50 protein-coding genes (1 of these 50 running past the window's edge) are annotated in these 57,671 nt (G+C 40.1%); 17 read left to right on the top strand and 33 right to left on the bottom strand.

The window, feature by feature from the left end; all coding sequences use genetic code 11:
* On the top strand, positions 1-258 hold the final stretch of the coding sequence (locus tag ACRD69_RS20295; RefSeq protein ID WP_430816971.1) for an aspartate:alanine exchanger family transporter. Its footprint begins 1,329 nt before the window's first position; 258 of the gene's 1,587 nt are visible here — the last part of the coding sequence; the start codon falls outside the window, past its left edge; it ends in the stop codon at positions 256-258.
* 73 nt (positions 259-331) lie between these two features.
* Positions 332-1,039 (top strand): hypothetical protein, encoded by a 708-nt coding sequence (locus ACRD69_RS20290; RefSeq protein WP_430816970.1) that lies wholly within the window; start codon positions 332-334, stop codon positions 1,037-1,039.
* Positions 1,040-1,234: 195 nt separating this feature from the next.
* On the opposite strand, the gene ACRD69_RS20285 is transcribed toward ACRD69_RS20290, so the two are convergent.
* From ACRD69_RS20285 to ACRD69_RS20250, 8 genes are all read right to left on the bottom strand, one after another.
* Positions 1,235-1,939 (bottom strand): phosphoadenylyl-sulfate reductase, encoded by a 705-nt coding sequence (locus tag ACRD69_RS20285; RefSeq protein ID WP_430816969.1) that lies wholly within the window; start codon positions 1,937-1,939, stop codon positions 1,235-1,237.
* Between the two features lie 158 nt (positions 1,940-2,097).
* Positions 2,098-3,120, bottom strand: coding sequence for a 6-phosphofructokinase (locus tag ACRD69_RS20280; RefSeq protein WP_430816968.1), 1,023 nt, complete (start codon positions 3,118-3,120; stop codon positions 2,098-2,100).
* A 128-nt stretch (positions 3,121-3,248) separates the two neighbouring features.
* Complete coding sequence (locus ACRD69_RS20275; protein WP_430816967.1) at positions 3,249-4,061, bottom strand: universal stress protein; 813 nt, start codon at positions 4,059-4,061, stop codon at positions 3,249-3,251.
* 200 nt (positions 4,062-4,261) lie between these two features.
* Positions 4,262-5,311 (bottom strand): tRNA preQ1(34) S-adenosylmethionine ribosyltransferase-isomerase QueA, encoded by a 1,050-nt coding sequence (gene queA, locus ACRD69_RS20270; protein ID WP_430816966.1) that lies wholly within the window; start codon positions 5,309-5,311, stop codon positions 4,262-4,264.
* 155 nt (positions 5,312-5,466) lie between these two features.
* Positions 5,467-6,186, bottom strand: a complete 720-nt coding sequence (gene truB / locus ACRD69_RS20265) for a tRNA pseudouridine(55) synthase TruB (RefSeq protein ID WP_430816965.1) — start codon at positions 6,184-6,186, stop codon at positions 5,467-5,469.
* A gap of 9 nt (positions 6,187-6,195) precedes the next feature.
* On the bottom strand, positions 6,196-6,990 hold the full coding sequence (locus tag ACRD69_RS20260) for an undecaprenyl-diphosphate phosphatase (RefSeq protein WP_430816964.1): 795 nt from the start codon (positions 6,988-6,990) through the stop codon (positions 6,196-6,198).
* Positions 6,991-7,072: 82 nt separating this feature from the next.
* On the bottom strand, positions 7,073-7,324 hold the full coding sequence (locus ACRD69_RS20255; RefSeq protein WP_430816963.1) for a DUF3098 domain-containing protein: 252 nt from the start codon (positions 7,322-7,324) through the stop codon (positions 7,073-7,075).
* Positions 7,325-7,363: 39 nt separating this feature from the next.
* The gene (locus ACRD69_RS20250) at positions 7,364-8,242 is read right to left on the bottom strand and encodes a cell division protein FtsX (protein WP_430816962.1); all 879 of its coding nucleotides are present in this window, start codon (positions 8,240-8,242) and stop codon (positions 7,364-7,366) included.
* Positions 8,243-8,412: 170 nt separating this feature from the next.
* On the opposite strand from ACRD69_RS20250, the gene ACRD69_RS20245 reads away from it, so the two are divergent.
* On the top strand, positions 8,413-9,633 hold the full coding sequence (locus ACRD69_RS20245) for a glycosyltransferase family protein (protein WP_430816961.1): 1,221 nt from the start codon (positions 8,413-8,415) through the stop codon (positions 9,631-9,633).
* A 2-nt stretch (positions 9,634-9,635) separates the two neighbouring features.
* Here ACRD69_RS20245 and ACRD69_RS20240 read toward each other — a convergent pair whose 3' ends face one another.
* The 9 genes from ACRD69_RS20240 to ACRD69_RS20200 form a co-directional block, all read right to left on the bottom strand.
* Positions 9,636-11,003: a polysaccharide deacetylase family protein gene (locus tag ACRD69_RS20240; RefSeq protein ID WP_430816960.1), complete on the bottom strand. Its 1,368-nt coding sequence runs from the start codon at positions 11,001-11,003 to the stop codon at positions 9,636-9,638.
* Positions 11,004-11,702 carry an FkbM family methyltransferase gene (locus ACRD69_RS20235; RefSeq protein WP_430816959.1) on the bottom strand — a complete coding sequence of 233 codons (699 nt, stop codon included), beginning with the start codon at positions 11,700-11,702 and terminating at the stop codon, positions 11,004-11,006. It lies immediately after the preceding gene.
* Entirely contained in the window at positions 11,702-13,198 is a 1,497-nt protein-coding gene (locus ACRD69_RS20230; RefSeq protein ID WP_430816958.1) for a lipopolysaccharide biosynthesis protein, read from the bottom strand. Before ACRD69_RS20230 ends, ACRD69_RS20235 begins: the two co-directional genes overlap by 1 nt.
* Complete coding sequence (locus tag ACRD69_RS20225; RefSeq protein ID WP_430816957.1) at positions 13,188-14,201, bottom strand: GNAT family N-acetyltransferase; 1,014 nt, start codon at positions 14,199-14,201, stop codon at positions 13,188-13,190. The genes ACRD69_RS20230 and ACRD69_RS20225 overlap by 11 nt, the downstream gene beginning before the upstream one ends.
* The gene (locus tag ACRD69_RS20220; RefSeq protein WP_430816956.1) at positions 14,194-15,114 is read right to left on the bottom strand and encodes a methionyl-tRNA formyltransferase; all 921 of its coding nucleotides are present in this window, start codon (positions 15,112-15,114) and stop codon (positions 14,194-14,196) included. The genes ACRD69_RS20225 and ACRD69_RS20220 overlap by 8 nt, the downstream gene beginning before the upstream one ends.
* Positions 15,111-16,409, bottom strand: coding sequence for a polysaccharide pyruvyl transferase family protein (locus tag ACRD69_RS20215; protein ID WP_430816955.1), 1,299 nt, complete (start codon positions 16,407-16,409; stop codon positions 15,111-15,113). Before ACRD69_RS20215 ends, ACRD69_RS20220 begins: the two co-directional genes overlap by 4 nt.
* Positions 16,410-16,511: 102 nt before the next feature.
* Positions 16,512-18,110 (bottom strand): Kelch repeat-containing protein, encoded by a 1,599-nt coding sequence (locus tag ACRD69_RS20210; RefSeq protein WP_430816954.1) that lies wholly within the window; start codon positions 18,108-18,110, stop codon positions 16,512-16,514.
* A 21-nt stretch (positions 18,111-18,131) separates the two neighbouring features.
* On the bottom strand, positions 18,132-18,587 hold the full coding sequence (locus tag ACRD69_RS20205) for a T9SS type A sorting domain-containing protein (RefSeq protein ID WP_430816953.1): 456 nt from the start codon (positions 18,585-18,587) through the stop codon (positions 18,132-18,134).
* Between the two features lie 339 nt (positions 18,588-18,926).
* On the bottom strand, positions 18,927-21,164 hold the full coding sequence (locus tag ACRD69_RS20200; protein WP_430816952.1) for a helix-turn-helix domain-containing protein: 2,238 nt from the start codon (positions 21,162-21,164) through the stop codon (positions 18,927-18,929).
* A 227-nt stretch (positions 21,165-21,391) separates the two neighbouring features.
* On the opposite strand from ACRD69_RS20200, the gene ACRD69_RS20195 reads away from it, so the two are divergent.
* On the top strand, positions 21,392-21,907 hold the full coding sequence (locus ACRD69_RS20195; RefSeq protein ID WP_430816951.1) for a YkgJ family cysteine cluster protein: 516 nt from the start codon (positions 21,392-21,394) through the stop codon (positions 21,905-21,907).
* A 95-nt stretch (positions 21,908-22,002) separates the two neighbouring features.
* Here the strand turns inward: ACRD69_RS20195 and ACRD69_RS20190 are convergent, their stop codons facing one another.
* The 4 genes from ACRD69_RS20190 to ACRD69_RS20175 all read right to left on the bottom strand — a co-directional run bounded on the left by ACRD69_RS20190 (position 22,003) and on the right by ACRD69_RS20175 (position 27,001).
* The gene (locus tag ACRD69_RS20190; protein WP_430816950.1) at positions 22,003-23,919 is read right to left on the bottom strand and encodes a solute symporter family protein; all 1,917 of its coding nucleotides are present in this window, start codon (positions 23,917-23,919) and stop codon (positions 22,003-22,005) included.
* Positions 23,916-24,197: a DUF485 domain-containing protein gene (locus ACRD69_RS20185; protein WP_430816949.1), complete on the bottom strand. Its 282-nt coding sequence runs from the start codon at positions 24,195-24,197 to the stop codon at positions 23,916-23,918. The genes ACRD69_RS20190 and ACRD69_RS20185 overlap by 4 nt, the downstream gene beginning before the upstream one ends.
* 284 nt (positions 24,198-24,481) lie before the next feature.
* On the bottom strand, positions 24,482-24,805 hold the full coding sequence (locus ACRD69_RS20180; protein WP_430816948.1) for a YkgJ family cysteine cluster protein: 324 nt from the start codon (positions 24,803-24,805) through the stop codon (positions 24,482-24,484).
* Between the two features lie 105 nt (positions 24,806-24,910).
* Positions 24,911-27,001, bottom strand: coding sequence for an ATP-binding protein (locus ACRD69_RS20175; RefSeq protein ID WP_430816947.1), 2,091 nt, complete (start codon positions 26,999-27,001; stop codon positions 24,911-24,913).
* A gap of 210 nt (positions 27,002-27,211) precedes the next feature.
* Between ACRD69_RS20175 and ACRD69_RS20170 the strand changes: the two genes are divergently transcribed.
* The 5 genes from ACRD69_RS20170 to ACRD69_RS20150 all read left to right on the top strand — a co-directional run bounded on the left by ACRD69_RS20170 (position 27,212) and on the right by ACRD69_RS20150 (position 35,931).
* Positions 27,212-32,746, top strand: coding sequence for an alpha-2-macroglobulin family protein (locus ACRD69_RS20170; RefSeq protein ID WP_430816946.1), 5,535 nt, complete (start codon positions 27,212-27,214; stop codon positions 32,744-32,746).
* Positions 32,747-33,334: 588 nt separating this feature from the next.
* On the top strand, positions 33,335-33,712 hold the full coding sequence (locus ACRD69_RS20165) for a PH domain-containing protein (RefSeq protein WP_430816945.1): 378 nt from the start codon (positions 33,335-33,337) through the stop codon (positions 33,710-33,712).
* A 26-nt stretch (positions 33,713-33,738) separates the two neighbouring features.
* A complete protein-coding gene (locus tag ACRD69_RS20160) occupies positions 33,739-33,891 on the top strand; it encodes a hypothetical protein (protein WP_430816944.1) in 153 nt (50 codons plus the stop codon).
* 142 nt (positions 33,892-34,033) lie between these two features.
* Positions 34,034-34,510: a GtrA family protein gene (locus ACRD69_RS20155; protein WP_430816943.1), complete on the top strand. Its 477-nt coding sequence runs from the start codon at positions 34,034-34,036 to the stop codon at positions 34,508-34,510.
* A 143-nt stretch (positions 34,511-34,653) separates the two neighbouring features.
* On the top strand, positions 34,654-35,931 hold the full coding sequence (locus ACRD69_RS20150; protein ID WP_430816942.1) for an NAD(P)/FAD-dependent oxidoreductase: 1,278 nt from the start codon (positions 34,654-34,656) through the stop codon (positions 35,929-35,931).
* Between the two features lie 239 nt (positions 35,932-36,170).
* On the opposite strand, the gene ACRD69_RS20145 is transcribed toward ACRD69_RS20150, so the two are convergent.
* The 12 genes from ACRD69_RS20145 to purH form a co-directional block, all read right to left on the bottom strand.
* Positions 36,171-36,656, bottom strand: a complete 486-nt coding sequence (locus ACRD69_RS20145; protein WP_430816941.1) for a hypothetical protein — start codon at positions 36,654-36,656, stop codon at positions 36,171-36,173.
* 99 nt (positions 36,657-36,755) lie between these two features.
* Complete coding sequence (porQ, locus tag ACRD69_RS20140) at positions 36,756-37,787, bottom strand: type IX secretion system protein PorQ (protein ID WP_430816940.1); 1,032 nt, start codon at positions 37,785-37,787, stop codon at positions 36,756-36,758.
* A 45-nt stretch (positions 37,788-37,832) separates the two neighbouring features.
* A complete protein-coding gene (locus tag ACRD69_RS20135; RefSeq protein WP_430816939.1) occupies positions 37,833-38,327 on the bottom strand; it encodes a YkgJ family cysteine cluster protein in 495 nt (164 codons plus the stop codon).
* Positions 38,317-39,207, bottom strand: a complete 891-nt coding sequence (locus ACRD69_RS20130) for a DMT family transporter (protein WP_430816938.1) — start codon at positions 39,205-39,207, stop codon at positions 38,317-38,319. Before ACRD69_RS20130 ends, ACRD69_RS20135 begins: the two co-directional genes overlap by 11 nt.
* A gap of 67 nt (positions 39,208-39,274) precedes the next feature.
* The gene (locus ACRD69_RS20125; RefSeq protein WP_430816937.1) at positions 39,275-39,850 is read right to left on the bottom strand and encodes a pentapeptide repeat-containing protein; all 576 of its coding nucleotides are present in this window, start codon (positions 39,848-39,850) and stop codon (positions 39,275-39,277) included.
* A 202-nt stretch (positions 39,851-40,052) separates the two neighbouring features.
* Positions 40,053-41,357, bottom strand: a complete 1,305-nt coding sequence (locus tag ACRD69_RS20120; protein WP_430816936.1) for a KamA family radical SAM protein — start codon at positions 41,355-41,357, stop codon at positions 40,053-40,055.
* A gap of 289 nt (positions 41,358-41,646) precedes the next feature.
* Positions 41,647-43,068, bottom strand: a complete 1,422-nt coding sequence (gene rodA / locus ACRD69_RS20115) for a rod shape-determining protein RodA (protein WP_430816935.1) — start codon at positions 43,066-43,068, stop codon at positions 41,647-41,649.
* Positions 43,046-44,902, bottom strand: a complete 1,857-nt coding sequence (mrdA, locus tag ACRD69_RS20110; protein ID WP_430816934.1) for a penicillin-binding protein 2 — start codon at positions 44,900-44,902, stop codon at positions 43,046-43,048. The genes rodA and mrdA overlap by 23 nt, the downstream gene beginning before the upstream one ends.
* Before the next feature lie 3 nt (positions 44,903-44,905).
* On the bottom strand, positions 44,906-45,424 hold the full coding sequence (mreD, locus tag ACRD69_RS20105) for a rod shape-determining protein MreD (protein ID WP_430816933.1): 519 nt from the start codon (positions 45,422-45,424) through the stop codon (positions 44,906-44,908).
* Entirely contained in the window at positions 45,417-46,247 is an 831-nt protein-coding gene (mreC, locus tag ACRD69_RS20100) for a rod shape-determining protein MreC (RefSeq protein WP_430816932.1), read from the bottom strand. Before mreC ends, mreD begins: the two co-directional genes overlap by 8 nt.
* Positions 46,248-46,395: 148 nt before the next feature.
* On the bottom strand, positions 46,396-47,421 hold the full coding sequence (locus tag ACRD69_RS20095; protein WP_430816931.1) for a rod shape-determining protein: 1,026 nt from the start codon (positions 47,419-47,421) through the stop codon (positions 46,396-46,398).
* A gap of 13 nt (positions 47,422-47,434) precedes the next feature.
* Positions 47,435-49,024: a bifunctional phosphoribosylaminoimidazolecarboxamide formyltransferase/IMP cyclohydrolase gene (purH, locus tag ACRD69_RS20090; RefSeq protein WP_430816930.1), complete on the bottom strand. Its 1,590-nt coding sequence runs from the start codon at positions 49,022-49,024 to the stop codon at positions 47,435-47,437.
* Positions 49,025-49,326: 302 nt separating this feature from the next.
* Between purH and ACRD69_RS20085 the strand changes: the two genes are divergently transcribed.
* The 8 genes from ACRD69_RS20085 to ACRD69_RS20050 all read left to right on the top strand — a co-directional run bounded on the left by ACRD69_RS20085 (position 49,327) and on the right by ACRD69_RS20050 (position 56,804).
* A complete protein-coding gene (locus ACRD69_RS20085) occupies positions 49,327-49,941 on the top strand; it encodes an SRPBCC family protein (protein WP_430816929.1) in 615 nt (204 codons plus the stop codon).
* A 272-nt stretch (positions 49,942-50,213) separates the two neighbouring features.
* Entirely contained in the window at positions 50,214-50,864 is a 651-nt protein-coding gene (locus ACRD69_RS20080) for a hypothetical protein (RefSeq protein ID WP_430816928.1), read from the top strand.
* 243 nt (positions 50,865-51,107) lie between these two features.
* Positions 51,108-52,364 carry an ABC transporter permease gene (locus tag ACRD69_RS20075; RefSeq protein WP_430816927.1) on the top strand — a complete coding sequence of 419 codons (1,257 nt, stop codon included), beginning with the start codon at positions 51,108-51,110 and terminating at the stop codon, positions 52,362-52,364.
* Between the two features lie 111 nt (positions 52,365-52,475).
* Positions 52,476-53,183, top strand: coding sequence for a dipeptidase PepE (pepE, locus tag ACRD69_RS20070; protein ID WP_430816926.1), 708 nt, complete (start codon positions 52,476-52,478; stop codon positions 53,181-53,183).
* A 110-nt stretch (positions 53,184-53,293) separates the two neighbouring features.
* The gene (locus ACRD69_RS20065) at positions 53,294-54,850 is read left to right on the top strand and encodes a SulP family inorganic anion transporter (protein ID WP_430816925.1); all 1,557 of its coding nucleotides are present in this window, start codon (positions 53,294-53,296) and stop codon (positions 54,848-54,850) included.
* A 27-nt stretch (positions 54,851-54,877) separates the two neighbouring features.
* Entirely contained in the window at positions 54,878-55,486 is a 609-nt protein-coding gene (locus ACRD69_RS20060) for a carbonic anhydrase (protein WP_430816924.1), read from the top strand.
* A gap of 231 nt (positions 55,487-55,717) precedes the next feature.
* Positions 55,718-56,143: a DUF1801 domain-containing protein gene (locus tag ACRD69_RS20055; protein WP_430816923.1), complete on the top strand. Its 426-nt coding sequence runs from the start codon at positions 55,718-55,720 to the stop codon at positions 56,141-56,143.
* Positions 56,144-56,255: 112 nt separating this feature from the next.
* Entirely contained in the window at positions 56,256-56,804 is a 549-nt protein-coding gene (locus ACRD69_RS20050; protein ID WP_430816922.1) for a GNAT family N-acetyltransferase, read from the top strand.
* The last annotated feature ends 867 nt before the right edge of the window (positions 56,805-57,671 follow it).

Genomic DNA, 57,671 nt, shown 5'->3' with positions numbered 1-57,671 from the left:
GGTTCTCAGTTATTTGTTGTCGGAGCTATACTTACCTTGTTTCCGATGTTAATGGCAGTTGTAGCCGCTTACTTCATGAAGTCACTGAATATTTTAACCCTTCTGGGTACCATTACCGGTTCCATGACAAGTACGCCTGGTTTGGCCGCTGTTGACAGCATGACCGACAGTAATGCCGCTGCAATAGCATATGCAACCGTTTATCCGGTGGCAATGGTTTTGTTGGTCATTTGCGTTCAGATACTTGGCATCATTTAATCAGGCTGTTCTGATCAAAAGCTGCTTTTAAATGTTATATCTTTATAGAAGTTGAAAATTATAACCTATAACTATGAGAATAACCAGATTAAGAGCAGCTGCTGCATTAGCGGCTTTGTTTCTTGCATTCAATCTTATTGCACAAAACCCTACCAGTTCAAAGGGAACCGTTCAGCAAACCTATAAGTGGCAGGAACCGGAAAAGAAACCGGCCCCGACGAGGCCCAGAATAGAGTTAACGCCAATTTACGGCTATTCACTTAACGGACATATCAATTTGTACCGGGCCAAATTCACAATGGATAATTCAGACCTGTTTGGAGGCATGTTATCGGTGGAGGTGGCACCCCAGTCACTGGTTGAATTTTCATATACACGTTCCAAAACAACTGCACGTTATGAAGATTTTGCCACCGGAACGAAAGATAATTATGATATGGCAATCGATTATTTCCAGTTAGGTACGGTAAAAGAAATTAAAGACGGACCATTGGTTCCGTTTGGAATGATCTCAGTAGGTGCAACGTGGTTTAATATGACAACACATGGTGTATCAGATCATGTTTCTTTCTCGGCCGCCCTGGGAGGTGGAGTTAAATACTTCTTTAGTGACAGGGTTGGTATCCGCTTGCAGGGGCGATTATTGTTACCCATGTATTTTTCAGGTGGAGGATTATTTGTTGGTATCGGATCAGGCGGAACAAGTTCAGGTGTGAGCGTAAGCACCGGTGTATTAACAGTGCAGGGGGATTTTTCGGGAGGATTGATATTCAGATTTTAGAAATAGCGGGACAAAAAAATAAAGGGCCGTCCTTGAATAAAAAGGTTTCTCGCGAAGAACGCAAAAATAAAGTGCGTAAAGTTCGCAAAGAATTGATTGAAAAAGCAATATACTTTGCGGTCTTTGCGCGTTTCTTAGCGACCTTTGCGTGAAATTTTAATTTTGGACAGCCCGTTGTATATCATTAAAACACACTTATCTTTTGTGTAAACCACACTCTTTAGTGTCTGGGTTTTCCCACCACCAGCGGCCGGCTCTTACGTCTTCACCTTCCATAATGGCACGCGTACATGGCTGACATCCGATACTTGGAAAATCTTTATCATGCAATGTGTTGTAAGGAATTCCTTTTTCATTGATATATGCCCATACTTTCTCCTCGCTCCAGTCGGCTAATGGATTAATTTTTACCATGTTATTGTTGGCATCCCATTCAACTTTCTGAATATCGGTTCTTGTAACTGATTGTTCGGCTCTTAACCCGCAAATCCATACATCCAAACCTTTAAAGGCCCGCTGAAGAGGCTCGATTTTACGGTTGAAACAGCATTCTTTACGGTTTTCAACACTTTCGAAAAACAGGTTGATACCTTTGGCATTAACCATCTTCTCGACTTTTTTCTTCTTTGGAAAGTATACCTTCAGGTTTTTCTTGTATTTGCGTGAGGTACGATCAATCAGATCATAGGTCTCGGGAAATAACCGACCTGTATCCAATGTAAAAATTGTTGTATCAGGATTTATGTTGATCACCATCTCGGTTAAAACCTGATCTTCGGCTCCCAGGCTTGATGCCAGACCAATTTTATCACCAAATCGTTCGATAAAATAAGTTAGTATTTCCTGGGGTGTTGAGTTTGCAAACTGCTCATTCAACTGCTTGATTTCTTCTGCTTGCATAATCCAATGTTTTGCGCAAATATAGATATTTTACAGCGAACTCTGCCCAATGAATTGTAGGAGAGGGAAACTATTAAAATGTAATTTTTATGTCCATAAAAAACGGCTGGTATTGAAAGAAACAACACCAGCCGATAAAATATGTTTAAACCGATAGGCTAACCAAAGCACACACCCATGCTTCGACCTTGCTCTATCAGGTAATGATCAGGATTGACCAGTCTTAACTTACCGCCAACTTCGCTTAATGGAACCGAAGTAATAACATCTTTATTCAATGATACCATTGTGCCATATTCGCCGCGATGGATTAATTCTGCCGCATAAGCTCCGTAGCGAGTCGCCAGTATGCGGTCCTGCGGACTTGGGCTGCCGCCTCTCTGGATATATCCCAGTATGGTTTCCCGGGTCTCCATACCTGTCATTTTCTGAATTTTCTTTCCAATATAGCTGGCTGCCGATTTCTTTTTAGGTTTTTCAATACCTTCAGCAACCACTACAATTGAGTATGGTTTGCCAACTTTATTCCGTTCCATCAGGCAATTACAAACATTGTCAAGGTCGAAATCCAGTTCAGGCAATAGAATAACGTCACCACCACCAGCAATTCCAGAGTGGAGTGTGATCCAGCCGGCATTATGCCCCATTAACTCAATCACCATAACACGTTTGTGGGAGTTTGCCGTTGTGTGAAGGCGGTCTATCGCTTCTGTTGCTATGTCAACGGCAGAGTCGAAACCAAAGGTTACATCCGTGCCGTATACATCGTTATCAATTGTTTTGGGAATACCTATCACATTCAGGCCTTCCTGAGACAGTAAATTAGCTGTTTTCTGGGTGCCATTACCGCCAATGCAAACAAGGGCATCCAAACCCAGCTTATCGTAGTTTTCTTTGATTATTTTAGGCTTATTTTCAGTTTCGCCTTCTTCCACCTTAAAAGGCTTAAAGCGAGATGTTCCTAATATGGTTCCTCCAACAGTGATAATTCCAGACAGGTCTTTCTCTTCCATATGGGTGGCTTCCATATTCATGAGTCCGCTAAAACCATTGGCAATACCAATTACTTCCATGCCATATTTAACAATGGCTGTTTTTCCAACACCTCTTATGGCGGCATTGATTCCGGGGCAATCACCTCCGGCCGATAAAATCCCTATTCTTTTTTTACCTGTTCCCATAGTTTACTTATTTATTAACTCTGTCCTCATTACTGAACAAGGCAAGTCCGATTCGTTATATGATTTAAGTGAGTTCGTAAATTACTCTTTTTCTCAATAATAACCACCTGCAAAGCAACATTGTTTCATTATTCGTGAAATACCAACAAAGGAATGTCGGTATGAAACAGCATCTTACGAGTGATGCTGGGGTGAAGCAATTTCGAGATCATATTGCGCTTATGTCTTGTCATTGCTATTAAATCTATTTTGCTGGATTCGATAAATGCATCCAGGTCACTGATAAAATCTTCCCCCGTAATGAAATCAAAGCAAATATTATAGTTCCTGTAGGTTTGTTTGCAGTATAGTCGCATTTCCTCGAGTCGTTTCTTATCCCATTTATCGGGCTGAGAAGCTTTAAAATGTGTGGCAAAGATCTGGGTCTGAAAAGGTGTGATCAGGCGGATGAGTTTGTGGAGGGAACGATAATCGCTATCGCCAAAGTCAGTGACAAATAAAATATTACTAAGGCGATCAATGTCAACAGTAGAATCGGCCGGAACAGCCAGAACAGGAACCTTGGCATTTTTAATGACATCGCTTGTTATACTGCCAAGCAATTCTTTAATGGTTTCACCTTTGCTACGTGTTCCCATGATTATGGCATCTGGTTCTTCCTTGATACTGATATCAACCAGTATATCTTCGGGGTAGCCTGTTTCACTGCGTGTTAAAAGGTTGATATTCTGCTTTTGTTGTGCTGTAAAGCCGGATTCAACAGATGCCTTGAGCTCATCAAGTTTAGTTTCCTTAAGGCCATTATCCCGTTTGTCGGTGACAGGGTCTTTACATGTTACCAGGGTAATGGTTGATGGAATCTTTTGTCCCAGTTTAATGGCGTAATTCAGGGCGTTGACTGAGTAGTCGGAGTAATTAATGGGAACAAATAAACGTACCATACCTGATTAGTTTTAAAGGTGCTAACCACAAGTTACAAAAAAGGAACGGTTATATAAACCCATGCAGTATTTAAGTCTTTGCAAAGGTAGTGGTATGGAGTTGGTGACTTTATTGAGGCTGTCAGATAGCAGAAGCAGCCATATATGGCAATAAAAAAGCCGGCATTGAGGCCGGCTTTACTATCAAATATATGAGTTAATCAGATGATCAGCATAGCGTCGCCATAAGTGCCGAAACGGTACTTTTCTTTAACGGCAACATCATAGGCCTCCATAACGAAATCATAACCACCAAAAGCAGCAACCATCATCATCAGCGTTGATAGTGGTAAGTGGAAATTGGTGATCATCGAATTGGCCACCTGGAATTCGTAAGGAGGGAAAATGAATTTGTTGGTCCAGCCTTCAAACGGTTTCACATGTCCGTATGTTGAAACAGAGCTCTCCAGTGTACGCATAACAGTCGTACCTACTGCACAAACACGTTTTTTACGATCTTTACCACGATTGATAATATCTGTAGCTCCTTCTGTGATGAAGATCTGTTCAGAATCCATTTTGTGTTTTGTCAAGTCCTCAACATCAACCTGACGGAAGTTTCCCAGCCCAACGTGCAGGGTAATTTCAGAAAAGTCAATGCCCTTGATTTCGAGACGCTTCATCAATTCACGGCTAAAGTGCATGCCGGCTGTAGGAGCAGCAACGGCCCCTTCGTGCTTGGCGTAAATAGTTTGATAGCGTTCTTTATCTTCAGGTACAACCTCACGGTTGATTATTTTTGGAAGTGGTGTTTCTCCCATTCCGTAAAGAGCTTCTTTGAACTCTTCATAGGAACCATCGTACAGAAAACGAAGTGTACGTCCACGTGAAGTGGTGTTATCAATAACTTCAGCAACTAGATTATCATCATCACCGAAGTATAATTTGTTACCAATACGGATCTTACGGGCCGGATCAACCAAAACATCCCACAAGCGCTGCTCACGATTTAATTCGCGTAATAAGAATACTTCAATTTCAGCACCGGTTTTTTCCTTGTTACCATATAATCTGGCCGGAAACACCTTTGTGTTATTGAATACCATTACATCCTGATCGTCAAAATAATCGATAACATCTTTGAAGATGCGGTGTTCGATTTCTTTTGTCTGGCGGTTTAATACCATTAAGCGAGATTCATCGCGGTTGTCGGCAGGGTGTAATGCAATTAGCTCTTCGGGCAGTTTATACTTAAACTTTGATAACTTCATATATATTCGTTTTACTAATTTGCTTCTATATTTTATGAAACAAAGAAAATCACCCTGCATTACAGCAAGATGATAAATTGTTTAAATAGCTTAATAATAACGTAATTAAGCTTTGTTTGTTGCACACAACAGGCGTACCTTATACGTGGCAATTTCTATTTTGTTGCAAAAGTAGCAAGATTTTTTTCAAATTCCTCTATTGAGATGGATTCTGATAGCATATAAGGTCCTATTCGGGTGCGGATTAAACCCGTTAGGTGAGCCCCTGATTCAAGTTCATACCCAAGGTCTCTTGCCAACGAACGGATATAAGTACCCTTGCTGCACGAAACATCCAATTCCAGGTCTTTATCGTCCCGCTTCAATAATTTTAATTCGCTGATCGTTATTTTCCTGGCTTTTAATTCAACTTCTTTTCCTTGTCGGGCCAGGTCATATGCTTTGCGACCATTTATTTTTAAGGCTGAAAACATGGGAGGGACCTGTTCAATTTCTCCGGTCAGCGAAGCAATGGCAGCGTCCAGCATTTCCTGTGTGATATGTTCCGTTGGAAAATGTTTATCAGCCTCCGTTTCCAGGTCAAATGAAGGTGTGGTTGCCCCCAGGCGCACATTGGCCAGGTATTGCTTGTCCATACCTAAGAACTGATCAATTTGTTTGGTGGCTCTTCCGGTACAAACAATAACAAGCCCGGTGGCTAACGGGTCCAAAGTTCCTGCATGTCCGACTTTGATCTTTTTGATACCTAAATAGCGCTTTAGCGATAAACGAATCTTATTGACAATATCAAAAGAAGTCCAATCCAAAGGTTTGTTAATCAACAGAACCTGTCCTTCACGAAAGCGTTCTTCACTATATTCAATTTTCATTGTCATGGGTAATAATTAAAAATATAATTGATGGATAATGGCAATTAATCCAACAATGGCACAGTAAACAGAGAAATAGGTCAATTTGCTTTTTTTAACCAATTTGATCATCCATGTACAGGCAAAGAGCCCTGTAACAAATGCAGCTATAAATCCCACAATAACAGGAAGCGCCTGTGTGCCTGCTGTGGTAAAATCACTCGAGAACAGGTCTTTGGCCATTTTACCAAGTATTAATGGTACTACCATTAAAAAGGAGAAGCGGGTGGCTTTTCTGCGATCGATCCCCAATAAAACCGAAGTTGAAATGGTGGCGCCTGAACGCGAAATACCTGGCAGAATTGCCAATGCCTGGGCGACGCCAATAATAAAGGCGCTTTGAAACTTCACGCTTTTCTTGGTTTTCTTTGCTTTATCGGCAAAATAAAGCAGCCCTGAGGTGATAATGAGCATAAATCCAACCAGCAGTATCTGATTGTCATACAGCATTTCCATCTCTTGGCTAAAGGTCAGTCCGACAAATGTCGCCGGCAGCATGGATATGATGATCTTAACCGAGAAGGCTGTCTGGCTGTTCCATTTAAACTGAAGAAGACCTTTCAGGATCTTCCAGATTTCATTTCGAAAAACGACGATTGTACTGACAGCTGTGGCGCCATGTAGCATCACTGTCATAAACATACTTTCTTCAGCAATCACATTATCTCCAAATATGGCTTTTGCAATTTCAAGGTGACCACTGCTGCTTACGGGCAAAAACTCCGTTAATCCCTGGATGATTCCAAGAATCAATGCTTCAATAACTCCCATTTGATCAGATCAATAGATGAATAGAATGGTGCAATATAGACCTTGTGTATTAACAAGGGGTTTAATGCATTTTAATTGTATATTACTTATCGCCTTTAGGCTTTTTCATGATGGCGTAGATCTCAAACATGAAACCAAACAGCACCACGATAGGAGCAAGTGTTATGCGTCGGAAGCTGAATATTTCTTCGTTGAAAACTGTTGGGTCATCACTTCTGCCGCCAATCATAAGAACAAAACCTAAAATGATGATGGCAAATCCAATAGCTAAAAGTATGTAGTTTTCTTTTGCCAGGGCAAATTGGAATTTCTTATCTTCTTCCTTTTGTGACATGTTTACTTATTTAAGTGTATATAACAATAGTCTTTAGTATTAGAAATACAGGTCATCTGTTCGTAAATTCAAATACTTATTAACCGCAAAAAAGGTGGATAAGAAAGTGATGAAAATACCCAGGATGATTACTATGCCAAATAATATAAAGACTAAATCAATGTTGTTAAATCCAATGACGCCAGCCAGTTCTTTACTGCTAAGGTAAATCATGGCGGCAAGCAAGGTAATGGCTAATACCGAGCCGACAAAACCATGCAGGATACTTCCCCAGAGAATGGGTCGTCTGATAAAGCTTTTGGTTGCGCCGACCAATTGCATGGTTCGGATAATGAAACGTTTCGAATAGACTGATAAGCGGATGGTGTTGTTGATAAGCGCAACTGCAATTAAAAGCAACATCACGGCAAAACCGGCCAGCACCACAGCAATCTTTCTTACGTTCTGGTGAACCAGGTGAATGAGGTTTTTCTGATAGATGATTTCTTTCACCTGTGGAAATTCCATTATCACTTCTTCCACTTTGACCAGGCTGTCAGGGTTGGCATATTCAGCAAATAACTTGACGTCAATAGATGACAATAATGGGTTGTAACCTAAAAACTCGACAAAGTCTTCACCCAGCTCGTCTTTAAGTTCATTTGCCGCACGGTCTTTATCAATGTATTCTGTTTGCTTGATGTATGGTGATGTGCTTAATAACTTTTCCAGGCGTTTTACTTCAGCTTCACGTGCATTGTCTTTAATCAATATGGTGAAGCCTATGTTTTCTTTAACGTATGTGGAAAGGCGTTGTGCATTTAAAAACAATAAACCAATAATGCCCAGCAGGAATAAAACCAGGGCAATGCTAATGGTTGTTGTAATGTATGAACTTCGTAATTTACGACCGCTTGTTATTTGTTTGTTACTTGCCATGTTTCAGAATTACTGCAAAAATATAAAATGCCTTTGGATGAGTGAGAAAAGATGGCAATTAATCTTTGAATTAACAAAAATTAACCACAGAGCTTGTGTTATGACAGGTGTGATGATGGCCGAAGTTTATTAAAGATTTTGCACTTTTGTAACACTTTACACATTATGCTATGAGTTACCGACTGGTTAAGATAACTTCTTATTACAAAGACTTTTTGAGTTATTACTATAACAAAAATGCACAAGTGAGCGGGCTTAGTTATGAGCAGCGACATGCGCATTTAATGAAGCAGCGTTTTGCCTGGTCTGATGCTTATGTCTTTGCTTTTAACCAAATGTGGTATGATGCGCACGAGATTGTTGCCAACGCCAGGCCACTGCAAGAGCAATGGTGCAAAGAGAATAATGTAAAGTCAGGAACGGATAAAGAGATTCTTGTTGCACAGCTTAAGTGTTTAAAGCCTGATATTATTTGGCTTCAGGATAGTTATAGCTTTAACGGTGACTTTATTCGCTTTCTGAAGCGACAGATTCCTTCAATAAAGTTAGCCATTGGCAATTGCTGTTCTCCCATATCGCCGCAATATTATGCCGATTTCAAAGCGTTTGATCTTATTACGGTTTGCGCACCGTATTTTAAAGAACTTTTGGAATCAAATGGCTTGCCCGAGTGTATTATTGTGCCTCATGCCTTTGATGGACGCATTTTGGATGAGCTTAAAAATGTGCGGAAAAACAAACATGATTTTCTTTTTACCGGTTCCCTGATATTGGATCAGAATTTTCATAAAGAGCGCATACAGCTGCTTGAAAACCTCATTAAAGAAAATGTTGATATCAACCTCTTAATTAATTTAAACACAAACTCATCGAAAGGATTGGCTCTGCGTCAGGCGGCTTTTATTGCCAGTCGGCTTTTCAAAAAGTCAGGGCTAAATATGATTAATAAGAAAGTTGCGGGTTTTAATAAGGTCAGTAAACTTCAGCATTATCCACAATCTTCAAGGGTCAGTGGCGCTTTGATGAAGCAAATGAAGGAGCCGGTTTTTGCAATGGATATGTTTAAGGAAATTGCACAGTCAAAAATAGCCTTTAATATACATGGAGATATAGCAAAAGAATTTGCAGCCAATATGCGTATGTATGAAGTGACCGGGATGGGGAGCTGTCTTTTGACAGATTGGAAGCCGGATTTGAATGAATACTTTAGTAATGATGAGGTAGTGTCTTATCAATCAATAGGTGAAGCTAAAGATAAGATCAAATGGTTGCTCAATAACCCCAAAGATATGGAGGCCATTGCTCAAAGGGGGCAACAACGAACTTTAAGTGAGCATACTTTTGAAAAACGCGCTGCGATTATTGATGAGGCTATCAGATCTAAAATGTAGGATCAGGCTAATTTTAGTAAAACGTCTTTACCAGTAAGCGACTCCGGTTGATGATTGGCAATAGCTTCCAGCTGTGAAGTGAAATAGGCTTTGATACCAGGGTTTTCATATTCATCGAAATTGCAATTGTGCCAGAGCATAACAAGTAATCCTCCAAATTGTCTGATTTCTTTTATCAGTTGTTCAAATGAAGTTCTCATTTTATTGTAATTGAGATTTCTATATCCGAAGAGACTTGTGTCCATTATTGTCAAGGGAAACTCCCAGATCTGCATCATCTGGTCGTTGGTGTGGTCATAAGGTTTAAAAGGGTAGCAGTAGGAATTACGAAAGCCTTCATGCTCTGCAAAGCCCATTGTGGTGTCGTATTGCAAGCCGTTGTCTTGTTGTATTTGCAGCGTAGCAGGGTAGTGGAATTTAAGGAAGTGCTGACGCGTACCGACGATAGCTTGGTTAGCTACAGCATCAATGCGTTTTTTTGCTTTTTGCATTGCTTTTCGATCTGAAGCTGTTTTAATTGAGCCATGCAAACCAACTTCACAGTCTTCTGCTTCAAGGTTGTTAATGAGCTGTTTGATCCTTGTTTCTTCAAGGTAGTATTTGGCATCGTGTGGTGAGCCGTCGCGGTTAAGGAAATACCAGGCAGATTTAAAGTTGTGAGCTTTCTCAAGCTTACGCAGTTCTTTGAAGTTCCACCATGGATCTTGTTTATAACCCGGAAAGAAAGTGGGGAGAATGGCATTCAAAGTGGCCTTAAACAATCGTTTTTTATTGTAATGTGCTTTTTTGAGACCTGCCAGCTGCATTATTTTATAAGCCGTTTCCCTCCAGTGGAAATAATCAACCCTGTCAACATCATGCGTGAGCATAAAGCCAAAGTTGTTGAACAAACGCTTTCGTTTAAAAGCAATATTATGGGTCCGGCAAAATAGTTCAATGCCATCGCTGATGATATTGAAATAGTAGTTGACAATGGGCTTTTGGACGATCTGCAATTGTTCCTGAACAGAACCGTTGAACTGAAAACGCCCCATATGATCAGTGTTTTCAGAGTTTAACTCCTGGTAAGCACTTAATAAATAGAAAGCTGCCTTTAAAATATCATGATGGAATACTACCGATTCACCTTCAGGGTCAAACCATTGTTCTTTGTCAGAGAGTGGAAATAAATTAGGAATTAACTCATCTTTGTATGCTATTTGACTGTTAAGTGAGATGGTATTGTTAGATGCTCTGAATGACAAAAGTTTACTGCCTGGTTTTTCTTTAGAATACCGGATCAGGTTCCTTATCTCATCTGACAAATCAATGTGTTGATTCAGGTGAAAAAAGACGTATTCCAGTTGATTATGATTGAGAGCCTGCTGCATTTATTCTTCAGATTTGATAAACGATATTTCCTCTACTATGTCCGAGGTGGCAAAAACCTTATAACCATGTTTAGCCAACAAGTTGATGGCGTCCCTGGTTTTTTTATTGCCCCCGGGGTACAAACGATGGTGAAATTCAATAAGAATCTGTCGGATGTCTATACCGGATTCAATAATGCCTGGAATCACATCATATTCGGCGCCTTCTATGTCCATTTTAAGTACATCGATGGTTTGATGACCTAATTCACCGGCAATTGTTTTAAGGTCTTTAACTGGCACCTTAATGGTGTTTTCTGAATTGGTGACAGTGTTATCAACCAAACTACCCGAGACATGCTTGTCGTTTTGAGGCAGGAAAAACTCAAGTTCGCCTGTTTTGTCACTTATTCCAACGGGTACAAAATTAAAATTGGATATTTCACCCTGTGCTTTGACCCACTCAATTGATTTAGGGGTTGGATCAAAACCATATACACTGCAAGCGTATTTTTTAATCAGGGAAGTGTCAAAACTGATGTCCTGACCAATTCCAAAGGAATAAACCACTGAATCGGGATGAATATATTCAGGAGCTACATAAAAACCGCCGTTTGAACTGCCAACCCATTCATGCCTGACTTTTGCAGTCCGGGTGATATACGGCGATTTGCCACGTAAAAACCGGTATAGTTTGATTATTGAATGTTTAAGTTGCACTATTTTTTGTTTAAGCTTTTAATATTATCAATAATATCCCTTGGTTTGTTCCATTTGGTCCATGCCTCTGTTATTCTTTGTTTTTCAATGGGTTCAAAAAAGTTAAATATAAACAGGCATAGAATAAATAAGGTCAATAAGCAAAGTTTTACCACTATGTCAAGCACAATATTGATGGAGGGTATCAAAAAGAATCCGCCACAGAATACAATACCCAGGATTAACAGCAATGCGATTTTACGCCACTCGTATTGGGTGCCTTCTATTTTTCTGCTTTGATACAAAAAACATAGGGCGGCTGTCAGTTGGGTGACAGCGGTTGTAACTGCAGCACCTTCTTTGCCGAATTGTGGTATAACCAGGAAGTTTAAACCAACATTTAAGGTGCCGGCTCCAATGGTCACAATTGAAATGAGCCTGGTTAGTTTGGCTTTGGTCAGTGGTAATTTAAACACCTGTTGCATGCCTGAAAAGATAAGGCCTGTCATCAGAAATGGAATGACAGGAACGGCATCAAAATACTCAACTTTTCCAGCCATGATGATAAAAATGATCTCTTTGGAAAAATAGGTAATGGCAATTCCCGTCAGGACCATAAAGAGCATAAAATAGCTGAATATTTTTATGTGATAACGAGAGTTGTCTTCCTCATTTAGAGATTTGTAATACTGGAAAGTATAGGAGGTAATGAAGGTGCCCATAACCAGAAACTGCAGCAGGTTTGTGACTTTGGTAGCCACCGAATAACTTCCAACATCCGCCAGAGAGTAATACGCTTCCAGTATATAACGATCGCTTATGGCCAAAACATGTAACAAAACATTTGAAACAGCCAGTGGGTAGCCATAACGGATCATTTCTTTTAACAGTGTGCCTTTAAAACGAAAATGGCAGCTTTTAATTATTAAGGGGGTTGTTATTAAAAAGGTTAATCCATTAGCCATTAGCTGTCCAATGTAGATGCCTTCAAAACCATTGTTTTTTATTTCCAGCTGGTAAAAAGTAAAAAGGATCGTGAAGCCTATGTTCAGTGTTTGATAAGTTGTTTGTTTGAAAGCCTTTTGTTGAACCCTTAGCATAATAAAAGGCACATCATAAAGCAGTCTGAACAATCCTGACAAACAAAAATAGGGGATAATGCGTTCGCTGCCTTCAGTATCAAACACATTGAGGTTAAAGAGTATGATTGCTGTGAGGACAACCCCTATTGTGTTGCTGATCACATTAAAAGCATAGGTGGTAAAGAACAAAGACTTGCGATCATTTTGCGTTGGCATATCATTATACCACCTGGTGAAACCGCTTTTGGTACCCCAGGCTGCAATGGCCATCAGAAAAAAGAAAGCAGTCTCGTAAAGCCCCATTAAACCGATCTCTTCCTTAGTGAGATAGGTTGAATACAGCGGTAACAGGTAAAGGCCACTGGCTTTCGTCAGAAAGTTGCCAATGCCATAGAAGAAGCTTTCTTTAAAGAGTTCTCTGAGCTTACCTAACATTCGCGATTAATTCTTTTGTTTTTAGCATTGCCTTAAACATTAAACCTTTGTCTTTCCAAATATGATAATATGGCTTCAAATTAAAGTTAAAACCTGACTTGTATCTTGCAATAGTTGGAGTATTTGCACCTCTAAAGTCATATTGTCCGATGTTGTTTTGGTGCAGCATCTCGAATATCTTATAGCTTAGAAGTTGATTAAGACCTGTTTTAAAATAGGCTTCATTACCTCCGGCCTGGAAATCAATGGCTTGATTTTTATTGTGAATGATCACTCTTGTTGCCACTGGAGTTTCGTCGTTGTAAATATTACAAACCTTAATCATTTCTGCCTGGTGAAGCAGCTTGCAAAATGTTTGATATTCTTCCTGATCAAGCACCTGTGCTTGACTGTTTTTATCCAGTGAGCGTTTAATTAATTGATGGCTGACTAATATTTCTTCTGCTGAGTTGGAGCAGTCAAATCTATAGTTGAGTTTGAGTGCTTTTTTAATTTTATTCCTTACATCCGGATTAAAATTCTTTAGCAAGGTATCCGTGTCAGTCAGGTCACCTATGTAGGTGTATCGAATTTCAGATTTGAATCCCTGCCATTTGAAAGGACGAATATCAGTATGGCAATAACTCAGGGTGTATTCTATGTGATTGCAATTTTTATCCAGGTAGTTGTTTATTGCTTCGTAAATATCAAAATAGTAGCTTTCTTTTTTTGATTGTAGTTTTGTTGCTCTTTCGCGGTATATTATATGATTATCAATCCCCAAAAGATTAATAATTAATTTGTATCCATATTTCTTTCGGTAGAAATAGGCAAATCCTGCAACGATCTCATTATTCTCATTGTAGCACCCTATTATTTCAAAAGACTCACCCTTGGCTTTTGAGTATGCATTTAACCATTCAAGGTGGTGAAAAGGGCTCACATTAACGGAATTACTTAGAAGTTCATTCCAATCACCGGCAGCTGTATCGTAGGGAATTGTTTGTATAGAATATTTAGGCATTGTATGTACCTTTGAATTTTAGTGCTTTTTCATTTGATGAATATACAAATTCATTTGGCTCATTACCAGACTCGTTTGTTTTATCTATCCAGGCACTGGTAATTGTAAATTGTTTATTGTCAATGCTCAGATAAACAGGGGTGTAATTTTTCATAACACGATAATTACGCAAGACTATCTCTGGCTTATCAATAAGCAATAACTCGCCATCCTTTTCAGTTGGTCTGGGGTAGTATTTTCCTTTTTTAACAATGTTCACGCTTGACAATGAAGTATTTTCAGAGAGGGAATCCAGAACGCTGTTAAGGTCTTTTGCTGCAGCATGCCCGCATTTAATACTATATGATTGAACGCTTTCGCTCTCACTTAATCTGAATTCCGACTGCTTAATTATACCACCGGTGTCTATTCCTTCATCAATCAAATGTATTGTAGTGCCGCCCGTTTGTTCATTATTCTTGAACATCCAAAAAATCGGATTTGCACCCCGATAGTCTGGTAATAGGGATGGATGGACATTGATACAGCCTATTTTAGGTATGGATAAGATTCCTTTTTTTAGTATCTGATTAAAGTTAGCGACTACAATTAAGTCTGGCTTTTTCGACTGAATTAATTCAATGGTTTTACCAGAGTTGATATCACCTGTGGTGATCACGTCAATATTGAAGCGGGATATTAAATCAGGTAGTTGCCACTTTTCGATGTTAAGAAACTTTATTCGACAACTCCTGATTGCCCTTTGGATAAGTGGGGGGAGTTTTTGAAATATCTGTTTGGCTTTAGAATCAGAATTACCTTTTTGAAGTGGCTTGATCAGGCACATTAGCTCCACATTTTTATGGCTTAGTAATGTATTTAAAACCATTGTGGTAATGGGACCTCCCATGCCAAGAAAAACCACCCGTATCATATAAATTTTTTAATTGATTTAAAGTTGAGTAAGGCTTTGCTCTGAACGGAAGCCACCTCTTCTTTTAGTTGTTCTTTTATTGAAAGGCGATTGGTCCAGAGTTTATTGAATAAACTCTTCATCTCATCAAGGTCCGTTGGATTACAAAGGAAGTTTTCGTAGTTGATAAGTCTTAAAAATCCTCGTAGTTTATGTGCTTTAGGTTCATGACCGTAATCATAAACTATTGTTGGGACAGTTTGAGAAATGCCAGCTATAGCCCCATGTAATCGACCACTTATCAGCGTGTCAAAATTACCTATGAATGCTTTGGCACGTTTCGCATCAAATACTTCGTTGATAAGAATGATCCTGTCTTTATATTTTTCAGGAATCATCTCAAATAGCTGTTTTAGAATATAGTAGTCATTACCATAAACAAGGTCACCATTGTCCAATGTTGTATTGCCATGAGATAAAAGGACAATTTTAAATTCATAGGTTTCATAAAGGTGAATCAGGAACTCTACGAATATTGTCAGTTCATCTTCTTCGCGTGGCAACTTATTGTAAGGGGCATATTTGAGGGTCCAGCCTGTCAGAATAAAACCTACAAGCTTATCTTCATTATGAATGCCATACTTGTTTAAAAGTCCTGATTCTGTAGAAGGAGGGTTGCCTTTAAACAGGTATGAAGGACATGCTGATGTTTTTGTTATTTCCTTGTTCAGTCCAAGCTCAATAAGCATGTCGGTGCTTATTGGTTCACGATTCAGGATGATTTCAGATTTGTTGTAAAGGTATTTTACGATCAGACGTTTATAAAGCTTTTTAAAAGGACCTGGTGAGCTTGCTAATACAAATACTTTCTTCTTTAAAGCGTAGGCAAAGAATATTTTTGCTGCCCCCTCCAGGAAAACATTGAACTTGGCGTTTTCACCAAAAACATCACCACTGAAATCAATAACAAAATCAGCGTTATATAGCTCTTTTAATAGTTTGCTCGAATTGATTATTTTAGTTGATGAACCAAAACTTATTTTATAAAGCAGCAGTTTAAATGCGTCTTTAATGGTTTGCTTAGCTGTGTATTTGCCATAATTCCAGAAGCGTTCGTTGCGCAAACATGTAATCTCTTTTTGTTGCTCAAAACTCTCTGACAATTGGAAGGAAGTCCTGATCGAGTGGTTTGGAAACTCTTTTTTCAGGTTATCGATAAATGGTTCAACTATGGCGAAATTTCCAAGGTTACCCACTTCAAGTCCACCTATCCTGGCTGATAATAAACCGGTTAAAAAGATTTTGTTTTGATCCATTGAATAATTTAGTTTCTGCAAATTTAGCTTATAGCAATAAGCAAAAAAATAAAAGACCGAGATTATCGGTCTTTTATTTATGAATATAGTTGTAAATTTAGCTTATTGTGAGCGATGGATGTATACCTTCTCCTTACTGATGACCAGGTTAAACGTTTGAGTTGAATTTGTTTTGTAGGCTGTTCCGTTTTCTTTGTATTGCCCTCCAGTCATGATAAATACCCCATTTACTTCATTTCCTCTCATTGAAAATGATGGAGCCTTTATTTGGTCTGAAACATCAAACCAGGTGTTATCCTTAGGAGAATATAACTCGGTAGAAGAAAGATAATTGCCATTGTAAATACCACCAGTAATGATCAGGTGGTTATCAACTGTACCAAAAGCACAGCCAATTCTTGGTGTGTTTAATGGTTTTAGATCAGCCCATTCCTGAGTATCAAGATTGTATGACCATACGCTGCTTTTGCATGAATATGAATCACCTGGGGTGTCAGAACCACAAGTGAAGTAAATGGTACTGTTAAGAATAGTTGAAACAGTTCCTGGATAAAATGTAGGTATGGTATTTATAACGGTCCATGTCTGATCTGTAAAGTCATACTCTTCAATAGTTGCTGTAACTTGAGGGTCGCTTAATCGCACCAGGCCGCCAACCGCATAAAGCTTATTATTATAAGCAAACAAACTGTGTAAGTATCGCCCATGATTCATTGATGGTATGGCAGACCATGTGTTTAGTGCCGGATCATAAACATCAACTCTTGTTGAACCTGTATTAGTTCCTTCTGTCAAGCCTCCCGAAACATAGATTAATCCATTGTGGGCAACAGCCGCTCCAATTGTTCTGCCAACAGGCATTGGCTCTAATTCTGTCCAGGTATTTGATGAAGGATCATATACTTCTGCATAACGGGTTGTGAAATTGTAGGTGTCTTCTCCGCCAAAAACATATAGTTTACCATTGTATTCACAAGTAGCTGCATATCGTCTGATATTATACATCGGTGCGACTTCTTCCCAGTTTCCATCAACTTTTTCTGTTGTGATGGTATTTCCTGAAAATTCAAAGCCATCAGGGGCATCAGAACTAAAACTAATGATTCCTGAGCCTGAAGGAACGGTGTTTTGCTGGCCGGGAGTCCATTGGGTGCCATCATAAATCAGAACATCACCTGTTTGAGGTTCATTTGTTGAAATGTCTTTATTCTGAATGCTATTGGCGTTCCATAAAGGATTATTTATCTGGGCACTTATTGTTTTCTCATTGATATCGATACCGTCGCCCGCCGTGAGAGTGATATTGGCATCTTTGGCAAATAAAGCATATGGCACACTGCTAAAAGGAGATATGCCAATTTCTTCATAGGAAGCCGCATTACCAACTTTGGCTTCCACCTTAATAAATAAGGTTTCCTGTGCCCAATTAATATCACTGAATACATCTGAAGATGCTCCTTCTCCTATTTTCAGATTTATTAAGCCATAGTCGTTGGTCTGCGTCATATGGGCTTCGGAATAAACAACAGACCCTGTAGGACTGCCTTGAAGTAATGATAGACGAATGGAAACAGTTTCATTTGAAACAAAATTCCCGCTATTATCTCTGATCAGTGTCTGGTAATTTATGTTCTCCGGAACCTGGGCTTGTGACAGATATGTTATTAACAGTAGTATTCCTAAGATGGTATATTTTTTCATATTTTGTGATTTCAGGGAGAATTATTGTTTAATTAGTTTTTGCTTATAGGTTGATTTATTATTGAAAATTGTAATTATATAACTTCCGGGTGCCAGGTGACTGGCATGAATCCGGGCCTGAGTGAGTTTCTTTTTTTCTATGATAGTGCCTCCGGTTCCAATGATTGAATATGAGAAGCCTTTGCTTAAATCAATTCCTTTTATAAAAATATCAGATGTAACCGGGTTAGGATAAATCTGTACAGATAGCTCCGGCTGTTCAATGTCTGATGCTATTGCTGTGGATTTCATTGGAATGAAGCCTTGGATGAACTTGATATTACCATTTGATAACAGGTCAATAACCGGTTCACCAATGCTAATGGAGTAATTATAGTTCGATTTAAAAGTGAAACTGTTGGCCGATATAAGTTGTCTTTCCTGAGCACGGCATATACAACCAACTGTTAACAATATAAGAAGGGGAGCTATTCTCATTGTGTAAGGTTTTTTGATAAGCAAATCAAAGAAATAAAAAATAAAATGAATATCAAAATGACTCAAAAAACACAAGGTTACGGCACAGAATTTGCTTGTTGATCAGCGTAACTTTTAACACTAACATCTAACTCTGACATTATGAAGAAAGCTATTTCAAATAAGCTGTTTGCTTTTATGAAATCACCGGACGTTCCGCAGATCGTGTTGTTGTATCAATTGGTGATATTAATAATTGTAACCTTATTAATAATTTTCTAGCAAGGCCTTAACCAAAAAGCTCTGCCTCTGCATTTAAACTTTCCATTCATAGTTTCCTGAAAAAGCAGAGGCGGAGTTTTATAATACTCCATCAGACTGCATCCAGGATTGTACGAACTTTATATCGGCATAAGAATATTTGTGCTTTAAGTATTCTTTGATCTCTGATAAGGCTGTACCTTCACAATTCTTGATTCCCTGCTTTATTGCTTCCCTGCTTTCGTGATCAACAAAATCATTTAACGACAGTATATTCTCTTTAATGCAGCGGGCGATGTGTGATTCAATTGTTGTTTTAACCAGTCCACGTTCTTTGGCTATGGAAGCAATGTCGTGACCTTGTTTGTATAGGGCACATGTAACCAGGTAGGTTGCTACTTTTGGTGGTTTCGCTTCTTTATCTTTTACAGCTCTTTTTTTACGCTTTTCTTCTGGCTGTTTCTCCAGTTCTGGCTGATCAATGTCTTCCTTGTTAACGTCCAGGCCTTTTAAAGATGACTCTAACAGGGTTTTTGCTTTCAGAATATTATGCAGGAGGGAGTAGTATTGTGCAGCAAGGTCTTTCAATTCGTTTAGGTATGCTTTCACGCCTTTTAACTCACTCACATTTTCAATGTGGGCGATAATATTGGAGTGGATCTTCTTTATGGGAGGTTGAAAATAGCCAATGGCTTTATTGACTCTTTCAATCAGTGTGGTAACGTAGTTTTCATCTCCTGATGTGGCAATGCGATAAACCTGTGAGCGGAAGCTATTGGCTACGCTTTGCAATGGTTCGGTCTCCTTCAGTAATTCTTCAGCCCAGGATTTGTATTGTTGTTTTTTCGAACGTTTTTCGTCTTTTGTGTATCCTTTTAGATGTTGATGCAAAGACACAACAAGGTCATTGAAATCAAAAGCCTTGAGCACAAAATCGTTAAAGTACTTTTGTGACTCCTGCATAAGAATCGGCTCTAATTCCTCCTGCTTCATCTTCTGCTGCACAAAGCTTCTGAGTGATGCATCTGCTTCGATTCCCTGATGTGGAATTGGCGTTTTAAGAACCAGCCCATCCAGCGATGTCAGTCGGGAAAGTGCCACATAAATCTGACCCGAAGCAAAAGCTTTACCCACATCAATAATAGCCTTATCAAAGGTCAGTCCCTGACTTTTATGCACTGTAATGGCCCAGGCCAGTTTAATAGGATATTGAATAAACTCGCCTGCAACACTTTCTTCAACTTCATTGGTTTCTTTGTTCAGCGAGTACTTTTTATTTTCCCAGGTATAGGGTTCAACCACAACCTTTTCACTTCCATCACTAAAACTTACTTCTATTGTGTCATTGCTAATATGGCTGATGTTGCCAATTTTTCCATTAAAATAGCGTTGCTGACCTGAGAAATCGTTTTTAATAAACATTACCTGGGCACCTTTTTTAAACTGCATCACTTCATCCAACGGATATTGGTGCTCCTTAAAATCTCCTTTTACTTTGGAGTTATACGAATAAACCGGACCATCCAACTCCTGCAGACACTCCTTGTTTTTGCTGTCGGCAATAGCGTTGTGCGTGGTTAACTGAATGTAACCGTCGTTGTTCTGTTGATTGAAGTCGGGTTGGTAATAGTTGTTAAGCAGTTTAATGTCTTCGTTGCTTACCTGGTTATCTCTTAAGTTATTAAGTAAGTTAACAAAGCGTTGATCCGTCTGCCTGTATACCTTTTGTAATTCAATGTGTACCGGATGATGGTGTTGCAGCACCTGTGCATCAAAAAAGTAAGGGCTTTTATAGTAGCGGCTCAGGTAACTCCATTCCTCATATTTTGTGACAGGTGGTAATTGCAACATATCGCCAATAAACAATACCTGTAATCCACCAAAAGGAGTATTATGGTCGCGACGAACATGTCGGCATATCAAATCTATTGCATCCAGCAGGTCGGCCCGTAACATACTGACTTCGTCAATGACCAAAAGCTCCATGTTTCTGATAAGATTGCGTTTGGTAGTATGCATCTGGATGTTTTTGATCAGCGAACGTGGCGTATTAATATGAGCCAATGTTTGCATGCGATCAGGGTCAATGCCATTATTATCAGGGATAAATGCTCCAAATGGCAGTTGAAATAAGGAGTGAAGTGTAATACCGCCCGCATTGATTGCAGCAATGCCCGTAGGTGCGGCAACCACCATGTTTTTGTGCGTGTGGTCTTTAATACGATGCAACAGGGTGGTTTTTCCTGTTCCGGCTTTCCCGGTTAGAAATACGCTTTTATTGGTCGTGTTAATGTACCTGGAAACAAGAGATTGTAAAGAGTCGACCTGTGTGCTCATTTAAATAAGGTTAATGGTTGAAATAAATACGGGAAAATAACTAAGCCCGGAGAGGCAGGTTAATCACATTTACACTCACTGCAAAAATAAGCCAAATTTATCATTGACAAAATACTTATCTGAATTCACCAAAGAATAAAAGAAGTGAGTGGATGGAGCTAACAGAATAAGAGGGGACACTTCAACCATCAGGTTTTATTACCTTTGCAAAAAAAAACAGGATGAACATGGGCGGTTTGGATACATATAAGGCATTGAGAGATGAGATTGATTATTCGACAATTAAACTGTGGGATGAACACAAAGCGAATATGGCTTGCAAAAAGGGCTGTGATAAGTGTTGTCTGAATTTCGATGTGTTTCCTGTTGAGTTTGATTATATCAGACAAAAGATGGAAGAGTTGTATCCCGAAGTTTTAAAGCAGGATAAACCTGAGAAAACAGGGGAGAAGTGTTTCTTTTTGAAAGATCAGCAATGTACTATTTATGAAGCGCGCCCAATTATCTGCCGCACCCATGGTTATCCGCTATTGTATATGAATGAAGCAGGTGATCAATGGGAATTGTCACACTGTGAGCTCAACTTTACTCATGTTGATGAAGAATATTTCCATGAAGACAACTGCTATCCCCAGGATACTTTTAATAGTCGCTTGTTTATGCTGAATAAGGAATACATCAAAACAGCCCACCCGGGAAAAGGCGAATTTGACCTGATACCATTGGTGGACCTTTTAACGTAGCTTATCGCAATACGGCATAATACTTTCAGAATTATAGCCTGTCAATCGGTCTATAAGTAGAGCCTGGGGTATGTAAATTAATCAAAATCAACTTACTAAATATCTTTCTTTTTATGGTTATCTTTTTGTGTTGCTAATGATACGAATATAAGTGTCAGCAGTGCAAGGGTAAATGAGAATACAGCAGGATTGTCGAGCTGATGAATCGCATTTTCTGGATTTAATCCATAACGACTCCACATCATTGGAGAGGTAAGAATCAGGCCTATTGCTGCCACAATGCCAACCACGATGGATGAAGCAATACCTTTTGCTGTAGTCTTTTTCCAGAATAACAGCATGAGGATGGACGGTAAATTGGCTGAAGCAGCCACTGCAAAAGCCCATCCCACTAAAAAGGAAACGTTCATTCCTTTGAAAGCGATACCAAGTATTATGGCAATGATACCAACCACAAAGGCCGATATTTTGCCTGCCAGTACTTTATTTGTTTCACTCAGGTTCTTTTTCATGTATATGTCAATGATATCATGAGCGATGGCACCTGTTGAAGCGATAATTAAACCACTGACGGTTCCTAAAATGGTGGCGAAAGCAATGGCAGAAATAATTGAAAACAGCCCCACACCAAAGGCTTTAGCTAATAATGGAGCCGACATGTTACTACTTTCCATATCCAGTACTCCATTGATGGCAGCACCTAAGCCCATAAACATCGTTAATATGTAAAAGGCACCAATGGAGGCAATGGCAACGATGGTTGATTTCCGGGCGTCGCGCTGGCTGGGCACTGTATAGTAACGGATCAGAATATGGGGAAGGGCAGAGGTGCCCAGGAACAGGGCGATCATTAATGATATAAAATTCAGTTTTGATATGGGTGTGGCATCTTTACCAATTTTAAATCTTAAGCCTGGTTTCATCATGTCACTCCCTGCTGTTATATTTTGGTACCAAACAGTTACTTTATCATTTCCATCGTTAAACTTTAACCGGGTGAAGCGCACGATTTCACTTTCCCCAATGGTTGAAAGAAATTTAAAGGGACCCAGAGGTCCGGTCTGTTCCACCTCTTTACCGTCAACAAGTATCTTACTCATATGGCCCACCTGGTAAAACTTTGCATTTTCAGCGGGTTCACCATTATACAGTTTAAGCCCATTATGAATATTTGTAGTTGAAAGCATCTCTTGCAAAAGAAACGTATCTCCGTTTTTTACAAGCTTGAACCAGCGATTAACACCATCTTTCTGTAGCTTCACCAATGTATGATCTTTAACGTTTTGTTGCTTAACTACACCATAGTCTGCAGCATCAATCACCATATCACCTTGCATGCCCGGGGAAATGGAGATAAAACGATGGTATTCCTGGTGCTCAGTTTCGGGGTGTAACTTAAGGCCATTGTTGAAAATGTACACTGATAAAACGGTTGAGAAAATGATCAGCAAAGCTCCTTTGATAAACTGCACATAAGTAGTCGAGGTCATTCCGGCAGTAGCCACAATGAAAATAACAATGGCCCCTACAATAATAACTCCCCAATGATGTTCCAGTCCCAATAATGGTTTAACCAAAGCTCCTGCACCAACCATTTGGGGGATGAGGTAAAACATGGACACAATTAATGTGCTGATAGCGGCTGTCAGTTGGATGGCTTTAGAGTCAAAACGGGCATCCAATGCGTCGGTAAAGGTGTATTTGCCCAGTCGCTTGAGAGGTTCGGCAACTAAAAATAAAGCAACGATCCATCCGGCCAGGTAACCGATTGAATACAGGAAACCATCATAGCCTGAAAAGGCGATCATTCCACATATTCCCAGAAATGAGGCAGCTGAAAGGTAGTCTCCGGCAAAGGCAATGCCATTAACACCCCAGTGTATGGTACCACCGGCTGCGAAAAAGCCCGAAGCCGATTTTGTTTTACTGGCAAAGTAAAAGGACAATGCCAGCACAACCATCACAAAAAGAACAAATATGATGATTGCCGTAATTGAAGGCGTATAGATCATGGTTGTTCCTCCTTGTTCATTTTGTTTTCGTAATTAGTGCATATGGCATTGTAAATCAGGCCAAGAATGATTGCAAAGATGATCAGGCCAAAACCATACACAACAGCCAGGTTCTGACCCGCGAAAATGATTTCGCCCATCAACTCATAATTGACTACTCCGATAACTACAAAGCCTGCGTATACAACTGAATACACAATGAACAGGATTACTCCCAGCTTTGATTTCTTTTTTGATGCATGATCGATGCCAAGTTTGGCAGCAGGTCCGTGTTCCATAATGACTGAGTTTTAAAGTTTGTATTGGATGTGATGCCATCTCATAAACATGGGATGGTGATATATTGTACCAAATGTATTCTTGACTGATCAATAATGAACCGGAGCTACTATAAGCATTGCAGAGGGTTAGAGCCATACAGAGCTTAGGAAGCTTATTTTACTGTTGTGTCATAAACGGTAAATGTAAAACTGTTAAACGAATGTAATTATCAGAAAGGGAGGAGGATAGGCTAGTAAAAAGTTATGAAAGAAAGATTAGAATTGAAATAGGAAGGACAAGATTATTTTTTCCTGTTTTCGAAACACCACTGCCAGTGTTTTTCATTGACCGGATAATTGCGGCATATTTCAGCGCGCGCCTCATAAACACCGCATGAATAGTTGCCATTGTGGCTGTTTAAAAAAATGCAATCGCCATTTTCTTTGCTTTTCAGAAAATAGCCATCTGCATAACTTGGGCCTTTGGGTTCTGTAAAATCTGTTCTGTTTAGTTTTGTGAAGTTTTCCAGTCTGGTAATTTCTTTGTCATTAAGCTCCACAAAGGGAAAATTTTGGCAGCAGATTCCACATTTCTGACAAGTGATAGATGAGATTATTCTTTCCATAAAGCAATTTTTACCTATATGATACACCGATTAATTGCGAATGGAAAATGGCATTGCAATAATTTAAAAAGTATCCCATCCTGGATAAAGATACGTCAGTTTATCTTAGCGTGGAATAGTAAAATAAAATGTGGTTCCTTTTCTTTCTTCCGATTCCACCCAAATGCGACCATTGTGTTTGTTAATAAACTTGAGGCAAAGGTTTAATCCCAAGCCTGTTCCTTGTTCTTTATGCACGCCCTTGCTGGTATAAATTTCATCCTCCTTAAACAAGGATTTTTTTATCTCTTCATTCATACCTATTCCTGAGTCTTTGACACAAAACAGAGTATGTTGCTCCTTTTCTTCTGCATGAATAGAAATGGAGCCACCTGCTGTGGTAAACTTAAGGGCATTTGATACCAGGTTTCGAAGCACTGTTTTAAGCATGTTTTCATCGGCCATGACAGTCAATTCTGGCTGGCAATTGATCATAATCTGCACGTCATCTTTTGTGGCTGATTCGCGCAATAGGAAATAAACCTGGTTGCACACATCTTCAACATGTATGCGTGCAGGCTGGTATTTCATTTCTCCCTTTTCACTTCGCGCCCAAAACAGAAGGTTCTCCAGCAGGTTATAGGTTTCGGCTGTTGATGATTTTAAGGTTGTAAGGTATCGGTGCATTTCATCACGGCTAATGCTTTCAAGACGTATTAAGAGCATTTCAATGAAGGAAACCAATGTGCCTACAGGTCCTCTCAAATCATGCCCGATTATTGAAAGGAGCTGGTTTTTTGCTTCATTGGATTGCTTGAGTATTTTATTTTGCCTGTTAATGATTAGCTGATTCCTAATGGCCCAGACAAAAAGTATCATAAATACGATAAAGGCTCCAAGGAATATATAAGTGAGTTTCTTCTGGCCACTGATTTCTACTTCCAGAATAGCTCTGTCTCTCTGTAGCGTTTGCTCAAACTGCTCGGTTATCAGGTTGGTTTGGTAGGCCAGTTTAAGCTTTTCCAATTCATAGGTATTGGTCTGATGCTGAAGTGTGTCGTTGTATAAATTGGATTGATTCAGGTAAAAAAAGGCTTCCTTGTAATTGGACTGTGCCTTATATATCGCTGATAATTCCTCATTAATAAGTTTTAATAAACGTATGTCCGAATTCTGTAATGCCTTGGTTAATGCCCTGTTAAGAACCTCCTTAGCTGCTTTGAACTGTTTGGTTTTTTTATAATTCTGACCCATTACCACCAGGCACTCTATTTCGTTGCTGATCGTGCCCAGTTCGTTAAAACTTTTCATCGCCCGCTTTAGCTCCCTGATGCTATTGTCATATTCACCTATTGATTGATAGATAATAGCATAATTGAAATGAACATTGGCCAGTCCAGCCAAATGATTAATAGAATCGGAGATGGCTTCAGCTTTTTGATAATAGTGAACCGCTTTCTCATATTCTTGCTGATGAATGTATAAGCTCCCGATATTTAAAAGAGCAGTCGTGTAGTTTTTTAACTGCCCGCTTTCTAGATATAAGCCTGAACTTTGATGGTAATGTTCCAGTGCTTCTGTCGCATTACCTGTTTTTTCATAGACCATTCCGATGTTATTAATGGTCGAGGCCATTCCCGAAGTATCCTTATTACTTTTGTGAATCTCTATTGATCTAAGGAAGTTTTCAAGGCTTTTGTCAAGGGCATTTTGATTGTAATAGGCAATACCAATATTGTTGAATAAAATGGCGCTGTCGCTCCTGTTCAATAAACCCTTCAGCAAAATGCTTTCACCTGTTGATGCAGCCATGTCATTAAGGTTGAGTTTTAAAAACACATTAACGGATTCGAGCATAATATCACGTTCCCGACTTATGTTCTCATATTGATAACACAGCATTAATCCTTGCGACAACTGTTCAAGCGCCTCCTGGTATTGATGGTTACGTCTCAAAATACGTGCCTTGGCATAATGCATCTCAATATAACCCTGCGGGTAGCCTGTTTCATTGGAAAAATTAACAATAGAATCTAAATAGTTGTAGCGGGTTTCATATGAACATGAATCCTGAAAAGAGTAATTAAATAAACGATTTAGTTCTGATGAATCGGCATAGGAGAGCTGCTGGCAGGCAGCATTCAAGCCATTGGCAGCACAGTAAACTAACAAGAGAAGGATCTTCCAACTTATACCTTTACGAAACAATAATTTCATAGCAAAATGAAAAATAGTTAATGCTTAAGGGTATGAGTTGGTGTAATGTTTTGGTGTTTACAAAGTAACATAAACTAATGATATATACAGATGATTTATAGCACTAATCTTTCAGGTCAAAAGTAAATGCAATGTGATAAATTATATTTATGTATCAGCAACGTGCACTTTATTATTAACTTTAGAAACAATTCATTAATCCTAAACAATATGCATAAACACACACTGCTGATCGTCTCATTAGTATTGACTATCGTTTTTTTTAATGCTTGCAAAAATAAAAAGCAGCAATCCACACAAGAAGTAGCTTTCAACAGCAAAGTCACAGCTTTTACTTCAGGAATTATTTCCAATGAAACCAGTATTAAGGTTCAGTTTTCTGAAAAGATTGCCGGTGTCATTCCAGGACAGGATGCCGATAAAGATCTGTTATCCATTTCTCCTTCTGTCACAGGTCAACTGGAATGGTATGATAGCCATACGCTTGAGTTTATTCCGGATGAGCGTATGCCATCAGGCACTCAATATAAGGTAGAAGTAGATTTAGTGGAACTGTTTTCCGGTGAAAAGGAACCCTTTAATTTCGGATTTAGTACGATTGAGCAAAATTACCGTGTACAGTCCTTGGGTCTTGAACCCGATGCCTCTGATGATTTAAAAGAAAATACATACAGGGGCCGCATTTCAATGGCCGATCATATTGATAACAGCAAAGTAGAAAGCCTGGTTAAGGCATCGCAGGATGGGAATGCTTTAGAAATAGAGTGGGAACATCAAAGCAGTGAAAAACAACATGCCTTTGCTATAAAGGGTATCAGGCGAAGTGAGAAAAGCAGTACCTTACTTATTGAATACAATGGTTCGGCAGTAGGCGTGGAAAAGTCAGACCGGGATGAGCTCGAAGTACCTTCTTTAACTGATTTTAAGGTTACCGATGTACGTGTGGTAATGCAACCCGAACAATACGTTTTGGTCATATTCTCCGACCCCCTGGATGAGCGCCAGAATATGAATGGTTTGATCAATATCAGCGGAGCATCGCGCTTGCGCTATGTTATTGATCGTAACCGTGTAATGGTTTACCCTTCCTTTCGCTTAACTGGCACCCGTCAGGTAAGCGTTTCAGAGGGGATAAAAAACATATTGGGCTACACCCACCAGGCAGAAGAGTCCTATGATATGGTATTCGAAACGCCAAAGCCTGAAGTGCAATTGATTGGCAAAGGTACCATCCTGCCCAACTCCAATGGATTAACTTTTCCTTTTAAGGCTGTTAGTGTCAAAAGTGTGCAGGTACGCATTATTAAAATATTTGAGGGTAATGTGGGCGGATTTTTGCAGGTCAATAACATGGACGGGCAGTATCAGTTGCGTCGCGCAGGTCGCCTCATATTCAAGAAAAACATACGACTGGATAATGATCGTTCATTGGATCTGACACAATGGAATAGTTTCTCATTGAACCTGTCTGATCTGATAACTCCTGAAAAAGGAGCAATTTACAGGGTGGAGTTAAAAATACGTAAGAAGGACAGCTTGTACCCATGTGCTGATAACAATAAGGAAGAAACAGTTGATGAAGAGGAAGGAATTACCGAATCAGATATAGCTTACTGGGATCAGCCTGCTGAATACTACAGCTCATACTGGGATGGTTACCAGGGATATTATGATTGGCGTGAGCGCGAAAATCCTTGTGCTGACATGTACTATCGCAATAAAATGGTGAGTCGCAATATTCTGGCATCAGATATAGGTATAATAGCCAAGCAGGGAACAGACAAAGAGGTGGTTGTGGCCATCACTGATATTCGCAATACACAGCCATTGAGCAGCGTTGAAGTAGAAATCTTCAATTATCAGATGCAGCCTGTCGGCAAAACGCGCACTGATGCGAATGGATTGGCACGAATACCTGTATCGCAAAAACCATTCTTGTTAATTGCAAAAAATGACGATCAACGTGGTTATTTACGATTGGATGATGGTAATTCTTTATCATTGAGTCGTTTTGATGTCAGTGGCCAGCTTGTGCAAAAGGGCATGAAAGGCTTTATTTATGGTGAACGCGGTGTGTGGCGTCCTGGCGATACCCTGTTTGTATCGTTTATGCTCGAAAATAAAGGAGAGGCTTTGCCAAAGGAGCATCCTGTTGTATTTGAATGGCTTAGTCCAAGGGGGCAAACGATAAACAGGCAGGTGCAGTCGTTGAATGATGACAATATTTATGTGTTTAAAACGCAAACAGCACATGACGCACCAACTGGCATGTGGCGTGCCCGCATAAAAGTAGGAGGTAGTACTTTTGAAAAAGGCATGAGGGTGGAAACCATTAAGCCCAACCGATTAAAGATCAATCTCGATTTTAACACTGATTTACTATTGCCAGGAGAGGCAACACAAAGCACAATGACTGTTAACTGGCTGCATGGTGCTGTTGCACGCAATCTTAAAGCCGATGTAACAGTAACGCTCAACCAGGGTAAAACACAATTTAAAAAGTACGGTGATTTTTACTTTGATGATCCGTCGCGTCGATTTGAGTCAGATGAAAGAACTATTTTTGAAGGGCGACTTGATGATGAAGGGCAGGCTCTCGTTGATGCAACGATGGATGTGCAGGAAGCCGCCCCTGGATTTCTTAAAGCCTCTTTTGTAACGCGTGTTTTTGAGGAAAGTGGAGATTTTAGTATTGACCGTTTCACTGTACCATATGCTCCTTATCCCGTTTTCGTAGGTGTTAAGGCTCCAAAAGGAGATAAACGTGGGATGTTGTTAACCGATACAACACACACCGTACAGGTTGTTTCGCTGACACCAGAGGGTGAACCCATGTCTGTGCGAAACCTGTCATACTATATCTATAAAGTCAGTTGGCGCTGGTGGTGGGAATCATCCGCCGATGACCTGGCCAGTTATGTTGGTACACGCCATCAAAATCTTATTGCCAGCGGCAAGGTGCATACAAGCAATGGCGAAGGACAGTTTGATTTTAAGGTCAAATACCCCGAGTGGGGACGTTACCTGATCAGGGTGGTTGATGAAAAGAATGGACATGCCTGCGGACAAACGGTTTATGTCGATTGGCCGGGATGGGCAGGAAATAGCAGGGGAAATGATCCTGGTTCAGCAAGTATGCTGGCATTTAGTGCTGATAAAGAAAAATATAAGGTCGGTGAGCAGGCTACCATTAGTTTCCCGGCTTCTGGTCAGGGACGTGTATTGGTGAGTATAGAGAATGGAAATAAGGTCCTTAAAAGCTGGTGGGTACAGCCTGTTAAGGGAGAAAATCAGTTTAGCTTCGAGGTTACGCCCGATATGACCCCCAATGCCTATGTGCATTTGACCTTGCTTCAGTCTCACGCGCAAACTGTTAATAATTTACCAATACGTATGTATGGGGTTATTCCTTTGATGGCTGAAGATCCGGAAACACATCTTTACCCTGAGATCCGGATGCCATCTGAATTACGTCCGGAAAAAGAAGTGAGCATCAAAGTGAGTGAACGCGATGGTCGACCTATGACATATACTCTGGCCATTGTTGAAGATGGTTTGCTGGACCTGACGCGTTTTAAAACACCTGTGCCATGGAATCACTTTTATGCACGCGAAGCATTGGGTGTTAAAACCTGGGATATGTATGATGAGGTTATTGGTGCTTACGGAGGCAAAATAGAGCAGATCTTCAGTATTGGTGGTGATGGAGAAGCAGGTGGTAAGAAAGGCGGTAAAAAGGCCAATCGCTTTAAGCCGATGGTGAAATTCTTCGGACCATTTAAGCTTGATAAAGGAGATACAGAAACACATACCTTTAAGATGCCACGTTACGTAGGTTCTGTTCGCACAATGGTAGTGGCTTCTTCCGACAATGCTTATGGCGAGGCTGAAGAAACAACACCTGTACGCAATCCTTTGATGGTGTTGGCAACTTTGCCGCGTGTATTAGGACCCAATGAAACAGTCGATCTGCCTGTTACTGTTTTTGCAATGAAAGAAGGCGTCAAAAATGTGAAAGTCAAGGTAGAAAGTAATGAGCTGATTAGCATCCAGGGTGCGGCGGAACAGCATCTGAGTTTCAATCAAACCGGCGAGCAGATAGCTACTTTTAAACTTAAGGTTAATCCTATAATGGGCATTGGCAAAGTTAAAGTGCTGGCTACATCGGGAGGTGAAGAAGCCCTTGATGAGATTGAAATAGAGGTGCGAAATCCTAATCCGCCAATTACAACAGTTCAAAGTATTACCATTGATGCCGGAACCAGTCAAACAATAACATACCACTTGCCTGGTATGGCAGGAACAAATAAAGCGACGTTTGAGGTGTCTGCTCTTCCTCCATTTGATTTCGGACGCCGCCTTAAATATTTATTGCGTTATCCTCATGGATGTGTGGAACAAACGACTTCGGCCGCTTTCCCTCAGTTGTACTTGTCTGATGTGATTGAAAACGGAGAAGTAACAGCCGCTAAAGCGACTGAAAACGTGAAGGCGGCCATTAATCGCCTGGCTGGATTTATTCAAAACGATGGGGGACTGGGATATTGGCCGGGTTCTTACGAATCATCGGATTGGGGCACTACCTACGCTGGTCATTTTATGTTGGAGGCCGAAAGAAAAGGATATAATCTGCCTGTTGGGTTTAAAAATAAATGGATAAAATACCAGAAGAGAAAAGCACGGCAATGGCGCCGAAACAGCACCTATCGTGGCCGTGACCTTGCACAGGCCTATCGTTTATACACCCTGGCCCTTGCAGGCGAACCTGAGTTAAGCGCAATGAACCGCATGCGCAATCAAAGTGGACTATCCAATCAAAGTGCCTGGCGACTGGCAGCTGCTTACGCATTAGCCGGGCATGCTCAGGTAGCCAATGAGCTCATTAATACAACAACAATGAGTGTTGTTAACCAACGAGATAATAGTTACACCTATGGTTCTGAGGAACGTGATTTAGCGATGATTCTTGAAACATTGGTACTAATGAACAAGAAGAATGAGGCAGGAGAATTACTTCAGAAACTCTCAGAATCACTATCAGGGCAACGCTGGATGAGCACTCAGACTACAGCTTATTGTTTGTTGGCTGTTTCGAAATTTATCGGAGATTCAGGAGTAAACAAAGAATTTAAGTTTGAATGGGAGGCCAATGGACAAAGCAAGAAAGTAAGTTCACAACTGGCCTTATATCAGCAACAATTAGGTACAGAAGATATCAAGGGATCAGTGACTATTAAAAACACCTCGGGAGGCATGCTTTTTGCGCGCGTGATCATGGATGGTATTCCGGCCGAAGATGATAAGACCGTTAAAGCCTCTAATCTGCAGTTAAATGTTGAATATCAGTCATTGAATGGAAAACGACTCGATGTAAGTCAGTTGGAACAAGGAACTGATTTTATGGCGATCGTAACTGTAAAGAACCCAGGAAATTTTGGCAACGTCGAGAACCTGGCACTGACACAAATTTTCCCTTCAGGGTGGGAGATACGTAATACACGCATGGAAGATATTGAATCAGCACACGAATTGAATGTGCCTGATTACCGTGATTACAGAGATGACCGTGTCTACTCATATTTTGACCTTCAAAGAGGAAAGCATAAAAAGTTTGTGGTATTGTTAAATGCCAGTTATATCGGAAGATATTATATGCCGGCAACAAGCTGTGAAGCGATGTATAACAGCTCCGTGTCAGCCCGACAACCCGGGCAATGGGTAAATGTTGTTAAGACTGGCGAATAAGGTATTTAGTAGAATTCTGATAAAGCCCTTTAAGTGTTATGCTTGAAGGGCTTTTTTTTGTGACTAATGATGATTAAGGTATTAAGCGGATTGATAAGTTAGTTGCTATCGTTTAAATTATAGTTTAGAAGTTTAAAAGTTTAGGGGTTTACAGGTTTATCAGTGTAAAGTAGTTGATCAGGTATCAGACTAAGTGTTGCCCCAAATCATGGTGTCAAAGCCTTAACTTAATACCATTAACCGCACGGGTCATCACCTGTGGTTACCATGTTCATATAAATTAGCACGACCTGGTACACAAGCATACCATGTCATGGTAATGACTTCTAATGCCGGCTGTAATGAGTTTAAAAGTTGATTAGTCGGGCAGTTTATAGACCTCGATTCGTCATTTACACAATTGGATAGATTGACATTTATCCAAATTAACAATTCCTCATCTTAAAAACGCTCACTTGCGTTTATTTACTATTAGTCATCGATTTCTGTCCATTTATCACAGTTTTTATTTCATTCATCAACAGAATTGAACCATTTATCGTTCTGTTGCAGATAACTATTATTTTTAAATGCAAATAGAACATTACCATGGGTTTAATAAGCGGACTTCTTGGACATGCGGGTGAAATATCCATAGAGAAACTGACAGAGGAGTTTCAGCCTGTTTTGGTGGAAGGAGAACACCTTCAAAAGGCCTTTAAGGTGATTCGCGACATATGGGTATTTACCAATAAGCGTTTAATATTGGTGGACAAGCAAGGGGTAACCGGAAAAAAAGTGGACTACCAAAGTATACCCTATAAATCGATCACTCGTTTTAGCAAGGAAAGCACCGGTTTTTTAGATCTGGATGCGGAGCTGAAAATATGGTTAACAGGTAGTAATGATCCCATTGTAAAGGAATTCAGTAAGAAAACAAATATCAATGATGTATACCTTTTATTGAGTCAGCATATATTAGACTAATCAATCAAACCCTAAGATAACCAGCAATGTCAAAACGAAGAAAAGAAACAGAATACAGCTATGCCGATGATGCCAAACAACGTGTAATGATGGGTGCTATTATGGAGCGACTAAAAGATATAGCCTTGTTCATTGTTGTTACCATTGTATTGACGTGGCTGGTCCTTGGTGTTCTATAAAACTGCATGGGACTGCCAATTTTTATTGCATAGCATATTCTTACTTATACTGTTTTTGAATTTTCATCTTGAATATCTTTCATAAACCATAATTATACTAGCTTTGCCTGTAAATAGATTTTACTGATTTATGATAAGGCGTTTGATTTTAACAATACTCGATTGGTTTTACCCTCTTTTTAAGAAGTATTTGCCTCGTCAAACATATAATTATGCAGCCTGCGGTGGTGCAAATACAGCTTTTGATATTCTATTGTATTTTGTTACTTATAATTTTATACTCAAAAAGCAGATTGTTGATCTTGGCATTGTGGCTATAAGCCCACATATTGCAGCTTTTGCCTTTGTCTTTCCCATTACGTTTACCAGTGGATTTCTGCTTTCCAAGTACATCACCTTTACCGAATCAAACCTACGCGGCAGAATTCAACTGTTTCGATACGGTTTAACTGTTTTTGGAAGTATTGTGCTTAACTATTTATTGCTTAAGTTTTTTGTTGAGGTATGGGGTTTCTATCCGACCATTTCAAAAATAATGACAACCGTTGTGGTAGTTGGTTATAGCTATGTTTGTCAAAAGTACTTTACATTTAAAATTAAAATACATGAATCTGCTTAGGATTTATGTTTGTATTAAAAGTATATGTTTTAGTTTGTAAGGATATGCTAAATACGCTCTTTTGTATTAATTAACGATTTTTTTCTTCATATTACTAAACTTTCTTTTCCATCATGTGTTTTGATGGAAACGTTAGATTAACCATGGAGAACAATTTTAACTTACCACGTAACAATAAGAAAAGAGTCGTTATTATCGGTGCGGGTTTTGCCGGACTTAAACTGGCCCGTAAATTAAGTGCATCAGCCTACCAGGTTGTTGTTATTGACAAACAAAACTTTCACCAGTTTCAGCCTTTGTTTTACCAGGTGGCAGCGTCGGGTATTGAACCAAGTTCAATTTCATTTCCCGTACGTAAAATATTCCAGCTCCACAGCAATCTGCATTTCAGAACTACCGCACTAACCTCTGTTGATACACAAAATCAGATGATCACAACAGAAGCCGGTGAAATGCACTATGACTACCTGGTGCTGGCCAATGGTGTTAATACCAACTATTTCGGTTCGGCCAATCTGGAGAAGCACAGTCTTCCGATGAAAAGCACTGCAGAAGCTATAAACCTGCGCAACCGTATCTTGTCTTCCTTTGAAAAGGCCAATTTGACCGAAGATAAAACCGAGCACGCCAAGCTCATGTCAATTGTAATTGTTGGAGGCGGACCGACTGGTGTGGAACTGGCAGGCTCTATTGCCGAAATGAGGCGATTTGTGCTGCCTAAGGATTATCCCGAGCTGGACTTCGGTAAAATGAAAATAAGGCTGTATGAGGCCGCTCCAAGGCTCTTAAATGGTATGTCTGATAATGCGGGCGCCAAAGCCTTGAAGTTTTTAAAAAAGCTCGGCGTTGAGGTTTATCTCAATACGCGTATCGAAGATTATGATGGAGATAAAGTGAGCTTATCCGACGAAACGACTCTATATGCTAAAAACCTGATATGGACGGCTGGTGTTAGCGGGCGACAAACAAGTGGGATTGAGGAAGAACTATATACTCGTGGAAAACGATTGAGTGTCGACGAGTATAATCGTTTGAAAGGGCATGAAAATATCTTTGCTATCGGTGATGCCTGCCTGGTAGAAGGAGATCAACACTACCCCAACGGTCATCCACAGGTAGCTCAGGTGGCCATTCAACAGGCTAATAACCTGGCCCGCAATTTAAAAACATCACGTTCATGGAAACCTTTTAAATACATCGACAAGGGGAGCCTTGCTACAATAGGACGAAACATGGCTGTTGCCGATTTACCCGGTTTTCGCTTCTCAGGCGTTTTTGCCTGGTTTTTATGGTTATTCGTTCATTTGATGGCTATAGTGGGTGTCAAAAACCGCTTTTTTATTTTTGTGAATTGGGCACAAAGCTATTTTTCACGCGATCAGTCACTTCGTATCTTAATATCACCTTACAATAAAAAATAGGAAATCAGGAATACTGACTCACGGATGACTAAGACAGTCATTTTTAGTCATTCGATGAGTTCAAACATAAGTTAAGTTTACCCACTCAAAACGATGGTCTTGACAGTATGCAGGACTTTCCTGTAAGGACTAAGCCCGAATAATCAAGGGCTTTACCGGTGGTTACTGGTATCATATACACTCTGCCCTGAAAGGGTTGAATTTAAGAAGTATAGGATAGTCGTTAAGGTTGAAATACCTTACTTTAATTTTTTGTTGCAATAACCTGCACTTATCTCCGAGTTATCTTCCAGAGAGATGAAAACCTGGTATTTATCCATTTCGTAGCCTTCACTGCTGTTGTTGGCTTTAAAACTTAAGTCTTTAGCGTTGACACGGTAATAGTGTTCAATGGTTGTGATCAGGTCATGTAAGTTGTTGACTTTAATCGCACCCATTTCGGTTCCATGCGGGAAGCGAAATAGAATGGATTGAGATTCAGCCGCCAGATTTTCCCTGGTGTGCTGAATGCTATCGATCGTATTTCTGAGGTCAGATAAATGAGCGAGTCTGTCAGATTCAGCCTCTTGTTCTGTTTGTTTGTGTTCTTCAGTCTTTGAGTTGCCAGTTTCGGGCCAATTGGGTTCAGGGTCAATTGCCTCATACTTCAGGAATGAAAAGCTATTAAAAAGGTCAAGTATAAATTCCAGTTTTGAATCAGGAATTTCAATTTTAAAACGCGCCATATCGCCTTAATCTGTGTGTGATAAAAATTAAGAAGTGGCAAATATAAATAAAATAATCAACAGCTTTCAGGTTTTCGTATGAACTTGAAATAGAGCTTTTTAGCGTCCAAAGCTTGAGAGGTTGGTTGAGATGCTGAAATGGTTGGATGATCCTGCCAAATGGTAGCGGGCTGAGCCATAGGCAAAATGGAACTTATATACCCTGAAACCAAATCCCCATGAAAACCCTGTGGTTGACATTTTCTCACTGATACCTAATTCTTGTCTGCGACGGTGGTTGTAGCCTACTGCAACATAAAAATTGTCGGATGGAACGAGTTCAACGCCGAAGATCATATGGCGCATGATCTGATCCAGGCTGTTTCCATCGTTTCCTGCGTCCGTTACATCATCTCCATTACCATCCTGTACATCGTATTTCATGTTCCAGTCAAACAGGTCTTGTGCGGTCAATGATAGTCGGAAAGGGGCATGAGCCAGTTTTTTGCTGATACCTATTTGTAAATCTGTGGGTAACGACTCGTATGTGTCATTATAAGTTGATAATTGTGATCCTATATTTTTTAGGGTGACGCCTGCAGAAAATAATTTGTTTTCAGAGTGATAAAGTACGCCCAGATCGGCAGCTAAACCAAATGAGTTATACTGTTCCAGGTTTGAAATGATTGGTTTTACCGAAATACCTGCTCTTAGCTTTGGCGAAAGCATTTTGGAGTAACTCAGGTTGATGGCGTATTCGGCGGCCGAAAAAGTTCCGTTTAAGGTACCATCCACGTCCGCGCGGTCAAAGCTACCGTAATTGATGGCGTGAATGCTTACCCCGAATGTTCCTGTACCTTCAACAGTATGTGCGTAACCGGCATAAGTCATCTTGATATCTGCCACATAAGGAACATAATTGAACGTTAGTGAATGATGAAGTTCAGGTGAGAGATTAGCCGGATTATGAAATACCAGGCTCACATCATTGATGTGCATACCAACCTGATTGCCACCAAGTGCACCAACCCTTGCTGAATTAGTCAGGTTAAGAAAGTCATAGGTATTGCTACCTGCTTGCTGTGCCTCGGTTCTTTGACCAATGCTCAGTAGTGAAAATATGGTGACTAATATGACTGCTATTCCTTTCATCGTACTAATAAACGGCTAAATTATCATTTTAGTGTTGCGTAGGTGTCATTTATCAAATATGGGCTTTAATCCTTCGACAACATCAAAAGCTGCCGGACAGATAAACGTATTTTTATAGGTAAGGGTGGTTATCTGGTAAAACCGTTTACGGTCGGTATGTGGATATTCCCGACATGCTTTGGGGCGCGATTCATACACCATGCAATAATTGTCAGGCATCAGAAAAGGGCAGGGCGTTTCTCTGAACACGTAATCACCATCATCATCCAGTAAAAGATACTGCTCAATTACCTCCTTTGGTTTCAGTCGTAAATGATTAGCCAGTCGATCAATGTCACGATCCATAACTATGGGGCTGATACTCTTACAGCAATTGGCACAGCTCAGACAATCGGTATATTCAAACACTTCTTCATGCAGGGCTTGCACCGTTTCATCCAATGTTTTAGGGCGTTTCTTTTTTAATTTGCTTAAAAACTGCTTGTTTTCCTTCGCCTTGTTACGTGCTTCCTGGTCCAGCTTCTTCGGGTCAAACTCCACGGCTTCCTACTTTTATTTGTGACACAAAAACACCGCTGATTACGATGCTAATTCCAATCAACATTTGAAGTGTCAGCACTTCATCCAGCACCCACCAGGCAATTACTGCTGTAAATACAGGTATCATATTTACAAACACATTGGCTTTTGTAATTCCAATAATGCGCATGCCATAGGTAAAGAAGATAAAGGCCAGGGAAGAGGCAAATACAGCAAGCAGTATGACAGCCATTACCGCCTCTGTCTTTATATCAATATCACTAAGTTTAGGATAGTCATAAGTGAGAAACAATGGCAGAAAAAAGAAGATACCAACCATATTCTGGTAGGTAATAATACTTACCGAATTATAGCCTTTGGGAATTTTTTTCAATACCACAGAATACCCAAGGGCGGCTATAACGGCTAAGAAAACCAATAAGATTCCTTTTAAGGGGGCTGTTAATGAAAAGTCTTCTTTAAAGATAATAAGGAGTACTCCGGCAAAAGACACAAATATCCCAAGTATGTTGGCCCAGCTGATGCGACTTTTAAAGAACAATTTATCAGTAATGGGGGCAAACAACGGAATGGTTGATACTATGACAGCACCAACAGTTGATGATACCAGCTCCAATCCAAAGCTTTCGCCCATAAAATAGAGGAAGGGTTCAAAAAAAGCCAGCAATAAAAACCATTTGAAATCTTGCTTCCGCATAGGCTTGAGCTGCTTCAGAAGCTTAAGAATAATATACAATAAGCCGGCGCTTATAACCAGGCGGCCCAATACAATGGTTAAGGGATCAAACGATAAGAAAGCCTGCTTTATCCAAACGAAGGAAAATGCCCAGCAAATCATTGACAGTACCATACTGCCCAGTACTTTAAAACGCTCTGACATAGCACTTAATTTTGTGAGCGCAAAGGTAGAAAAAAGCCAATACCGTCTTACTATTGCCGACCGCTTTTTAAGAAGAAATCTGTATCTGGTATTTTTTTAGTAATCCAACTAGCTGGTCTTGTGAAAATTTAGCTTTAACAATGTTGTTGTTTTCAGGATCAATTGTAAAGTTATAGCAGCTTGATAAATCGACCTTTGCCAGGTTGGTGTTGTCGAATAAGGCATTGCTGAAGTCACAGTTGTGAAATTTTGTTTTGGTCAGATTGCATGCTGCAAAATCAACCTCATGCAGGTGGCAATTAAGAAATGAGCAGCCTTTTAACTGCCGTTTGTAAAATGAGGAGAGGCGTAATTGACAGTTATCAAAGGATGCAGAAAAGAACAGGGTGTTGCATTCGTTAAACTGTAATCCGAGTAGCTTACAGTCTTTGAATTGCACATCTCTGAACAGGGTGCCTGATATATTAACATTACTTAAGTCGCAATTCATAAACCGGCATTCGGTAAACTGAAACTCTGCCAGGTTTTTGTCACTCAGTATACAATTGGTAAACAGACAATTTTCATATTCACCCGAAGGAAGTTCTTCGTTCGTGAAATCGATGTTGTTATAGTCTTGTTCTTCAAAGTAAGATCTGATCATCCCTAAAATTTGAAAGCTTGAATATTACCCTTTCAAATATAGTCACACGATTGTTATTATGCCTTCTTTCGCCACTGTTTATTGTTTGGCATTATATGATGCCTGGCACTGATCGTCAAAAGTCTTCCGATAAGGAGTAATAAAAAAAAGGCAGAACAACTTTCGTTACTCTGCCTTTTTGCAATATATTATTTGCTGATTGTTAGCTTAAAAACATATCAGAGAACTCCTGCTCAAAGAAGAATTCTTCAGCGCCAAAAGCAGGCTTTAAATCATCCATCCAAACAGCTTTGTCGTCATATTGAGCAAAGAACGGACGAGCAACCCAGTTGCTTTCGCGTCCCTGGATAAACTCAAGGCAGAATGCCTTTTCACCCTTCACTTCAGTGACACCAACAATTCGTACTTTACCAGGTGTACAAGACATACTTGGTCCCCTTACTGTACGACAAATTCCACTTACCTTCTGATAAGCCTTCTGGAAAATCTGCCATGCATCAACCAATGATACGCCAAAATACTTCTGAGCTCCGGTGTCACGTGCAATAAACATGTAGTAAGGTATTAAACCTAAACTAACCTGTTTTTGCCACATTGTTGACCAGATTTCAGGCTTGGCATTGATGTTATTTAATAACGGCGATTGAGTACGTATTTGAGTACCTGTTGCGCGTATTTTCTTGATAGCCTCTTGTACAGCTTCAGTTTCCAACTCACGGTAGTGGTTGAAGTGAGCCATAAATGCTAAAGAAATGCCAGCATCAGTAACTTTCTTAAATGCACCTAAAACTTCGTCTGCATCACTGTCGGTTAAATAGCGGTAAGGCCAGAAACCTAAGGTCTTAGAACCGATGCGAATGTTTTTTAAGTGGGGAATATTTGCTTCAACCAACGCTGTCAGATAAGCATCAAGCATTTTACCTTTCATCACCATTGGATCTCCACCTGTAATCAATAAATCGGTGATTTCAGGATGCTCCCTCAGGTATTCGATGACATAGTCAATTTCCTTCATGGCGAATTTCATTTCGTCCATGTTGGTAAATTGTGGCCAGCGGAAACAGAATGTACAGTAAGCATGACATGTTTGCCCCTGGGCTGGGAAGAATAACATTGTTTCATCGTATTTGTGCTGAACACCTGTTAGCTTAACGCCATTTAGTTCAGGAACATTGTATTCCATCTGCCCGGCCGGGTGAGGATTAAGTTTTTCACGAATCTTATTAGCTTCTTCCTTTATGGTTGCTTTATCGGCACCGCTTTTAAGAACTTCAGCCATGTGATTGAAATCTTCTTCTTCCAACATTCCTTTTTGAGGGAAGTTCAAGATGAAAATAGGATCTTCTTTGTAGTTATCCCAATCTATCAATTCGTCAACCACGTAGCTGTTAGTTTTAAATGGTAAAACAGTTCCAACTACTTCAATGCTAAAGATGTCTTCTTCCGAAAGTCTTTCTATTTGCGGAATTTGTCGATAATTGTGCAGCGCATAAATCTTATACTTCATAAGCAATCTCCTTTTTTGTTGATTCGGCAAATTTCGTGCGGAATCATTTGTTATTATTCCAAAACCGGTCATTTTAGAGAGTTGCTAACCTCCATTCCCACAGCAACATGACCGAAAGTTTCGGGGTGTTTATCATTACAAATGACGTGCCGCAAAAGTACGAAATAAAAAAATTAAATCAAAATTGTTTAACTTTCAATTGTATATTCTTAAAAGTTGATTAATATCAGTCACTTATAGAGGTGGTTCAGAAAATTTTTAAAAAATTACTTACAATGGTTAAGTATTTTTAACGAATTAACTCATTTCTATTAATATCAAGCTTTAAGAATACAAAGAGTAACAATGTGAAACCCCATAGGGACGATCCGCCATAACTAAAGAAAGGAAGGGGAATACCAATAACAGGAGCAAGGCCAATGGTCATGCCAATGTTAATGGCAAAGTGAAAAAAGAAGATGGCTGCAACACCATATCCGTATACCCTGCTAAAAGTCGAGTGCTGTTTCTCCGCCAGGAAAATAAGCCGTAATAGTAAGCCTAAAAACAATAGCACAACGGCGGTAGAACCAACAAAGCCCCACTCTTCACCAACAGTACAGTATATAAAATCGGTACTTTGCTCAGGAACAAAGTCAAATTTGGTTTGGGTACCCTGTAAATAACCTTTCCCGGTTAGTCCTCCAGAACCAATGGCAATTTTCGACTGGTTAACATTATAGCCTGCTCCCAGCGGATCTTCCTCCAATCCGAGTAATACGTTAATTCTGGTGCGTTGATAATGCGAGAGGATATCTTCGAAAAAGTAATCGGCTGATACGGTTAATATGATGGCACTCCACAGGATGATCAAATACGTTGGGACGAACTTATTAATTCGTTTGGCAATGGTCGTATAAATCAAATAAACACTTGTTACCACAACGGATGGGATGAGTATATATTCAAGATCAATATTAAAATTGAAATAGGCATAAGCTCCATAGCTTAATCCCAGGACGATAGCTCCAAAAATCACTGCTTTCATTAGCTCCTTGCGCGCGCCCTTAATATACAGAATGACCAAAACACTAATCACGATTAATCCAATGATGGTTGCATTGGGAATCATCAGGGTTAATGTTGCCACAATAGCGGCAATAACACCAAAGGTTAAAATGTATCCGGTTAAACCCTCGCGGTAAAATACAATGATGAAAACGCTGTATACCAATGCCGAACCGGTATCGTTTTGTAAAAGTATTAAGAGCATTGGAAATAAAACAACAGCACCGGCTTTCAGAATATCAGAGAACTTTTCAAACGAGAAGCCATATCGACTCAATGCCCTGGCAACGGCCAGGTTGGTAGCCATTTTTGATAACTCAGCAGGCTGGAAACGAATGGGTCCGATTTCAAACCACGATTTAGCCCCGTTTATCTCCTTACCAAATAAAAGAACAACAATCAGCAGAAGTATGGTTATGCCATAAAAGATATAGGCAAATTCAACATAGAATTTACTGTCGGTAATCAGTATCATACCTACAAAAACCAGCGAAAAACCAATCCACACCAGTTGCTTGAAATATTCTTTACTGGTATCAAAAAAGACAGGATTTTCGGGGTTAAAATTGGCGGCATAAATGTTTAACCAACCAAATATAACCAGAAGGCTGTATAAACCCACTGTAATCCAGTCTATGCTTTTATTGTAGTTTCTGTTTGCCATGAATTAAATCTCCTTCAAGCATGCGTTTTTCAATCCACTTTCTATAGGGTGTTGAAATAGTATCTGTCAAGTATTTTTCTACCATTAAACTGGCAATGGGAGCACCCCATGTTGCTCCAAACCCACCATTCTCAACATATACGGCAATGGCAATTTGCGGGTTGTCTTTAGGTGCAAAAGCCATAAAGATAGAGTGGTCATCACCATGTGGGTTTTGTGCTGTACCGGTCTTACCACATATGGTAATGCCAGGAATCTGGGCAATTCGGGCCGTACTACCTGCACCGCCCCAAACGGCCATTTCCATGCCGTTTACAATGGGCGCAAAGTGCTGCAGATCAATGTCTGTTTCATGGATTTCATTAAAACGGTCATCGATCATTTCATCTTCAATATCCTTTATAATATGCGGTGTCAGAAAATGACCACGGTTGGCAATCATAGCCGCCATATTAGCCATTTGCAATGGTGTTGTCAGCAATTCACCCTGACCTATGGATAGGGAGATAACAGTAAGTGAATTCCAGCTTTTCCGGTAAATCTTATCAAAAGTGCCTGAATTAGGCACAAAGCCCCTTGATTCATTTCTGAAGTCTGAGCCGAGCCGGTAACCAAAGCCAAATTTCACCAGGTAATCCTTCCAGGCATCAAAGGCATCCTGTATTCTGTCGTATTTGGGGTTGTCCAGTATGTCACGAAACTCATAGCAATAGAAGGCATTGCAAGAGTGTTGAATGGATTGTGACAAGTTAAGGGGTGAGTCATGAAGGTGACAGCCAACCGAAAGTCCCCGGGCAAAGTAACCCATGAAGCACTCATGTGTTGTATAAGGTTTTAATGTGCCTTCCTGCAGGCCAATCAAGGCATTGATGGTTTTAAATGTTGAGCCGGGAGGGTAGGATGACTGTACCGCCCGGTTGAGCAGTGGCTTTAATGTATCAGCCAGTAGCACAGGAAAATTCTTTGACCGGTCGCGCCCTATCAAAAGGGAAGGGTCGTAGTTGGGAGCTGAGATCAGGCTCAGGATTTCACCTGTTGATGGCTCTAAGGCAACAATACTTCCGACTTTGTTTTTCATCAGCAGTTCGCCATATTGCTGCAGTTCGATATCAAGAGAAAGGGTGATGTTTTTACCTGCTATGGCGGCTGTATCGTGACGGCCACCGCTAAAAGCTCCTTTTTCCCGTCCATGCACATCAACCAGCATGTACTTGACACCTTTTTTACCACGCAACTTTTGTTCGTAGGTCTGTTCAATGCCACTTACTCCAACGTAGTCGCCCTGCGAGTAGTATTTATCTTTCTTTAATTGAGATTCACTAATCTCACTTACATAACCCAGAACATGGGAAGAAGATGGGTATTCATATTTGCGCAGTGTACGTCCCTGAACAAAGAATCCTTTAAACTTGTACAATTTCTCCTGAAAGCTACCATATTGCTCAGCCGACAACTGTTTCATAAAAACAGAAGGCTTGTAGGAAGATATTTTTCGGCTTCTAATATCGGCACGCATCTGCACAAAGCGCTCGCGTAACTGTTCAATGCTTAGATCAAGTGATTCACAAAAATCGAGGGAGTCAAAGGCAACAATGTCCCTGGGTACCACCATTACATCGTATACGGCCTGATTCGAAACCAGTAGTTTGCCATTGCGGTCATATACCAGCCCGCGTGAAGGGTATTGTGTTACCTTACGTCGGGTGTTACTCTCAGCCGAAATGCTGTAAGATGTATCATACACCTGCAGAATGAAGAGTTTGCCAATGAATATCAAACCCAGACTCACCATAATGGTGGCGATTAGCAGTGTACGATTATTAATTCCTCCCACGGTTTACCTCCCTTGTTTCTTACCTTGACTAAATAGCTGAGCCACTAATATTAATAGTATTGTAAAAACAGAACTGCTGATGATACGCAGAAATGTTGAGAAAAAATGTGCTAATGAAAACACCTCTATAAAGAATAAAAAGGTGTGGTGAGCTAATACCAGGATGACCGAATATCTTATAAACCACGAAATGCCATAGTAACCCATGGTGGGTATGGTGCCTGGCTGGTATTCTTCACGCGGGGCAAAAAGGCGCAATACATAGGGGCGCAAATAACTCATAAAGACCGTGGCCGAGGCATGCATGCCCGGTGTATTACTGAATATGTCAACAACCATGCCCGACGAAAATCCCAGGAGCAGCAATAACCACCCGGGGGTCTCAAATGGAAGGGTGATGATAAACAGGATGTATAAGTAGGGGTTAACAAAACCGCTTAGCTGAATATTGTTCAGCACCAACACCTGTATCAGTGTAAAGAAGATAAAATTGAAGATATATCGCGGCAGGTAACTAATCATTTTCTGTCTCCTTTTCTAAATTAATTTGCTCGTCGTGTGTCGTATGCCCAATGACTTCAACAAATGCCAGGTTTTTGAAATCAACCGATAACTTAACCCTGATACGGTAGAAACTGGCTCCTTTATCCAGTTCAACTTCCTCTACATTCCCCAGTAATATTCCTTCGGGGAAGATGGACGAGTAGCCACTGGTAACAACAAGATCACCCACATTCACATTGGCATGGCGGGGGATGTCCAGTAAATAAACGTGCTGGTATGATGTGCCATTCCATTCAAGAGAGCCAAAAAAGCCAGATTCTTTAAGTTTGGCAGATAGCTTTAAACGGGTGTTGATAACAGAGATAACAGTCGAATAGTTATCGGACACGTTTTTTACAATGCCAACGGCGCCTTTGTTGGAGATAACCCCCATTTCAGGTTCAATACCGTTTAAACGCCCCTTGTTAAGAGTGATATAGTTAAAACGGCGATTGGTTGAATTGTTAATTACACGTGCCGACCGGTAAATATACTCCTGCATACTTGCCGAGTCGTTAACCAGGTTAAAATAGTCGCGCGAGGCACGAAACGATTCTGGCATACGGCTGCGCAGATAAGCATTTTCACGAGCCAGGTCTTCATTGATCTCTCGTAGCATCAGGTATTCGGCACCGGCGTTAAAGCGTTTGAAGATACCACCTGAAACAGCACTTGATGAAGATAGGAAAGAGGAGCGCTGGTAGGCGTTGTAGTTAAGTACGAGCAAAAGAGAAACTGCTTCAATAATAAAAAAGAGAATGGCAAAATGGTATTTTACAATAAAGCGGATAAAGTTTCTCATGCAACTATGATTGTTAGTAAAAAGCCAGTAGTCAGTATTTTACTTAGAGCTGAGCGATGAGTCCCCAATATCTATCGTGGGAGCTCATAGCTCACATCTCATTGTCTTATTTAATATACTGACTACTGTCTGTTATCTACTGACTAATTTATCTGATCAAATATGGCAATATGCGATGACGGTTTTTCAGTGCTATACCAGTACCACGAGCCACCGCATGCAACGGATCCTCGGCAATGTGGAAAGGAATATTGATTTTATCTGATAATCGCTTGTCTAAACCGCGCAGCAAGGCGCCACCACCAGCTAAGAAAATACCGTTCTTAACGATATCACTGTATAATTCAGGAGGTGTTTGCTCCAATGCTGACAATACCGCTGTTTCAATCTTAGAAATTGATTTCTCTAAACAGTGTGAGATTTCCTGGTATGAAACAGGCACCTCAATAGGTAAAGCTGTCATTTGGTTCGGACCCTGAACAATAAAATCCTGTGGGGGCTCATCCAACTCTGGCAAGGCCGAACCTACCTGGATTTTAATTTCCTCAGCTGTACGCTCGCCTACTTTAATATTATGCTGGCGACGCATGTATTCCATAATATCAGCTGTCAGGTCATCACCTGCAATACGAATGGACTTATTTGTTACAATACCGCCCAGTGAAATAACCGCGATTTCTGTTGTACCACCACCTATGTCGACCACCATGTTACCTTCTGGCGCTTCAACATCAAGTCCAATACCCAGCGCTGCTGCCATAGGCTCATAAATCATGTGTACCTCACGACCGCCTGCATGCTCCGATGAATCTCGTACCGCACGTATTTCTACTTCAGTACTTCCCGAAGGGATACAAACTACCATTGATAACGAAGGAGCAAAAAGACGTGGCTTTTGATTGATCATTTTGATCATGCCGCGAATCATCTGCTCTGCCGCGTTAAAGTCGGCAATTACACCATCGCGCAAAGGACGGATCGTGTAAATGTTATCGTGGGTTTTACCGTGCATCTGGCGAGCCTTTTCACCAATGGCTTCCAGTTTGTCGGATTTGCGGTTCAGCGCTACGATAGATGGCTCGTCAACAACGATTTTATCATTATGGATAATAATCGTGTTGGCTGTACCAAGGTCGATGGCTATTTCTTGCGATAAGAACGAAAATAGTCCCATTCAACTATATATTTTAGTGTTTAAAATGACGTTTTCCTGTAAATAACATTGCCATGCCAAACTCGTTGCAGGCTTCAATAACTTCGTCGTCACGGATACTTCCACCCGGCTCAACAATGTATTTTACACCATATTCATTGGCAGCCTCAATGCTGTCGCGGAATGGGAAAAATGCATCAGAGATAACAACTGAGTTAGCGATGTCAACACCTTCCTTCATGTTAAAACGAGGCATGGTTAACTGACGCATACTGTCAAGGCGGTTAGGTTGTCCCATACCTGCACCCGTTAGCCAGAATGAACCGTCAGCCTGCTCTGTCACTACCGCAATGGCGTTACTCTTAAGGTGCTTACAAGCTGTGATTCCAAATTTGGCCAATTCCATTTTGGTTGCATCAAACTGCTTGTCAGTTACATTTTTAAAATCTGAATCCACACCTTCATCTTCATCTTGTACCAAGATAGCACCACTAACCGAACGAATCAACTTTTCACCGGTAATTTCATTCTTAATTGGTGTTTCAAGTAAACGAAGGTTCTTTTTCTTAGCAAATACTTCCAATGCTTCAGCAGTATAGGCCGGTGCAATAATGATTTCAACAAAACGTTTGGCAAACCACTCTGCAATTTCACCGGTTACCGTATCGGTAAAGCAAATAATGCCACCAAAGGCAGAAATTGGGTCTCCCGCCCATGCCAGTTCCAAAGACTTCATAATGTCGTTGGTTACTGCCAAACCGCAAGGGTTAAGGTGTTTCACTACCGAAACAGCTTGTTTGCCGTCGATATGGGTTACTGAATGATAGGCATCGCTGGCTGCCTTCCACGCAGCGTCAGCATCAAGCATATTGTTGTATGAAAGCGCTTTTCCTTGCAATACATTGGCATTGGCCAATGAAGCGCCTTCTTTCACATTGTTGTATTTGTAGATGGTGGCTTTCTGATGCGGGTTCTCGCCGTATCGCAATACATCACCATTGTTAAGACTAATGCGTTCCATATCTTCTTTGTCTTTGTTAAAGAAGTTGGAGATAGCTGAGTCGTAATGTGACGAAACGCCAAATGCAGCTGCTGCAAATCTCATGCGGTCTTCCAATGATGATTCACCGTTTTTCTCTTTCAGAATAGCCAACAGGTCAGCATACTGATCTTTCGAAGGAACAATGATTACATCTTTGTAATTTTTAGCCGCTCCACGGATCAGGGAAATACCACCAATGTCAATCTTTTCAATAATATCCTGCAGTGGTGCGCCCGAAGCAACAGTTGCTTCAAACGGATAAAGGTCAACAATTACCAGGTCAATCTCCGGAATTTCATACTGCGCCAGTTGCTCCAGATCACCTTCGTTATCACGACGGGCCAAAATTCCACCAAATACCTTAGGGTGTAAAGTTTTTACACGCCCACCTAAAATAGAAGGGTAGCTGGTTAGGTCTTCAACGCGCTCACATGGCACATCTAAACCCTCAATAAAGGCTTGAGTTCCTCCTGTAGAATAGATAGTTACCCCTTGTTCATGGAGTGTTTTGATGATTTCATCAAGTCCGTCCTTATGAAAGACGGAAACCAATGCTGATTTAACCTTTTTTAAAGTATTCATTTATATCCGTTTAGTTCTTTCACGCAAAAATAAGAAAATAAGGGCAGTTAACAAGGTGCGATTTACATTTAATTAGAACGATTTTAGATTGTGAATTACCATAGATAATTCTTCTTTGTTTTCATGTATGAAGTGGTCTGTTTCAAAGTGGGTTGAAAGCTGGTATTAATCATATATAAAAGTCTGCCGCCACGTCAATTTGACAAATTGTTTTTTCAAGCTGTAAATAGCAGGCTATTTTTATGAAATATTGCCAATTGAACCCATTTACCATCAATACTGTTTCTCAATAAAACGCAGGTATGAAGCCAGGCATTAAAATACTAACGATAGTGCTGATAAGCATCTTTTACACAGTAAAAGTGGAGGCAAATGAATGGCAGCTCAAAAAAGATAAGAACGGCATACAGGTCTTTACAAAGCAAAAGGCTGACTCGGATATACACATGTATAAAGTGGTGGCTTCTGTAGCTGCCAAGCCTGATCAGGTCTACCGGCAGGTGGTTGACTTCGAGGGTAATTTAAAACACATGGAACTGGTTGACTCGCTTAATTTTTTGGAGCACAGAGTTGATGAGTTGTATCGAAACTACATGCATTTTAATATGCCGTGGCCGGTCAGAAACAGGGATTTGGTGGTCGAAATGCTGGTTGTTAAGGATGAGAAAGGAATATACCTGGAATCAAATAATTTACCCGAATATCTGCCGCGTAATGAAGGGATAATCCGTATTGATGAGTTTAGTGAAAAGTGGGTCATACAAAGTGGGAGTAATGCCGATGAGAGCCACATAGTAGTTACGGGCTGGGTTGATCCGGGAGGCTCAATACCCGATTGGGTGATCAGACTTACCAGCGTTAGTACGCCCTATCGGTTTATCTCCGGTATTATTGAGGAAGTTATGGCTGATCGCTAGGAACTATTACGAATTTCATTTATGCTCCGCTGTTATGCATGGTGTTAGTTGCTCGCCTGTTTTTTTGCAAAATAAATAGTTAAGTAGAGAATTTGCTCCCCTGATCTCGTGCCAATCCCTTCGCTTAGTCCTTTAAGCCCACGTGAAAAAGCATTCGCGCGCTGGCGTGTGTTTTTTGAGTGAGATATTTTATTTGTTAAGGTAAAATGACTTTTATATATGGTTGCTGTATAAAAATTATTAGTTTCGATTCAAATTCCTGACAAAATATTATGAATTACAAACTTAAACTCACAAATGACATTAGCCTTGATGAATTGAAATTAAAAGTAGATGCCGGTTACCGTTTCAAGGTTTTTCAATATTGCTTTTCTCCAATTTTTGCAACTTATTTTCCATTCTCACCAGCGTTCTTACTAAAGGATGATGAGCAAGGTAAACAGTATATGAAAAAATATATCTGGCTTTCATCTCTGTTTGGCTGGTGGGGCTTATACGGACCTTTGTACACGCTCAAAGCCATTAAGCTAAATGCAAAAGGAGGTTTGGACGTTACCGATGATATTATGCTCAATATTACTGAAGAAGATCTTTTAAACAATTGTGTTCAGTTGGCTCAAACAACAATTGTTTTCAGGAAACCGGAGCGCAGCGATATTAAAACAATGTCAAAACTGGTGCGTGATTATACTTATGATAATAACCTGAAAGAGTGTTATGCTGCATGGTCATTGGAATACGACAATGTGTTTTGTGTAGGTCTTAAAACAGAGAAAGATTTTCAGAAGTATGCTGATGTCTTTCAACAACATTTGAGTAAAAAGTTTTATAAACACATACAAATAGATCTGATTGATTTAAATGACAGAAATGAATTAACAGAACAGATGCGCAAACAAGGAGCCACTGTTATTGAGCGATAAACATGAAATTATGGATGGCTCTTAAATTATATGATCTGAAAGAAGATGTCATCCATTAAGGTCTTAAAAGCAAGCCTAATTGTCCTGTAAATTATAAACCAGCTGCCTATAAATGGCCACAGACCTCTCATCTCACTTCTCATCTCTCATCGCTCACCTCTCAAACCTCTCTCTAATCCCACACATAACACTTTGCACTGAATACTTTTTCAACTATCTTGCCATTAGAAACAAGACCAGCCCATGATTCTCGTATATAAATTTTTTAAAGAGAGTTTTCTTTTTGCCCTCAATGCTCTGCGAACAAATGTATTGCGTACCATTTTAACCTTATCAGGCGTAACCATAGGGATATTTTCCATTATATCGGTTTTTACATTGATTGATTTCCTTGAGAAGCAAGTGCGCGAAAGTATTGAGTCACTGGGTAACAATGTGGTATACATTCAAAAATGGCCCTGGACACCTCCTGAAGGTGAATCTGAATATCCCTGGTGGCGGTATATGAACCGACAGGTGCCCTCTTTAGATGATTATGAACAGATCAAACGCCGTTCACAAATTGCAGAAGATGTTTCCTATGTTATGTCATCACAAAAAATGCTGCAATACGAAGATAATTCCTACGACAATGTTGCGGTTATGGGTGTTTCAGAAGGGTTTGATAATATCTGGACTTTCGAAATAAGCGATGGCCGGTATTTTTCACCCTTTGAATCCATTAGTGGAGTGGGAGTGGCTGTGATTGGTGCTGAAATAGCAGATGAACTTTTCCGGGGAGTCGACCCTATTGGAAAGCGGGTGAAGATGATGGGGCGAAAATTAATGGTCATTGGCGTTATTCAGCGACAAGGGTCCGATATCTTTGGTAACAGCCTCGATAAAAATATGATCATACCGGTTAAATATGCCCGCACGCTATTTAATCTCCGCAGTGAATCGGTCAATCCGATGATTCTTGTTAAAGGTAAGGAGGGATATACCTCAGACGATATGGTGGATGAGTTAACCGGTGTTATGAGGGCGATCCGCCGCATAAAGCCACAGGGAGACAATGATTTTGCGCTGAATCGTATCAGCCTGGTGCAAAAGAACTTTGACAGCCTTTTTGATTTCATTGACCTGGCTGGTTGGTTTATTGGTGGCTTCTCCATTTTAGTGGGGGGTTTTGGTATTGCCAATATCATGTTTGTATCGGTAAAGGAACGGACGCGGATCATTGGCATTCAAAAGGCATTGGGAGCCAAGCGAAAATTTATTCTTTTACAGTTTTTGATTGAAAGTACAGTTCTGTCATTACTGGGCGGACTGGCTGGCCTGCTAATAATATTTGGTATAGCCCTAACAGTTAGTCTGATCACCGATTCAGAGATGGCTCTGACCTTGCTTAATATTATGAAAGGAATCGGTATATCATCATTTATAGGAATTGTATCTGGTTTTATTCCTGCCTGGAAAGCCTCTAAAATGGATCCTGTGGAAGCAATAAATTCCCTGTAAAATATACAGGCCTGTCAGGATTTAAAAACCTGACAGGTCTAAGCTAAACAAAATGCGTCTCATCTTTTTTATTCTATTGTCAAGAAGTCTAACATCTAATAGTCTTATAGTATGAACCTATTATTAATATCCAATTCAACCATGGCCGGCGAGGCCTACCTCGATTATCCAAAACATAACATCGCCGATTTCTTAGGTAAAGAAAAGGTAAAGTGCTTATTCATCCCTTATGCAGGGGTTACCGTTTCTTTCGATGATTATGAGGCAAAAGTAAAAAGCCGTTTCAATGAAGTAGGGCATGATGTGGTGTCAATCCATCATTTTGATGATCCTGTTAAAGCTGTTGAAGAGGCTGATGCCATTGTTGTAGGAGGAGGAAGTACATGGCGTTTGTTACGCATGATTAACGATAATAAGCTAACTGAGCCAATCCGTAAAAAGGTATTGGGTGGTACAAAATATATTGGCTGGAGTGCGGGTTCCAACCTGGCTTGTCCAACCATTAAAACAACCAACGACATGCCTATTATCGACCCACTTGGATTTGATGCGCTAAACCTGGTTCCTTACCAGATCAACCCACATTACCTGGACGCAAATCCTGAAGGGCACGGCGGAGAAACCAGGGAAGAACGTATTATGGAATTTTTAGTGGTGAATCAGGATACAACTGTGGTTGGCCTGCGTGAAGGCTGCATGTTTGTATATAATGAAGGTAAGATCAGCTATACCGGTAAATTGCCATTGCGCGTTTTTCAATATGGTAAAGAGCCGTATGAAGTGCGGCCTGATGCTGATTTCGACTTTTTACTGGGATAAAAATTGATAATAATCGTTAAAAGATAGTAAAGCTATCATATAAAATAGGCATTCGCTTATTTTGGCATGTCATTTGTTTTGTACGCTCCTGAAATTTTAAAATAGGAACTATGAAAGATTTTTTCAGGACGTACAAAAATGACATTCCAGCCGGATTAGTAGTTTATTTGGTTGCCTTGCCATTGTGTTTGGGTATTGCCCTGGCCTCAGGAGCGCCATTGTTTGCCGGTGTTATAACAGGTATTATTGGAGGTATTGTAGTTGGTTTGTTATCCGACTCACGATTAAGCGTTAGTGGGCCTGCCGCAGGTTTAACGGTTATCGTATTTGCAGCAATCGCCACATTGGGCTCTTTTGAAATCTTCTTACTGGCAGTAGTTATCTCTGGCCTTATACAATTAGTATTGGGCTATGCCAGAGCAGGGGTAATAGGTCACTTTTTCCCATCATCCGTAATTACCGGGATGTTAACAGCCATTGGTTTAAGTATTATTCTTAAGCAAATACCCCATGCCTTTGGTTACGACCTGACAGGTATTGACACAGCTGCCTTTGAAGATAAATATGGACACAACACCTTTTCTGAATTGTATTATATGATGGAAGCAATTCTTCCGGGTGCTGTAATAATTAGTGTGTTGTCAATGGCCATATTGTTCTTATGGGATTCTAAACTCATAAAGAATATACCCGGTATGAAGTTAATACCAGGTCCACTTGTGGTGGTGGTTATGGGAGTTATACTTAATGAGGTATTCAAATCGTCGGCCCCTGGTTTGGCGCTTGGATCCACCCATCTGGTATCATTGCCCGAAATGAGTGGTTTTAGCTCATTGATTGAAGAATTACGTTTTCCCCAGTTCAGTGCGATCACAAATCCTGATGTATGGGTGGTGGCATTCACAATAGCTATAGTGGGTAGTCTGGAATCATTACTGAGTTTAGATGCTACCGATAAACTAGACCCGGCCAAACGTATTGCATCACCTAACAAGGAATTAAAAGCCCAGGGTTGGGGTAATATTCTTGCCGGTATGTTTGGTGGTTTACCATTAACAGCCGTAATAGTGCGGAGTTCTGCTAATGTTAACTCAGGGGGGAAAGGTAAATTATCGGCAGTTTTCCATGGAGTCCTGCTTTTATTAAGTGTGTTGTTTTTCGCACCTTATCTTAATTATATTCCTTTGTCTGCACTGGCCGCTGTACTGATTCATGTTGGTTTGAAGCTGAACAAGGTGTCTATATATAAAGATGCCATTAAGAAGGGAACCAATCAGTATATCCCATTCTTTGCAACCATCATTGTGATTTTATTGACCGATTTGTTAAAGGGTATAACCTTTGGTATTGTTGTTGGATTCATCTTTGTCTTGAAATCGAACTTCCGTTCAGGTATTATTTTATCGAAAGTTGGTAACAACTATATGATTCAGATAACACGTAACCTGTATTTCTTTAATAAAGCCAACGTGCGTCGAACCTTGCAACACCTGCCTCCAGGTGTCAATCTGATCATCGACGGAACAGATGTAGATTTTATAGACAATGATATATTAATGGCTTTTGATGATTTTATTTCATCTACTGCTGAGCAAAACAATATCAAAGTCACTATCAAACAAAGTGAAACGGCAGCCATCCCGATGTTCAGGAAAATGGCAGCTTAATTATTAACCAATCTTAAACGAGCAGATATGAAGTCATACGATCAAATATTTTTAGCAAACAGGGCATGGGTGCAGACCATTAACAATGTTGATGAGGATTATTTTAAGAATTTATCATTAGGACAGGAGCCAAAGTATTTTTGGATTGGTTGTGCTGATAGCCGTATGTCTGAAACAACCATTACGCGAGGTAAGCTTGGTGAGTTCTTTGTTCACCGTAATGTGGCAAACCTGGTGCACGAAGAAGACGATAACCTGATGGCGGCTCTGCGCTATGCTGTCGACTACCTGAAGGTAAAACACATTGTTGTTGCCGGTCATTATAGTTGTGGAGGTGTAAAAGCAGCCTACGATGGTTTGCAGGATCCTTACCTGAGCGGGTGGATAGGTGATATTAAAGAAACATTAGACAGTAATGAAAAGGAGATAGCCGGCATTGGCGATGAAATAAAAAAGCTCGATCGCTTATCTGAGTTAAGCATCGTTAAGCAAGTGAATAAACTGGCATCGATGGATATTATTAAAGATGCATGGGCAAGGGGACAACGTCTTTTTATACATGGATGGGTCTTTGATATATCAACAGGTGAGCTGAATTCACTAAAGGAAATTCATCCTGATGATATGATAAAATAGATAACGATCAGGTTATATTAAAGAATATGTCCTAAATGAACGATCCTTCTCGCTAAGGACTCAAAGGGAAGAGAAACGCAAAGCCACAAGGTGTAAGTTATTAACTTTTACACTTTGTGGTCTTTATGCATTTCCTGGCGGACTTTTGCGTGAAACATAGATTTTGGCCAACCTTTTTGTTTTCAATAATGTTAATGAAATAGTTGAACACTTATTCTTATCGTATTACAAATGGCAGAAAATAAAACTCAACCCACCAATGCTGATGCACGTGCATTTGTCAATGCAGTGGAGCACAGGCAACGTCGTGAAGATGGTCTTGTAATTCTTGAATTAATGGAACGGCTTAGTGCTAACCAGGCTGTTATGTGGGGAGGATCAATTATTGGCTTTGGTAACTATACTTATAAATATGCCAGTGGCCGGAGTGGTGATTGGTTTATTGTTGGATTTTCACCACGAAAGCAGAATCTTACCTTGTACTTAATGTGTGGTTTTGAGAAAGTGCAACATTTACTCGACAGGCTGGGAAAGCATAAAACGGGTAAGGGGTGTTTATACATTAATAAATTAAGTGATATTGATATGGATGTTCTATCAGAGCTAATCCTAAAAGCAATAGAGATTCACAAGCAAAACGGTAATGGTCATTGTTAAGCATGATGGGATTTGATTACCTGTTTCGCTAGACTTATTTCTAATTCAGAATATAGATACCACGGCTTCAAAGTCATTGATCATTTTAAATATAGAAAAGCAGTTTATACAGATGAAACTAAGCTATTACCGTCTTGGCAATGCGAATGATGATTTGTTTCCCGCATTTTGGAAATTATATGAGAACGCATTTCCCCTTATGGAAAGACGTGATTTGGTATTGCAAAAGAAAGTATTGACACAGGAGATATACCATTGTGATGTGATTCTTAATGATCAAGAATGCGTTGGTATTATTTTGTGGTGGCAATTCAATAATGCTGTTTATATTGAACATCTGGCCATAGAAGATAAATGGCGGGGACAAGGATTGGGGGCTCAGGTGCTGAATGATTTTATGAACGGAAATGAGCAGCGTATTATATTAGAAGTAGAGCTGCCTGACAAAACGATTAATAAAAGACGAATTACTTTTTACCAGCGAATAGGTTTTAAGCTAAATAACTATAAGCATAAACAATGGCCTTTACGGAGAAACGGCGAAGAGCTGGATCTGTTACTGATGTCATTTCCCAATTTACTCACCAGTTCTGAATTTAAGGAGTTTCAAATAGAGTTAAAGGAACGCTGTTTCCTGTCTTTTCAGGATTACATCGTATAAACCTGGCATATCAGGTATTGAATACTAAGGCATTTAACGTATTGTTGGCGTTCTTGAGTGGACGTTTCTCGCTAAACATGCAAAGTATATCGTCTGACGATTCTATTATTTGCGCGCTTTGCGTTTTTTTCTTTGCTGGCCTATGGTGAATTGTTTTTCACTTTGGCGCCCTTTTTTTATACCCCACTACCCATCACTTCCAATACACTTTAATGCCAAACCCAGTTTAAACACATAATAAACACATACCAAATACAGATTAAATTCAGCCCGAGTCGAATTTAGTCTGAGTTTGGTCTGAGTTTGGTCTGAGTTTAATTTGAGTTTAATTGGAAAGAACTAACAGGCGACTAGCTCTTAAAAACAGCATTGATAAGCTGACTGAAGAAGGCTCCATCAAGCGCCCTCAAATTTCTTAAAAAAATATTCCCCCGATAATCGCCATCAAATCAACTCTTAAGCGCCGACCGGGAAAGATTCCTTCAAAAAATTGTGATTTTACATTTGGAGATGCGGAAAAAACTCCCTTATTTTGCACCCGCTTTTGAGAACAACGGTTCATCTGAAAGGCACGGTTGATAAGGGATTTAGCTCGTTTATCGACACATAATGACAGGCAAAGTGAAAGGGAGTATTGACAACAAAAGCCGGGTATGTTATCTTGCAAGTTCGCGTCAAAAAATAAGTCAAAAAATTTTCAAAAATAATTTTGGAAAATAGAATAAAAACTTCTTACCTTTGCAGCCGCTTCTCAAACGAGAGAGGTTGAAATGAAAAGAAAAGGACAGTGGTGAAACACTCACTTTTACAAGAGCGAAAAGCTCAAAAGATCTTTGAAAATATTGGATAGTACCTATTTTAAACGAT

Source organism: Carboxylicivirga agarovorans (assembly GCF_050589845.1).
Lineage (GTDB): Bacteria > Bacteroidota > Bacteroidia > Bacteroidales > Marinilabiliaceae > Carboxylicivirga > Carboxylicivirga agarovorans.
The sequence above is the reverse complement of the archived record's forward strand: the minus strand, read 5'-3'. Positions and strand labels throughout refer to the sequence as shown.

Coding starts and splice junctions, on each gene's coding strand:
- ACRD69_RS20290 (WP_430816970.1), top strand. CDS start 332: ATGAGAATAACCAGATTAAGAGCAGCTGCTGCATTAGCGGCTTTGTTT.
- ACRD69_RS20285 (WP_430816969.1), bottom strand. CDS start 1,939: ATGCAAGCAGAAGAAATCAAGCAGTTGAATGAGCAGTTTGCAAACTCA.
- ACRD69_RS20280 (WP_430816968.1), bottom strand. CDS start 3,120: ATGGGAACAGGTAAAAAAAGAATAGGGATTTTATCGGCCGGAGGTGAT.
- ACRD69_RS20275 (WP_430816967.1), bottom strand. CDS start 4,061: ATGGTACGTTTATTTGTTCCCATTAATTACTCCGACTACTCAGTCAAC.
- queA (WP_430816966.1), bottom strand. CDS start 5,311: ATGAAGTTATCAAAGTTTAAGTATAAACTGCCCGAAGAGCTAATTGCA.
- truB (WP_430816965.1), bottom strand. CDS start 6,186: ATGACAATGAAAATTGAATATAGTGAAGAACGCTTTCGTGAAGGACAG.
- ACRD69_RS20260 (WP_430816964.1), bottom strand. CDS start 6,990: ATGGGAGTTATTGAAGCATTGATTCTTGGAATCATCCAGGGATTAACG.
- ACRD69_RS20255 (WP_430816963.1), bottom strand. CDS start 7,324: ATGTCACAAAAGGAAGAAGATAAGAAATTCCAATTTGCCCTGGCAAAA.
- ACRD69_RS20250 (WP_430816962.1), bottom strand. CDS start 8,242: ATGGCAAGTAACAAACAAATAACAAGCGGTCGTAAATTACGAAGTTCA.
- ACRD69_RS20245 (WP_430816961.1), top strand. CDS start 8,413: ATGAGTTACCGACTGGTTAAGATAACTTCTTATTACAAAGACTTTTTG.
- ACRD69_RS20240 (WP_430816960.1), bottom strand. CDS start 11,003: ATGCAGCAGGCTCTCAATCATAATCAACTGGAATACGTCTTTTTTCAC.
- ACRD69_RS20230 (WP_430816958.1), bottom strand. CDS start 13,198: ATGTTAGGTAAGCTCAGAGAACTCTTTAAAGAAAGCTTCTTCTATGGC.
- ACRD69_RS20225 (WP_430816957.1), bottom strand. CDS start 14,201: ATGCCTAAATATTCTATACAAACAATTCCCTACGATACAGCTGCCGGT.
- ACRD69_RS20220 (WP_430816956.1), bottom strand. CDS start 15,114: ATGATACGGGTGGTTTTTCTTGGCATGGGAGGTCCCATTACCACAATG.
- ACRD69_RS20215 (WP_430816955.1), bottom strand. CDS start 16,409: ATGGATCAAAACAAAATCTTTTTAACCGGTTTATTATCAGCCAGGATA.
- ACRD69_RS20210 (WP_430816954.1), bottom strand. CDS start 18,110: ATGAAAAAATATACCATCTTAGGAATACTACTGTTAATAACATATCTG.
- ACRD69_RS20205 (WP_430816953.1), bottom strand. CDS start 18,587: ATGAGAATAGCTCCCCTTCTTATATTGTTAACAGTTGGTTGTATATGC.
- ACRD69_RS20200 (WP_430816952.1), bottom strand. CDS start 21,164: ATGAGCACACAGGTCGACTCTTTACAATCTCTTGTTTCCAGGTACATT.
- ACRD69_RS20195 (WP_430816951.1), top strand. CDS start 21,392: ATGGGCGGTTTGGATACATATAAGGCATTGAGAGATGAGATTGATTAT.
- ACRD69_RS20190 (WP_430816950.1), bottom strand. CDS start 23,919: ATGATCTATACGCCTTCAATTACGGCAATCATCATATTTGTTCTTTTT.
- ACRD69_RS20185 (WP_430816949.1), bottom strand. CDS start 24,197: ATGGAACACGGACCTGCTGCCAAACTTGGCATCGATCATGCATCAAAA.
- ACRD69_RS20180 (WP_430816948.1), bottom strand. CDS start 24,805: ATGGAAAGAATAATCTCATCTATCACTTGTCAGAAATGTGGAATCTGC.
- ACRD69_RS20175 (WP_430816947.1), bottom strand. CDS start 27,001: ATGAAATTATTGTTTCGTAAAGGTATAAGTTGGAAGATCCTTCTCTTG.
- ACRD69_RS20170 (WP_430816946.1), top strand. CDS start 27,212: ATGCATAAACACACACTGCTGATCGTCTCATTAGTATTGACTATCGTT.
- ACRD69_RS20165 (WP_430816945.1), top strand. CDS start 33,335: ATGGGTTTAATAAGCGGACTTCTTGGACATGCGGGTGAAATATCCATA.
- ACRD69_RS20160 (WP_430816944.1), top strand. CDS start 33,739: ATGTCAAAACGAAGAAAAGAAACAGAATACAGCTATGCCGATGATGCC.
- ACRD69_RS20150 (WP_430816942.1), top strand. CDS start 34,654: ATGGAGAACAATTTTAACTTACCACGTAACAATAAGAAAAGAGTCGTT.
- ACRD69_RS20145 (WP_430816941.1), bottom strand. CDS start 36,656: ATGGCGCGTTTTAAAATTGAAATTCCTGATTCAAAACTGGAATTTATA.
- porQ (WP_430816940.1), bottom strand. CDS start 37,787: ATGAAAGGAATAGCAGTCATATTAGTCACCATATTTTCACTACTGAGC.
- ACRD69_RS20130 (WP_430816938.1), bottom strand. CDS start 39,207: ATGTCAGAGCGTTTTAAAGTACTGGGCAGTATGGTACTGTCAATGATT.
- ACRD69_RS20125 (WP_430816937.1), bottom strand. CDS start 39,850: ATGATCAGATCTTACTTTGAAGAACAAGACTATAACAACATCGATTTC.
- ACRD69_RS20120 (WP_430816936.1), bottom strand. CDS start 41,357: ATGAAGTATAAGATTTATGCGCTGCACAATTATCGACAAATTCCGCAA.
- rodA (WP_430816935.1), bottom strand. CDS start 43,068: ATGGCAAACAGAAACTACAATAAAAGCATAGACTGGATTACAGTGGGT.
- mreD (WP_430816933.1), bottom strand. CDS start 45,424: ATGATTAGTTACCTGCCGCGATATATCTTCAATTTTATCTTCTTTACA.
- mreC (WP_430816932.1), bottom strand. CDS start 46,247: ATGAGAAACTTTATCCGCTTTATTGTAAAATACCATTTTGCCATTCTC.
- ACRD69_RS20095 (WP_430816931.1), bottom strand. CDS start 47,421: ATGGGACTATTTTCGTTCTTATCGCAAGAAATAGCCATCGACCTTGGT.
- purH (WP_430816930.1), bottom strand. CDS start 49,024: ATGAATACTTTAAAAAAGGTTAAATCAGCATTGGTTTCCGTCTTTCAT.
- ACRD69_RS20085 (WP_430816929.1), top strand. CDS start 49,327: ATGAAGCCAGGCATTAAAATACTAACGATAGTGCTGATAAGCATCTTT.
- ACRD69_RS20080 (WP_430816928.1), top strand. CDS start 50,214: ATGAATTACAAACTTAAACTCACAAATGACATTAGCCTTGATGAATTG.
- ACRD69_RS20075 (WP_430816927.1), top strand. CDS start 51,108: ATGATTCTCGTATATAAATTTTTTAAAGAGAGTTTTCTTTTTGCCCTC.
- pepE (WP_430816926.1), top strand. CDS start 52,476: ATGAACCTATTATTAATATCCAATTCAACCATGGCCGGCGAGGCCTAC.
- ACRD69_RS20065 (WP_430816925.1), top strand. CDS start 53,294: ATGAAAGATTTTTTCAGGACGTACAAAAATGACATTCCAGCCGGATTA.
- ACRD69_RS20060 (WP_430816924.1), top strand. CDS start 54,878: ATGAAGTCATACGATCAAATATTTTTAGCAAACAGGGCATGGGTGCAG.
- ACRD69_RS20055 (WP_430816923.1), top strand. CDS start 55,718: ATGGCAGAAAATAAAACTCAACCCACCAATGCTGATGCACGTGCATTT.
- ACRD69_RS20050 (WP_430816922.1), top strand. CDS start 56,256: ATGAAACTAAGCTATTACCGTCTTGGCAATGCGAATGATGATTTGTTT.